This window comes from Mycobacterium sp. B14F4 (genome assembly GCF_039871645.1).
Classification (GTDB): domain Bacteria; phylum Actinomycetota; class Actinomycetes; order Mycobacteriales; family Mycobacteriaceae; genus Mycobacterium.
This window is the reverse complement of the sequence record NZ_JBDPMF010000001.1, coordinates 619,892-677,562: the sequence shown is the minus strand read 5'-3', so window position 1 is coordinate 677,562 and position 57,671 is coordinate 619,892. Positions and strand designations below refer to the sequence as shown.

Below are 57,671 nucleotides of genomic sequence, written 5' to 3'. Positions count from 1 at the left end.
GCACTCGGCGTCGGCGCACTTGCCCAGGTTCTCGCCGTCGTCGGTGCTCCAGTGGAAGCCCTGCACGTGGCCGCACCGGCAAGGGTGGTTCGAGGACAGCACGATGTGGAAGACCTTGGCGTCAATCGCCCGCTGTTGCTTGTGGTAACGCTCCCACGGGCTGCGTTTCGGCATTCGGCTAACTCCGTCGCGTTCATACCGCCCGTTGTGGGCGCGCGGTTCACCCTGGCGCTACACCGCCAGCAATCATGATGCCTCGGCAACGGCTCGAATTGGGTGGCGCCACGCCGCAACTGCCCAGCGCGATTAGCAGGCGGCGCTGCGCCCGCGCACGCAGAAGGTCACCTCCGCACGTTGCCCGGTAGGCGGCAGATAGCGCACCCGACGCGGTATCGGAGTCAAGCCCGGCGGCCAGCTAGCGCTGCACCGCCTTCACGACGCCGCGCAACGACAGCCTCAGCCCCGAGTGCGCCGCCATGGCGCGGTAGCTGTGGCCGCGCGGCACCGTCGTAGACCCTCGGCACCCCGTCCTCCCTCTGGTACACACGCCGAACCGGCATGCATTTGGTGTTCATGCGCCCGGTGTTCACCTTGGTGGTAGACGCGGCGCAGACGGTGGGGCGCCGAAGCCGCCCGGCGAAACCCGGCCCGACTTGCACGAAACCTGCCCTTCCCCGGCGCCGCTGACCCGATTTTGCGCGTTTACCTTCTCGGGGGGTAAAAACGGGATCCGGGTAGATGGGGGCGGTCGAGGCGCGCCCAACTTTTGACCCCCTTACCGGGGTCCTGATGGGGAGGGTTGGGTGCGGGTAGTGCTCGGTTGTTCGCTACTCCGGTCACCACTCCCCGCGTACCGCCATGGGCTCCATTTGAGACGATTCGCGCATGGTCCCTTGGTGGCAAACCGTCTTGGGCGGGGTTGGAGTGGTTCTTGCTGCGATCGTCGCTGGATCTTTCGCCGTGCGGAATGCGCGCAAAACGCCGCACGAGACGCTCAAGATCTTGGTCGAGATTGCCGAGAACGCGGAAGGCCTCATCCGGCCCGAGGATCGAGAGGTCCTTGAGACTGCGATACATCGCGAGATACAGCGCATAGATCGTCTCAACCGGGCACGTCTCGAAGGGTTCTGGAGGTACTGGGCGGAGATCCTCAAGCAGGGCTTGGTCTTTGACGCGTTCGGAGTCCTCATTGGTGGTATCACAGAGCTGCTCGGTGATGTGATTGGTGTCTCGCAGATGCGTTTCCCCCGCGAGGTCGCAAGAAGCAGGGAAAGCCCGAGAGTCCGAACCGCATGAATGATTAGGATTTCCTGCCTGCTTGAACGGATGGAGTGGGATTACATGACTGACGCCGCCGACGAACTGGCCAACATTGTCCGGAAGCTCGTCAACGAGACCTGCGGCAGAGGTTTGGGTCTTTGCGAACTTGATCGCCCTAACCTCACGGAGCAGGGCTTGTTTGAGTACCTGCGCGACAGTCAGAAACTGCCGGTCACGCGACGGGGTATCAAGTACGCCGTGCTGCGCCGCGAAATCCTGCCTACTCGCATCGGCAACGGCAACTACTTCTCTATGCGAGACGGACTGGATTGGATTAGATCCCGCAAAGCTAAATAGCTGTAGCGACAAACCTGGTTTAAAAGGCCGCATTTGGTGATCCGGCTACTGTCAGGTTTGTGGAGCATCACCTGAGCATCTTTCGTCCGTATGATCGCGACGCCAAGCATGAAGACCAGCTGACCCGAGCCGCCCTGATTGTGGTGAAACTGGTGCCCTTGGCGCACGCAGCGTTTCTGGACCTTGCCCGATGCCAGCCATTGTCAGCTTTGCCACGCCCACGCTTCGAGATGCAAACGGAGAAGTTGGTGCCACTGGACCCCGACGCTGAGGATCCGGAGCTTGCCGAGCTTGTGAGCGTCTTCCTCGGGCCTCACGAGGACCTCGTGGAGACGCAGGAGCCGAATGTGGCCTCTGAACGCAGGGCTCGGTACGACGGTGTTATCCAGTACGGGTCGCGTCTGCTGGTGGTGATCGAGAGCAAGCTCTATGCCAACGCCAGCGACCAGCAATCGCTAGACATCAACACCAAGGGAATCGCTCCCAAGAAGAAGCGCAGGGTCCCTGTCAGATGGCAGGATCTCCTCGACCGCTGGTGGAATCTGATGGAGCTAGATGTTCTCGGTCCCGCCGAGGTCCACGTTTTGAATGACTTCTTCGACAATGCGGAAGAGAACTTCGGTGACTTGCTCCCCTATACCGACCTCGAACGCTGCGGCGATCACCGTGGTCGTCGTCTGCGCCGCCTGCGAAACGTCCTGGAGAAAGCGACCGGCTTCTCCGCAGAGGTCCGCGATGTCTTGGGCCATGCCGGTGTCAAGTTCCCGGACGATCAGGTAGTCGCGGTCGACCGCGTTAGCCTCTACGTCGAGAGCGACAATCTCATCGTCAGCATGTGGCCCGCAGAGCTCGCTCCCCAGTACAAACGTGTGTACTCCGATTCTAAGAGGGCGGAAGCCCTCATCGCCTTGACCGAGGACCCGGCCTGGCAGGTGCACGCCAATTTTTACCTGGCCTATTGGCGGGCCAGCGTGCCTCGACGGTGGTATCCAACGCGGCACCTTCCTGGACCGGACTACGTCCGCCAGTGGGTCAACGACTTCCATGGCCACCGCGCCGGACGTCGACCACGCGAGGACGTCAACGACCCGAAGTTTCGACACTGGTTAGTCGAGCGAAAATACGCCATCGAAAACGAGATGGAGAGCCTTGACGAATGGGCGGACAAGCTACCAATGGACCACTTCGACATCCGCCCAAGTATTCAAGTCACCCGATCCTGGCAATGGGCAGATGCAGTCGCTCGCGACACTACTGGCCAACTTACGAAGGAAGTCAGCGACGCGATCAATCAGGTGTTACTGGCCCTGGGCGAGCCACAACTAGAGGACATTCAGCCCCTATCATCAGACCTTAAAACAGTCGAGACATGAACGAGGAACGGCACAACGACTCACGTTGGCCGAAAGTTGTTGTTCACTGTCAGACTGATGTGGCTGTTGATCTGCTCCAGAGGTATTACGCGCAGGACGACAGCGGCAAACCTCGGTATACCGGCGCGCGATTCGAAGCCATGGCTGCACTAAACGACGATCCACACACGCTTGGCCCAGCCGACTTCGTGGCCGTTTCGATGCTCAGCGTCAATGTTCCGCCGGAGGCTGCCATCCGATTGCTCGGCCCTGACGCGGCAATCATCTCGTCGCTTCTCAAGCAGGTTCCGTCGGACCAAGACATCGTTGATGTTCAACCTCGACTGCTCGCCACAGAATCGCCGGCGGGCAAGCTGTGGGCGGTGCTGAGAGGTGGAAAGGATGGCCTCGGGCGAACCACCACAAGCAAGCTGCTCGCGGCCAAGCGGCCTCGCCTCATCCCAATTTGGGACAGTTTCGTCGAGCACGCCACTGGCTTCGACACTCGCGACTATTGGCGGCGGTTCCAAGAAGTGCTCAACGCCGACGACAGATATATCTGGAAGTGGCTAAGCGAACTACAGTCACTCGCTTCGAACGTGCCTGCAACGGTCCGTGAGCTTCGTATCCTCGACGTGCTTTTCTGGATGTCCGTCGAGGGCGGCTTAAAAGGACAAGCCGGAGGGGGAGGCTGATGGCGGATATGCAGTGGCGGCAGGCGATGGTGAAAGCGCTGCAAGACAGCCGAGAGCCAATGCATTATGCGGACATCGCCCAAGCCATCATCGACAAGGGCTACCGCGTCAATGTCGGCGCAACGCCTGCCGCTACCGTGGCAGCAAACCTATCCCAATCAATTGGAAACGATCCGAAGTCGCCCTTCGTCAGAATCGACCGCGGCGTGTACGCGCTCCGTAGCGCAAAGCGTACCGCTGCTGCTGCCAAGAGCGTTGATAAAGCGAATGAGGCGGAGGAAGTCGCCCGTGAAATGGGCCTCATCAATGCGTTCGGAATGTTTTGGAGTAGGGACGCTGTGTACTGGAAGACCACGATGCCGCGTCTGCTCGGAGTCCAGCAATCGGGAAGCACGCCAGTGAACTTCACCGAGCAGGCAGGAGTCTATGTTCTCTACGACGTGCACCGCCCGATCTACGTCGGCAAAGTGACCGAGCCACGCATGGGTCTGCGCCTCTTCGACCACACGCGCGACAGGCTCACTGGACGCTGGAACCGCTTCTCCTGGTTTGGCGTGCGAGGTGTCACCGACGACGGCAAGTTGACACCCGTACCGACCGCCGGGATAGCCGTGGCAACCCTAATCGCAACGATGGAAGCTCTCCTCATAGAGGGTTTGGAGCCTCCCCAAAACAGGCGACAGGGAGATGGATTCAACGCTGTTGAGTTCATTCAGGCGATGGATCCCGACATCGAGAACGAACGAAAACGTTCACTCTTAGCGCAGTTGTCTAAGAACGTCGGATTGAGCTAGTAACCAGGATGGCTCCTGCAAATACATTCTCCCGACCACCCCGTCGGCTACCGACCCGAACTAGCCAGCGAACCCGGACCACCGTCCGGGATCACTGGGTCTGGCAGTGCAGGGTGCCGCCATCGTAGAGGATGCACGGCTGTACTGAACACCCTTGCGAGAGTCGGCACTTGACCATGTCGCGGCTGACTTATTGTTGGGGCATGCCCACCACGATCGCCGCCAGCGGCGTGGCCTGTACTAAGTATCCTCCTAGAGCAGTCGCCTGCAGATGAGCACCAAACGCGGCTGATCAGCCGACGACGTAAACCGTTCCCGGCGTGCCGTCCGGGGCTGAACAGCAATATCGACATAGCGTTGCCTCCGAGGAGGGGAGGACGATGGCACGGCCAATCGTGGACGAACGCACACTAGCGGGATACCTGATCGGACCTACGGAATTGCGCGCCCGCGAGCTGTCGGTGCAGGGCGGCCAACCTCTGATTCGGTTCGCGGACATCGAGGAGCATGTAGTCGATCCCCAGACCGGCGTGACGCTGCGGTGCGACCTGACTTTGCGGTCGGACCTGTCAGCGTTGATTTCGTGCGAGATGAAGCGGCCAGAGGTCATGGGAGTTGACGACCCGAAGCTGATTGCGGACGCGCAAAGTAAGGCTGTCGGCAGGGGCCTTACCTACTTCCTCACCTGCAACATTCGTCATGTTGCGGTGTGGCGGACGTCAGTAGGAGCGAGGCAAACGACCCCGGTTGCGATTTACGACCTCGCTCCGGATCTATCTGAAAGCTACTACGCACAGCCTCGGCGGGAAGAGATCGGGCAGCGCTGGCGCGACTTCCTGGGCCATCTGGAGCCTCTGCTGCTCGAAGACTTAGAGCGTGGCAGACCGGATGCTCGACCGCTACCGCCGCATGTAGAGGAGCTCAGAGAAGCGATCGTCGAGGCGGGCAAAGAGGCAGGTCTGCGGATCAGAGAGGCTGCCACCGATGACACCTTTCGCGACACGGTCCTCGACGCGTTCCGTGACCAGTTCGGTGTCGAGCTTCAACTCGATCCGTTTGGACCCGCCGACCGATTCATCAACGAATCGGAACAAGTCGGGATTATTGCTGCATTCGTCGTGACGTCGCGCCTCCTTCTCTACCAAGCGCTTTCACTAACTGAAAGGCAGGACGGGAGTCGCTTCGATCTCGACCCGCTCGAGGTAAGCCGCAGTGCTTCGGATCCAGGTCGCATTGCCGGCGAAGTTAAGGGCCTGCTCGACCATGCGCAACGACAAACGGGCGACTTCGAGACAACGCTTACCTCCACCGCCCTGGACGACATCGCATTCGTCTCAGTTGGGTCTCGCACCGACGTCGGGATGCGGTGGGGCCGGATCATCGACGTTGTAAAAAAGTATGACTGGTCCGGTCCCTCGGAGTACGTCCCAGGTCTCTATGAGTCCCTGCTAGACGACGAGCACCGGCATATTCTCGGCGTCCACTACACTCCGGACCCGCTCGCCGAGATTATTGCGACGTATTCCATCAGGAATGCGGCGGACACCATAATGGACCCGGCATGCGGTGGTGGCACATTCCTAACTATGGCATATGCGCGCAAACGAGCGCTTGGCTCCACGCATGAACAGTCACTGAGTGAGGTCTATGGCGTCGAAATAGCCGATTTCGCAGCCAGTTTGTCATCGCTGGTCCTTGCTCTATCCGATCCGTCGGCACGGTCCGCGTATCCGAGAGTCATTCAGGAAGATTTCTTCGGGGTTACCCCGGGGAGCGCAACCGACCTTACGTTTCCAGGGACGGGAGAACTGAAGGCGCCGGGCAACTTGAATGCGGTGATAGGTAATCCGCCTTACATACGGTTCGAAAACAGGACGCCCGAGGAGCGAGCAGAAATTCAACAGCTCTTTGCCGCAAGGTTCGTTCGCCGTGAGGTCGCATACCCAAACTTCACTGGGAAAGCTGATCTTTGGGCCTTCTTCGTTGCGCATTCTCATTCTTTCTTAGCCCCCGGTGGCCGTTTGGCTTTCGTTCTATCATGGAGCTTGCTCTCCACAGTTTATGGTGACGCTGTACTGTCGTTTCTCGGTCGCTACTTTCTTGTGGACGCCCTAATTGACAGCCGTGTTGAACGCTGGTTCGCAGCAGCGCAAAATACCGTTTTGCTGTTGGCGCGCCGGGCGGAGCCGCCGCCGACGCCTCTAGGTGCCGCACCCAATCCCAATATCCCCGACGACCATATGGTGCGATTTGTACGATTCAAGCAGCCGATTATTAAGCTTCTTGACTATGGCCAACCCCGGGGCAAGCGAGCCGAGGATCTTGTCGATGAAATACTCGGAATCTCAGAGGATACGGGTGACGACATTCGGTGGGACGTGAGGGTTGCTGATCAGGCAAATCTAATCCGGCGAAGTAGCGACTCGTTGCCTGAGGATGATGAAAGTGACTGAGGTCGACACACGTTTCAGTGCACTTGGTGCGGCACAGGCCTTCCCCGGCCAGCTAGCAACCAGCTGGGGAGCGCACTTGGTTGAGCGTCCATCGATAGCAGCATTGAGGCGACGAGCGGGCAGCCTTCTCGCGCCGCTGGGTGAGGTTGCCCCTGCGCGCAGCGGGATAGCGACGAGAGTGGTGGGCTATTTCATCGTGGAAGAGATCGTTGACCGAAACTTGCAGGCGGCAGCGGGAATTCGAAGTGGGGCGGATAGGAGACGTATCGCGCTGGTTCGTGATGGCCGCGGGCAAACACACCTGCTGGAACGTGCCGTCCTCAAGCCAATCGTGCGGCGGCCCGGTGTGCTCGAAGGTCGTATCTGTATAGATGAACAAGCCGCGTTTCCGTGGTTTGTGTTCTACGCGCAAGACGACAAGGAATCATTGCGGCAGAAGCGTTGGGCCCACGCGCTCGACTACATCCGGTACGGCGAAACCACGGATTTCCCAGCTCGCGAGGGAAGCCGGCGCGCTGGTGGTGTGCCCGCACAGCGCGCTCAAGTGATAGTGAGGCCAATTTGGTTTCACGTACCACGCATGGCAATGGGACCAGGTCGTGTGTGCTGGCTGAAAGGACGTGGGGATAGGCACTATGCGCCTGTCTTATCCGAGGGTGTCCTTGTGCCAGATAACTTCCTGTTCAGTGCTCCTCCAGCTGAGCTGCAGCAGCCGGAAGCATTCGCAGCCGTTGCAAATCTCACATGGACACATTTGATGGCTGAGATCTACGGACGTCGCGGAGGCGGTGATGGGGTACTACACACATACGTCCGTGAGCTTGAGATGCTTCCGATCATTGATCCAAGGAAGTTCAGCCCTGAACAGTCGGAGGCTCTAACCAGCTTATTCGAACCCATTACCCGCCGTGCGGTATTGGCACTCGATGAAGAACTCCAACAATCCGACCGTCAGGCATTTGATCAATGGGCCATGCGGTACTTATTCGGCGACGATGCTATCGACGCAGCGCGCACAGTGGAAAGGGCAATCAGAGATCTGACGGCTGAGAGGACTCAGCGGATCATCTCTGGTCGAGAACAAGTCAGGCGGGCAGTCCGACGGACTCAATTTAATCCTGACCCGTTCGCAGCCAGAGCGATACTCGACGTCGGAGAAGCGCCCAGTCCGATGAGTCTTTTGGATCACTTGTCCCAAGAAAGTTTGGAGATCACGGACATAGTGATCCCGCCTCACGTAGTAACAGGTTCACTTCAAATCGGTGAAAGTTTGTTTGACGCCGACACCCTATTGGTTGGGTCGGATGTAGTTGTAGAGACACAGTCTTCTGGGCACGCGCGCATCGCAAGGGCAATCTTGCGTAGGCACGCAGACACCACAGGGCCCTGCGGCTTGCCGTCAGATGAAAACGAGGCGCTGCGCGTCGCAGCGGATTGTGATGCGGCGTGGCAACAATGGAAGGACGAGATGCTCGCCGACATTCTAGCCGCGCTCCCCGGTCAGAACCGTGCGCGGCAGCGGCAGTTAGTCTTGGCGGCGGTTGAAACTATGACCGGGCTGTGGCCAGGTTCATTGACCTCCTAACCAACTTGCCTTAACAATTCGGCAGCCTCGGAATTCTCGTCATCACTGGCAGCGTCGATCATCACTTTCCAGGTCGAGGCTCCACCTACAGAGGTGACGAGGCGGGGTTATTCATCTGGTGCGTCAGAACGTCGGTGCTGTCAGTCCAGTGATCTCGACGACCGACTTCGGAAAGCGCGCCGCCGAGAATGCCAGGTAGCCGTACACCTGCAACCGCACAGTCAGCTGGCCACTAAGAGTCTCGGGCATCACGCGGGTGCGGATGCGCGACTCCCACAGGATCAAATCGGATGCGCGGATCACGTAGATCAAATCTTCGTTGGTGTTCGCGCCGTCAGCAGTGCCAATGTTCGGATCTGTGACGACCGGCAGGCCGTGCATGTTGCCGACCACCTGCTCGGCTGCCACCGCGCTGACGACGCCCGCGGCGTTCTGGGGGTTATTCGAGGGCGGGAGGAACAGCGGGCGGTTGGTGGTGTCCATCAGCGTAAGCAACCACCCCCACCGACGCGGATGCATCACGATCACAGTAGGCGGCATGAACCGCTTCGTGTGAACACGCTGTACCGCGTCCGCGATGGCCCCATAGACGCCCTGCGTGGTGAGCGCGCCCACGGCCACGGTCTCGATTCCAGCGGTTCCCCTTACTCCGAGGACTTGGCCATTAGACCCGGTGCCCGCGAGCACCTGCGCGTCGACTTGGGCCGCGTAGTCCGCCATTAGATCACGGAAGACCACCTCATCGAATGCGATGGGGCTCTGGTCGATGAGTTGGATTGCGAGGTCTTGTTGGCCAGCGATGGTGCGCACGGGTGCGTTCACGAAGGCGTCCGTCAGGTCCTGTTCGACGGTGTTCGTATTGTCCGACGTCTGCACGCCGGTCGCGGTCCCCGTCAGGATGCGCGGGATGCTGATGCTGTCCGTTCCGGCGGGAAGTGGCTGGTTGGTGACCAGGTTCGCGAACGCCCTACCGGGTCGGGCCAACTCGATGTACTCGCTCATCAGCCAGGCTGGCGGTACGGCGTAGCCACCTTGCCCGTCCGTACGGGACAGATCGCGGTACTCGGCGTACTCGGGCAGGTTCTGGACGTCCTTCGCATGACGCATAAGGCGATCACGTGCACCGCCATCAAAGTCGATGTTCAGCGACGCACGAACCAAATCCTGCATGTAGGACCTACCGTGCGCGACTGCTGCACTCTTGGTGTAGGTCGCCGGCTCGAAGACGCTCGTAGACATCTCTATCTGTTCCTGTTTCCCGTGAGTGCAGCTGCGCTCAATTCGACGAATACGTCGCGCATGCAACGTAAATGAACATGTACTGATTGAGAACCGTTGAGGCGTACTCTTACTGGTTGTAATGGTACGCCGGTACCAGACCGTAGCCGGTCACCACGGCGTCAATCGGCGTGGCGGCTGCGGTGCAACTGGCACGGCGTCGATCTTTTCGGCTCCGGTGCCCACTGCAAACTAGTCAGCCGATTCCTGTACCAGCAGCCACCGCTTAACCATGTGAACCGTGGGCAGCACCGCCTCTCGCGGCATTCTTCGCCGCGTCAGCGTGACGCTTGGCCGCTGCCGTGTTCGACTCGACGATTGCCGACCCTCGAATGATGTACGCCACCAAAGCCTGCCAGTCGGTGTCGGCCACCCACCGGCGAGTGGTGAGGGCTGCGCTCATGCGCAACAGCCGCCGGGTGGTCCGCAGGTCCTCGGCACGAATGCGAGCGTCACCGCGCGCCTGGCGTCGCACCTTGTCGCAGTCCGAGTGAACGAGACGCCAGCGCAGCGGCGGCATGTGCGGGCCAGCCACGCCGTGCTCTGCGCGCCACTGCGCCAGCGCGGCGATGCGGCGCATAGCGGCATGGCGGTCCACGGCGGCATAACCAGGACGCTGCGCGGTGATTTCGTCCCCGCAGCGTTGGCACACCAACTCGAACACGTCGCGTCCCGGCCACGGTGGTGGCAGATTGGCCGGGTCTGCTGCGGCGGCCTCGACAGCTTCGACGCGCGCGCGGTGCCGGGCGTCAGGGCCGCGATACCGGCGTATGGTGCACGGCTGGCCCGGCTGCGCACCGCACTGCGGGCACTCCACCCGCAGCGCCGGATCACCCTTGGCGTGACCACCGTTCCGAGTTGTCATGCGGGTTGCTCTCTCTCAGTCGACGTTTCGCTGTTCACTTCGTGCAGTCGTTTTGATGATGATGAGACGGCGCGTGTCCTGGGCTTGGGCCAGCAGCTGCTGGCGGCGCTCCCGCAGCGCGGGCGTCCAGCCGCTCGTTGCGGCGCACCAGGCGTCACTCGGCGCACCTCGTGGCGGTGTTGTCGAGTCGTAGCCGCGTGCTGCAGTCCCGGCAGGGCCTCCCGCTGCCCACCGCCATACGTGGCGGCATGCCACCGGGTGGCGTTGTGGCTCAACACGTCTGGCGGCATGGCGCCACGGGCAGACAATCGGCTGAGAGGCGGCCAGGTTTCCCGTGGCCGCCCGTCGGGCACCGCCACACCGGGCAGCACATGTTAGGCCCGCAGCGTTGAAGGTGGCCCGCAAAGCGCGGCTCACTGGGCCGCCGCCTGCCCGGTGTCGCCGCTGCCCGAGCATTTCCAGCCACCAGAGAGCAGTCGGCATCGGGGGCACGTACCGTCCGCTTCGAGGGTGCACGTGCAGGTATCGCAGCGTCCGTATGGAGCCGTGGCGTCGAGCGGGTCTTCGGACTGCGCAGCAACGGGCAACGAGTCAGCGCCTGCCTCGGCGCCCGTCGTCTCAGCGCTCGCGCCCGCCTTCTTTACTTCTCTAGGTTCTCTATAAGTAGTGGGGCGTGCGTTTTCGCACTGGTACCTGTGCGATTCCGCACTGGTCCGTTGCGTTTCCGCACTGGTCCATTGTGGTAACCGTTGCGATTCCGCACATTGGCTGGTCAGAGCTGTTGCGAAATCGCCCATTGGCAGGTCAGACGGTAGGCGGTACGCCTTGGTTTGGTCGCCACCCGAAATCCCCGGCAGCAAACTCAGCAACTCGCCAGTTTCCTCAAGGCGCTTGATTGCCCGCTGCACGCTGTAGCGATCTACGCCGCCCAGGGATTTGCCGATCTCAGCGTGAGACGCCCGCCACCACACCTGGCCGTCGATGAGCAGCCGGTCGCCGTACGCCTCGGCGGCTGTGACGAAGCGAACGAGCGCCAGGATCACCGCCCCGGCAGGGCCGACGCGGCCAACGTCGGCGGGCAGCACCATCAGGAACTCGACGTAGGCCACGCTCATGGTGCCCACCAGCTGTCAGCCTGGTGTGTGATACTCGGGCCATCGTCGTGCCAGACGGATACCGGGCCGCTCCCCTTGTGGGGGCGGTTCGTTCGTGTCGGGGGGCCGCAGCACTTTAACGTCATCGAATCACCACCGCCCCGAGCGACCGCCGTCGCGCGCAACACGTTCGGCTTTGACGCGGCATCTAAGGTCCAGTAGTTGGGTGGCGTCATGCGGGCAGCGGGCGAGGATTGACCAGGCGGCGCCGGTTTCGGGGTAGACCTCGACCATGCCGTTGTAGTCGCACATGCTGCATGAGGCATCGCGGGGACTCGTCACGCAGCACCGCCGAGCCTGCTGTTGAACAGCAGCTGGAGCTTGGCGCGCTGCCGCGCCGTGAGTGGCGGGGCCTGGGCGGCGTTGCGGCGCACGGCCTCGCGGACCTCGGGGCTGAGCGGCACCATCCACTGCGCCAGCTGTTCACCCTCGGCGGGTCCGGTGCGGGTGCGCTTGGCGGCAGTCACAGCGCCGCCTTGGCGTCGTCGCGCCAGATCAGCACGGCGTGCCCGACCTTGAAGGCGTGCAGTCGGCCCTTGGCGATGTACCTGATGATGGTGTCGGGGTGCTTGCCTGCGAGCTTGGCCAGCTGGCTGATGCTGAGGGTCTCGCGGTTAATCTGCTCGACGGCTTGTTCGAGAACTTCTCGGGGTAGGCGTGCCACGGGTGTTTCCTTCAAAACGACAGTCACTCAACGGGTTACGTTCAGTGGCTGCGCGTTGTGCGCTGCCGTGGTGTTGCCCAACCGCCAGGAGTTCCCCCGAGTGGGGCGTAAGGCCAAGTGCACCCGGTATGGCGCGGTGGCCGGTCCCCGCAGTACGACGTACGAGTGCAGGTTGGCTATGCGCTGCATATGCTACCCGCATACGCCGCCAGGGCGTTGGGAGGGGATCAGCGGCAGTGGTTGCTGCACAGGTGAATTGCGCAGCGCGCTGGGCGTGGTTTACCTGCGGATAGACGCCCGCCCGGCCACCTTCCAAGTGGCAGATAACACGCGGGGGGGCCGGGCGTGTTGAGGACCGGGGCGCCGCCGCAGCTGGCTGGCACAAGATCAGCGCGCGCGGCAGCAACTCAGATCAGGGCGGTGTCGCCTTTGAACACCACCGTCACGTACTCGGGCTGGAACCCGCGCACCCCGCGCCTGGGCAGCGGCAGGATGGTCACCACCGCGATTTCGTCGAGCGCCTGCGCCTGCTGCTCAATCGTCATACCGACCCACTGCTCATGCAAGCGCTTGCCGCTGGCCACCAGCGCCGCCGCCGGTGACCTGCGGGTGGCGGCGGCCAGCTGGGCGTCAATCTGCGCGATCTTCGCGCGGTTGTCCAGGCTGCCCTTACGCAGCTGGTCCGCGTCAATGGCGTCCTCGTTGAACATGGCGACCAGCTGGTCCAACTTCGCCACCAGGGCGGCCCGGCGGGTACGCAGCTTGCGCAGGTCCACCTTGGGGTTGTCCAGCAGTACCTGGGCGTCGGGCAGCGACAGCCGCTCAAGCAGAGAGGCCACCACATAGTCGTCCACCACCTGGCCCGCGCGCATGACGCACGAGCCTTTGGAGCACGTGTAGCGCCGCCCGGTGGCTGTGCGGCGACTGCCGGGCCAGGAGATGCGCATGGTGCTGCCGCACACCCCGCAGCGGTATACACCGCTGCCCAGCCACTTGCGCCCGAAGCTCGTATTCGTAACCCGCGCATCATCGTTGAGGTAAGTCGCCAGGCCCCGGTAGGTGTCCACGTCCACCAGCGGCGTCCAGTCGCCGGTGCCAACCTCCTTGCCCAGGTGGGTCTTGATGCCAGCGTAGCGCGGGTTGAGCAGGATGCGGCGAATGCGGGTGCTCGACCACTCGGTGCCCTTCGTGGTGGTCACGCCGCTGGCGTTCCACTCGCGGGCAATGCCACGCAGGCTCTTGCCCGCCAGCACGTCGGCCACCGCCTGGCGGAACATGCTGGCCTCTGGCTCGAACGGCATGCCTGCCACCCCAACCTTGCGGTCATCGGGCCGCACGCTCGGCCCATTGCCGTAGCCGAAGGGCCGGTTCCCGTTGGTGCCCCAGCCACCCGCTGCGGCCTTCTGCGCGTACTGCTGCTTGCGCCGCTCGCCGGTGTGCTCGCTCTCCTGCCGTGCCACGCTGCCAAGTATGCGGGCCACCATCTTGCCCGCACTGGTGGCGAGGTCAAGCTCGCCGCTGTTGACGGTGCGAATGGGCAGCTTGGCCAACTCGGCTATCTCGATCAGCCGCTCCAGGTCCTTCATGCTGCGGTACAGCCGATCGGTGTGCCAGGCCATGAGGCCGTCTACGTCGCCGTTCTTGATCGCGTCGAGCAGGCGCTCGAAGCCGGGCCGCACCCTGCCGTTGTAGGCGCTGATGTCGTTGTCGGAGAACACCTCCACGACCTGCCAGCCCAGCCGGGCGGCCAGCTTGCGGCATTCCTGCTCCTGACGCTTGACGCCCAGGCTCTCGCCGTTGCGGTCCTTGCTGATGCGGGTGTAGATCGCGGTGCGCGTGGGTGTGTGCATAGCCCAGCAGCATACGCGCCCCTCGTACATGCTGGCCGTACGCCGTCGCAGCCCTGGTCCCGACGAGCGCCGCCGCCCGGTAGGCGACCTCGTCGAGAGCCGTGGGACCGACCGCCCACAGCACCATCGGCGCATGTGCTCGCGCCCGATCGGCCACACCGCGGAACGCGGTGAACGCCAACAGCGGCCATTCGTCGTCGTCCGGCGTGATCAACCGCCCGCCGAGGCGATCGAGTATCTCCAGATCGGCTCGCGCGCAGTCGCTTTCCCGTCGAGCCTCGACAAACGGATCGACCGCATCTCCCGCGTGGCCACGCCGCACCCGGTCGGCGGCTTCCACCGCGCCCACCCGCGCCGCCAGCGCCGCAAGCTCGCGGCACGGCGGTTCGGCCACCCGGGACAGATACGCCCACGCCAGCGCCAGTTCGTCCGTCATTGCACCTGCCCTCCCTGCCGGAAACTCAATGCCGTCGTGACGTCCTCGCGCACCGGTGAGGTACGCCCGGCAAGGTCGCACAGCGACCACGCGACGCGCATCGTGCGATCCATGCCGCGCACGCTGAGCGTCTTGCGGTCCAGCGCGGCATGCAGCGGCGCCATCACCGCGGCGGGCAGCCGGAACTTTCGCCGCAGCAGCGAGCCCCTCACCTCGGCGTTGGTCCCGATCCCGTAGGGCCGCCACCGCTCGGCGGCCGCCTCCCGCGCCGCGGCCACCCGCTCGCGGACCACGGCAGTGGACTCCCCGTCCTGCGCGGCGATCGCGCCGGCTCCGAGGGAATGCATCTCCACCCGCAGATCCACCCGGTCCATCAGCGGGCCCGACAGCTTGCCGAGATATCGCCGCTTCTCCTGTCCGTTGCAGACACAGTTGCGCGGGTCGGGGGGCGCACACGGACACGGGTTCGCGGCCAGCACCAGCTGAAACCTCGCCGGATACCGTGCGACACCGTCGCGACGGGCAAGACGAATCTCGCCGTCCTCCAACGGGGTTCGCAGCGCTTCCAGCACGCTGACGCCGATCTCGGCGCACTCGTCGAGGAACAGGACGCCCCGATGCGCCCGGCTGACCGCCCCCGGCCGGGCCATCCCCGTTCCGCCGCCGACCATCGCGGCCACGCTCGACGTGTGATGTGGTGCCACGAACGGCGGCTGGGTGATCAACGGCGTGTCACCCGACAGCAGGCCGGCCACCGAGTGGATCGCCGTCACCTCGAGCGCCTCGCTCTCCGACAGGGATGGCAGTATTCCCGGAAGGCGTTGAGCCAGCATTGTTTTACCGACGCCCGGCGGTCCGGTCAGCATCAGGTGATGACCACCGGCGGCGGCCACCTCGACGGCATACCGCGCGTGGGTCTGTCCGAGTACGTCGACGAGGTCGGCCGTCGGCTCCCGACGTGACGACGGTGATGCGATCCTATGCTCGAGCGCGGTCTTGCCCCTGATCCACGAATGCAGCTGCGTCAGGCTGTGCACGCCCCAGACCTCGATGCCCTCGACCAGGCTTGCTTCGGCGAGGTTGTCGAAGGGGACCACCGCCGCGGGCCAGCCTTCGCGCCGTGCGGCCAGCACCGCGGGCAGCACGCCCTTGACCGCGCGCACCCGACCGTCGAGCGCCAATTCGCCCAGGAGGACCGTCTTTTCGAGCCGGGCCCACTGCCTGTTCTTGTTCGCCGACAACACGGCCAGCGCCAACGCCAGGTCGTAGACGGACCCCATCTTGGGCAACGTCGCCGGCGACAGCGCCAGCGTCAGCCGCGACATCGGCCACACGTTGCCGCTATTGGTGATCGCCGCGCGGACCCGGTTGCGCGACTCCTGCAGAGCAGCGTCGGGCAGTCCGACCAGATGGACCCCGGGCAGCCCGGAGGCGATGTCGGCTTCGATCTCGACCGTCTGCCCCTCGAGGCCGCGCACGGCCATCGAGAACGCCCGCCCCAGCGCCATTTACCCCACCCCCTGAAGGTGGCTGACTTCGGGCGTGCGGCGCCTGCCGATGCGCACGCCGATGACGTCGATGCGCACCTGCGACCAGCCGCCGTCGTGCGCGGCCAGCCACAGCCCCGCGAGGCGGCGCAGTCGGCGCAGCTTCTGCGGCGACACGGCCTGCGCGACACCGCCGAACTGGTCGCCGGTGCGCGTCTTCACCTCGACGAACACCGCCGTGCGCGCGGCGTCGTCGGCGGCGACGACGTCCAGTTCGCCGTACCGGCACCGCCAGTTGCGCTCCACCACCCGCAGCCCCAGCGCCTGCAAGTGCTCAACCGCGAGTTGCTCACCCAGCGCGCCGATCTCGGCACGTGTCCACGAAGTCATGCCCACACCCTGCGGACAAGGCCCGACAGGACGGCCGGCCCCGCCCCGCGTCATCCCCAACCGCACATTCATCCACAACCGGCAGATCAGACGTTTCGGCCACGTCAACAACCGGGTAAAGGGGCGCATGGCCGACAACACCCTGCACGGCGTCGCACACCGCGCGACGAACAGCGATGCGTTCGAGTACACGGCACGCGCCGGTTTTGCCGTCAGCGGGGTGCTGCACCTCCTCGTCGGCTACCTCATCCTGCGCATCGCGTTCGGGTCGGGCGGCAACGCCGACCAGTCCGGCGCGCTGGACACCCTGGCAAAGCAGACCGGAAGCACGGTGCTGCTGTGGGTGGTGGCCATCGGCCTACTGGCGCTCGGTCTGTGGCGCGTGGCCGAGGCGATCATCGGCGCCAAACCCGGCGAGGGCTCCGGAGCATACGGCGACGACACCCCCGCGTGGAAGCGCGCCAAGGCACTCGGGCTGGGAATCGTCAACTTCGCGATCGCTTTCTCGGCCGCCCGCTTCGCCATGGGCTCCGGACAACAGAGCAGCCGGCAGAACTCCAGCCTGTCCGCGCAGATGATGCAGTCCGGCTGGGGCAAGGCCGTGCTGATCGCCGTCGGCCTGGGGCTGATCGCCGTCGGCGGCTACCACGTCTACAAGGGCGTCACCAAGAAGTTCTTCAAGGACCTGCGCATCTCGGGTGGCACCGGCGTCAAAGCCGTCGGCATCGCCGGATATGCCGCCAAGGGCCTGGTGCTCGCCGGGGCCGGCATCCTCGTGATCGTAGCGACACTGCAGGCCGACCCGGCGAAAGCGTCCGGACTCGACGCAGCGGTCAAGGCCCTCGGACAGGCGCCGTTCGGCAAGGTCCTGCTCATCCTCGCCGCGGTCGGCATCGCCGCATTCGGCGCCTACAGCTTCGTGCGGGCCCGCCACGGCCGCATGTAGCCGGTTTCCGCCCGGCCGGGCCGAGCGCGCATCGATTCCATCCGGGCCCACCCCTGGCTGATGCATACTCCTTGCACGCCGGGGCAGACCATGAGGAGCGTCATGAGATCCAGGGGGGCGACCGCTGCGTCCGTTCTCGCGGCAGGTGTCGTCGCGGTCGGAATCGCCGGCCCGGCGTCCGCCGCAGACGAAATCACGTCGAACGCGGTCGGTACGTACGACGCCAAGTACCCGTGGGGGACGACGACGTGGGTCGTGACGCCGTGCGAGGACCAGGCGAACCAGTGCGTCCGCGTCATCGAGTTCGGCGCGGGCGACACCGAGCGGAAGTATCCGGGGTGGAGTGCGAACGCCTACTGGCAGGTTGGCTGGTGGATGCTCCGCGGCGTCGACACTCCCGATGCGCTCACGTGCGAGGACGGCTCGAAACACAACCTGCCGATGAACTACGCGTGGGACGCCGCAACGGGCACCGGGGTGCGCTCCTACTACGAGCCGGGGATCTGTGACGGCGACGCCTACAACGGCGCCAACGACCTGTCGTTGACCAAGATCGGACCCGCGCCAGGCGCCGCGTAGCAGCCGTCCGTCAGCGGCCGGTCGCCGCCGGGGAGCCCGGCGAGAGGGCCGGGACTGCCCGATTTCCGGCACGGCAATCCAGTGCAGGCACCGGCAGGGGTATGTTCATTTAGGTAACCCTCAGCTAAGGCACGCGTCTGAGCTGGACAAAGGTGGAAGGACCTTCCCTATGCGACTTCGGTGGCAGCGGATCGCCGCAGCCCTGTCGACCCTTGCCGTGGTGGCCGGCGCCACCGCCTGCTCGGGGTCGCAGGGCGGCGACGAGCTACTGATCTACAACGCCCAGCACGAGTCGCTGACGAAGGAGTGGATCGACGCCTTCACCGAGGAGACCGGCATCAAGGTGACCTACCGGCAGGGCGGGGACACCGAACTCGGCAATCAGCTCGTCGCCGAAGGCGACGGCTCCCCCGCCGATGTGTTCCTCACCGAGAACTCCCCCGCCATGGCGGCCGTCGAGCGCGCCGGGCTGTTCGCCGATCTCGAGCCCGACACGCTCGATCAGGTTCCGCCGCAGTACCGTCCGCCGAGCGGCAAGTGGACCGGGGTGGCGGCACGCAGCACCGTGTTCGTCTACAACACGTCCCGGCTGCAGCCCGGCCAGTTGCCGAAGTCGCTGCTCGACCTGCAGCAGCCGGCGTGGAAGGGCCGTTGGGGGGCGCCGCCGACCAAGGCCGACTTCCAGGCCATCGTCTCGGCACTGCTGCAGCTGAAGGGCGAGCAGGCCACCGAACAGTGGCTGGCCGCGATGAAGGCCAACGCCAAGATCTACAGCGACAACATCGCCACCCTCAAGGCGGTCAACGCCGGTGAAGTGGACGGCGGCGTGATCTACCACTACTACTGGTTCCGCGATCAGTCGAAAACCAAAGAGATGAGCGCGAACACGGCGCTGCACTACTTCAAGAACCAGGACCCCGGCGCATTCGTCAGCCTCTCCGGCGGCGGCGTGCTGGCCTCCAGCGACGAGAATGATCAGGCGCAGCAGTTCATCCGGTTCATCACCGGCAGGAAGGGCCAGGAGGTGCTCGAGAAGGGCACCTCCTTCGAGTATCCGGTCGCCAGCGGCGTACCCGCCAATCCCGCACTGCCGCCGCTGGATACACTGCAGGCGCCCGACGTGAACCCGTCGACCTTGAATGCCCAGCAGGTGACCGATCTGATGACGAAGGCTGGCCTGCTGTAGGTGGTCGACGCCCCGACCCTGCCCCCTACCCGGCCCGCGACTTCGGTATCGCGGTCCGGTAGGACCGCGCGCCCCGGTCCGTTGGTCTCGGTCACCGTCGCCGTGCTGGTGGCCGCGACCTGCATTCCGCTGGGGTACGTGGCGTGGGCGACGCTGTCGGTCGGCTGGGCGCGCGCCTACGAGCTGATCGTGCGGCCACGGGTCGGCGAGCTGCTGGTCAACACCGTCGCGTTGGTGGTCATCACGGTCCCGCTGTGCGTGGTGCTCGGCGTCGGGGTGGCGTGGCTGGTCGAGCGGACCGACCTGCCGGGCCGGACCTTCTGGCGACCGTTGTTCGTTGCGCCGCTTGCCGTTCCGGCCTTCGTCAACAGCTACGCCTGGGTCGGCGTGATCCCGTCGCTGCACGGACTGTGGGCCGGGGTGCTCGTCACCACCCTGTCGTACTTCCCGTTCATGTACCTGCCGGCCGCCGCGACGCTGCGCAGGCTCGATCCGGCCGTGGAGGAGTCTGCGCGGGCACTGGGGTCGGACTCGGCCGGGGTGTTCTTCCGCGTCGTGCTTCCCCAGCTGCGGCTGGCGATCCTGGGTGGCGGGCTGCTGATCGGAGTGCATCTGCTCGCGGAGTACGGCGCGTTCGCGATGGTGCGATTCGACACCTTCACCGTCGCGATCTTCCAGCAGTTCCAGGTCACCTTCGACGGGACGGCGGGCAGCATGCTCGCCGGCGTGCTGGTCCTGTTGTGCCTGGCGCTGCTGACCGCGGAGGCGGGCGCCCGCGGCAGCGCCCGATTCGCCAGGATCGGATCGGGTGCGCCCCGGGCCGTGACGCCGCTTCGCCTGCGCCACAGCAAGCTTCCCGCGACCACGGCCCTGCTGACGCTGGCGGTGCTGGCGATCGGGGTTCCGGTCGCCACGATCCTGCGCTGGCTGTGGATCGGCGGCGCAGAGGTGTGGGTCGTCGACGACCTCCTGCGGGCGCTGGGGCAGACCATCGGGCTGGCGTCCGCGGCCGCGATCCTGACGACGGTGCTCGCCTTCCCTGTCGCCTGGGTGGCCGTGCGCTCCAGCGGTTTCTTGGCCCGCGCCGTCGAGGGCGCCAACTACGTCACCAGCGCACTGCCCGGCATCGTCACCGCACTTGCGCTGGTCACCGCGACCATCCACTACGCCCGACCGCTGTACCAGAGCGTGGCGCTCATCGTGTTCGCCTACGTCCTGTTGTTCATGCCGCGGGCGCTGGTCAACGTGCGGGCCGGGCTGGCCCAGGTGCCGCCCGGCCTCGAAGAGGCGTCCCGGTCGCTGGGCAGTTCCCCGACCGCCACCTTCCTGCGTGTCACGCTGCGGCTGACCGCGCCCGCCGCCGCAGCCGGCGCATCGCTGGTATTCGTCGCGGTGGCAACGGAGTTGACCGCCACCCTGCTGCTCGCACCCACCGGCACCCGCACGTTGTCGATGCTGTTCTGGTCGTTTTCCAGCGAGCTGGACTACGCGGCGGCCGCACCCTACGCGCTGATGCTCGTCGTCCTCGCGTTCCCGGTGACGCTGCTGTTGTTCCGGCAGTCGACGAAGGCGGCCGCGCTGTGAGCGCCCCAATCGTGCTGCAGGTGCGCGGACTCGGGAAGTCGTTCGGTGGTGTCACCGTGCTCGACCACATCGACCTCGATCTGCCCGCCGGGACCATCACCGCCGTCGTCGGGGCGTCGGGGTGCGGCAAGACGACGCTGCTGCGGTTGATCGCCGGCTTCGAGACGCCCGACACCGGCACCGTGATCATCGCCGGCCGTCAGGTCGCGAGCCCGGACAGCAGCGTGGCGCCGCACCGTCGGGCGGTGGGCTACGTCGCACAGGACGGCGCACTGTTCCCGCATCTGACCGTCGGTCAGAACGTCGCCTACGGATTGCCGAAATCGCTGCGCCGCAACGATGTTCGCGCTCGTGTCGCCAAGCTACTGGAAACGGTGTCGCTCGACCCGTCGTACGCGCACCGCCGACCTCACGAACTGTCGGGCGGTCAGCAACAGCGGGTCGCCCTCGCCCGGGCCCTGGCCCGCCGGCCCGCCGTCATGCTGCTCGACGAACCGTTCAGTTCGCTCGACACCGGACTGCGCGCCTCCACCCGCAAGGCCGTGGCGCGTCTGCTCGCCGACGCCGGGGTGACGACGCTGTTGGTCACCCACGACCAGGAGGAAGCGCTCTCGATCGCCGACCAGGTCGCGGTGATGCGCGACGGCCGCTTCACTCAGGTCGGGCCGCCTCAGGAGGTCTACCGCAGGCCCGGCGACCACTTCACCGCCGAGTTCCTCGGCGACTGCATCTCGCTGCCCTGCAGGGTCACCTCGGGCGTCGCCGACAGCGTGCTCGGGTGCGTTCCCGTGCTCGGCGCACCGCCCCCGGGTCCCGCGACGCTCCTGCTGCGGCCCGAACAACTTGTCGCGACGGTGGTTTCGGACACCGAACAGCTCGACGGTGTCGGCACGGTGCTTGCCGTCGAGTTCCTCGGACACGACGTGCTGTTGACCATCGACCCCGCAGGCGATGCGGACCCGATCGTCGTGCGCCAGCACAGCCTCGATCCACCGCCCGTCGATGCCAAGGTCCGTATCGAGGTCGTGGGCTCCGGAGTCGTGCTCCCATGAGCCGGCTCGCCGAGCACTTGCGCGCACACGGCACTGCCGTCGCGGTGCTGACCGACTCCGAGCAGCTGACCTACGCCGATCTCGCCGACCGGGTCGCCACGGCCGCGCGCGACCTCGGCGACACCCGACGCCTGGTGCTGCTCGAGGCGCGCAACGACATCGTCACCCTGGTGCATTACCTCGGCGCCCTCGCCGGGCGCCACGTCGTCATTCCGGTTCCGGCCGGCCGCGAACACACGACGATGCTGCAGACCTACGACCCCGACACCGTCGTCGCCGGTGGTGCGATCCGTCACCGGCACACGGGCACGGCGCACCGCCTGCACGACGACCTCGCGATGCTGTTGTCGACGTCCGGTAGCACCGGCTCGCCGAAGTTGGTGAGACTGTCGCAGGCCAACCTGGTGTCCAACGCAGCCACGATCGGCGACTATCTCGGCATCCGCGAAACCGACCGGGCGGCAACCACCTTGCCGATGTCCTACTGCTACGGGCTGTCGGTGGTCAACAGCCACCTGTTGCGTGGCGCCGCGCTCATCCTGACCGACCGGTCCGTGACCGATGACGAGTTCTGGCGGTTGTTCGGCCGCCACCGGGGCACGTCGTTCGCGGGCGTGCCGTACACTTTCGAACTGCTGGAGCGGATCGGCTTCCCCGCCATGGACCTACCCGATCTGCGCTACGTCACGCAGGCGGGCGGGCGAATGCCACCCGAGCGCGTCCGGCGCTTCGCCGAGTACGCGCGCGACGGCGGTTGGGATCTGTTCGTCATGTACGGGGCAACCGAGGCGACCGCCCGAATGGCCTATCTGGCACCGGAACTGGCGCTGTCACGGCCGGACTCGATCGGCCTGCCGATACCGGGTGGCTCGTTCACCGTCGAGCCCATCGAGGGCTGGGCCGACGACGCCGTCGGCGAGTTGGTGTTCCGCGGGCCCAACGTCATGATGGGCTACGCGCACGGCCCGGCCGACCTCGCGCTCGGCAAGACCGTCGAGGCGCTGCACACCGGCGACGTCGCCCGGCGCGCCCCCGACGGGCTGTACGAGATCGTCGGGCGCACCAGCCGGTTCGTCAAGGTCTTCGGTCTGCGCATCGACCTGCAACGCGTGGAATCCGCGTTGCGCGCGCAGGGTGTCGCCGCGTTCTGCACCAGCGACGACGACCACCTGATCGTCGCAGTGACAGACGGCGCCCGAGCCGATGTCCGCCGTGTCACCGCGCAGGCCGCCGGGATGCCCACCTCGGCGGTACGGGTCGTCGTCGTCGACGAGCTACCGTTGCTGCCCTCGGGCAAGCCCGACTACCCGACGCTGCGCCGGCTCGCCGGCCAGCAGGACGAGCCGCCCGCAGCAGACCTGCGGGCGCTCTTCGCCGAGGTGCTGCAGATCGATCGGGCCGCCGTCGATCCCGACTCCAGCTTCGTCGACCTCGGCGGCAATTCACTGTCCTACGTGACGATGTCGGTCCGGCTGGAGCGTGCGCTCGGACAGCTGCCCGCCGACTGGCCGCAGCGGCCGCTGCGGGACCTGGATGCCCGCGCCGCGCCGCGGCGCCGGCGCCGCGTCTGGTCCGCGGCGGTGGAGACCAGCGTGGCGCTGCGGGCCGTCGCGATCGTGCTCATCGTCGGCTCCCACGCCGCCCTGTTCGAACTGTGGGGCGGCGCACATCTGCTGCTCGGTGTCGCGGGCTACAACTTCGGCCGGTTCTGCATGACTCCCCTGCCGCGTACCGAGCGGGTGCGCCACCTGCGCGACACCATCGGGTGGATCGCGGTCCCCTCGGTGCTGTGGGTCGCGGTCGCGCTGCTGGTGACCCGCGACTACACGTGGTCGAACCTGTTGCTGGCCAACAAGTTCCTCGGCCCGCACGACAGCATGACCGCCGGCCGGCTCTGGTTCGTCGAGGTGCTGGTGTGGACGCTGGTCGCGCTGGCGCTGCTGTTCTGGATACCGGCCCTGGACCGCGCCGAGCGCAGCCGTCCGTTCGCCGTCGCCTGCGCCTTCCTGGTCCTGGGGCTGGCCCTGCGCTACGACGTCCTCGGGCTGGACATGGGCCGCGACGCGTGGTTCACGATGCTGGCGTTCTGGTTCTTCGCCATCGGGTGGGCGGCCGCGAAGGCGACGACCCCGTGGCACCGGGTACTGCTGACCGTGGTGCTCGCGGCCGCGTTGCACGGCTACTTCGACAGCCTGACGCGGGAGCTGTTGGTGCTGGGCGGGCTGGCGCTGCTGATCTGGCTGCCGACCATCCGCTGCCCGGCCGCACTGACCACGGCCGCAGGGGTTCTCGCCGAGGCGTCGCTGTACACCTATCTGGTGCACTACCAGGTCTACGCGCTGTTCGACGGCCACCCCGCCGTCGGCGTGGTCGCCTCGATCGCGGTCGGCATCCTACTGACCCAACTGGTGACCGCGCTGCGCCGGCGGATGCGCAGTCGAGTCGATTCCCTCAGCTCGGCCGCGGTTCCCGCGCTGCGATAAGGCCTTCCTGCGCCATGGTCGCCGCGACGACGCCGTCGGCGCGGATCAAGCTGCCGGTCACGACGCCCCTGCCCCGCGCGGCCGCGGGCGATGTCGACTCGAGCAGGTTCCACTCGTCGGCGAAGACCGGCTGGTGAAACCAGATCGCCGAGTCCGTGGTACCGCTGCGGTGTGTCCGCGCCTGCATCGAGTGCCCGTGCACCTGCAACGCCGGGTCGATCATGTACACGTCGGTGACGTAGACCGCGATGAGCGTGTGCAGCGCCGGGTCATCAGGCAGGGGCACGGTGGCGCGCCACCACAGCCTGCGCACGAACTCACCACCCGACGAGTCGTCGGCGATGCGGATGTCGAGCTCGTCGAGCGGCATCGACGGCGCCGGACCCGCGGGACCCGTCTGCGGCAGCGCGTCCGGGTCGTGCGGCATCGCCTGCCGCCGGCCGTGTTCGGGTCCGCGGGCAGGCACGGCGAAGGAGGCCGTGGCCGTCGTCAGCAACCGGTCCCGCTGATGCGAATCGATGCGCCGGGCCGACGACGTGCGTCCGTCGAAGACCCTGGTGACGCGGTACTCGACGTCGTCACCGGCCTCGCCGCCGCGCAGAAACTGAAGGTGCACGTTGGTCGGCAGCCGATCCGCGTCGACGGTGCGCCACGCCGCCGCGAGGCTCTGAGCGACGAATTGTCCTCCGTACGAACGCTTCCCGGCCGGGCCACTGGCCGGACCGAGCCACGAGTCGGCACGCTCACCGACGCGCAGTTCGAGCAGCTTGAGCAGCATGCTCATTCGCCGCGCCCGATCGCCACGGTGCCTGACTCGACGAGCCGGTCCACCTCGTCGGCGGTCAGCCCGAGCCAATCGCCCAGCACACTCGTGGTGTCGTCGCCCAGCGCGGGTGAGGGAACCGCAGGCGGATACTGCCCGCCGATCGACATCGGCAGCCCGGGAGCCAGATACGTCCCGATCCGCGGCTGAGCCAAGGGGGTGAACATCGGGTTGGCGATCACGTTGGCCTCCGTTGCCGCCTCGGCGAAGGTGCGGTAGCGCTCCCACAGCACCGAGGTGGCCGACAACGCCGCGGTGATCTCCTGGGCGGTGTGCGTACCGAACCACTCGCCGAACAGTCCGCTCAATGCGTCTCGGTGCTCGAAGCGCTGCCCCTCGTCGGCGAAGTCGGCGCCGAGCGTCTCCGCGAGTGCGGCAACGGCTTTGGCGGTTCCCGTCAGTTCGGCCAGGTCGCGGAAGTGACGACCGGTCAGCGCGACGACCATGAACGAGACGCCGTCGCTGCTGGTGAAGTCCTGGCCGTACTGGCCGTACACCGAGTTGCCGATCCGTTCGCGCGTGGTGCCGTTGACCATCACCTCGGTGAGGAAGCTGAGGTTGCCGGCCGTGGCCAGCGCGACGTTCTCCAACGGGATGCTGACGCGCTGACCCTGACCCGTCGCGTCACGGTGCCGCAGTGCGCTCACCACGGCCAGCGCCGCATAGATGCCGCACGTGACATCCCACGCCGGTAGCACGTGGTTCACGGGGGCCGCCAACTCCGAAGGCCCGGTCACCAACGGAAACCCGATGCCGGCGTTGACGGTGTAGTCCACGCCGGTGCCGCCGTCGGCGCGACCGGACACCTCGACATGGATCAGGTCGGGACGCAACCGCGTCAGCGTGTCATACGAATGCCATTCCCGGCCAGCCACATTCGTGATCAGCACCCCGCTGCCGGCGATCAGCCGCTGGACGAGGTCCTGCCCTTCCGGAGTGCGCATGTCGGCCGCCACCGACCGCTTGCCCTTGTTCAGCCCCGCCCAATAGATGCTCTCGCCATCGCCGGTCAGTGGCCACCGGCGGTAGTCGGCCGCACCGCCGATCGGATCGACCCGGGTCACCTCGGCACCCAGCTGCGACAGCGTCATCCCGGCCAGCGGGACGGCGACGAAACTCGAGATCTCGATGATGCGCACCCCGGCCAGCGGCCGGGCGGCGTCGGGTGTGCCGGTCATCGCGCTCAGTGTAGGCGCCCGGCTCGGCCGGCGATCACACCAGTTCGATGGCCTCCGCGATCGACGGCAGGATGCGGCTGGGCCGGAAGGGATACCGCTCGACCTCGTCGACGGTGGTGGATCCGGTGAGCACCAGGATGGTTTCCAGTCCGGCCTCGATGCCGGCGACGACGTCGGTGTCCATCCGGTCGCCCACCATCACCGTGCTCTCCGAATGGGCCTCGATCCGGTTCAGTGCGCTGCGGAACATCATCGGATTCGGCTTGCCCACGAAGTACGGCTCGCGCCCGGTCGCCTTGGTGATCATCGCGGCGACGGACCCGGTGGCCGGCAACGGACCCTCCGCCGACGGCCCGGTGACGTCGGGATTGGTCGCGATGAACCGGGCACCCTGCAGGATCAATCGGATCGCCTTGGTGATCGCCTCGAACGAGTACGTCCGTGTCTCCCCGAGCACGACGAAGTCGGGGTCGACGTCGGTGAGCGTGTAACCCGCCTCGTGCAGCGCCGTGGTCAGCCCGGCCTCACCGATGACGTAGGCCGAGCCGCCGGGCAGTTGGTCGGTGAGGAACGACGCGGTCGCCAGCGCGGAGGTCCAGATCGACGCCTCCGGGACGGTGAGTCCCGAGCGCATCAACCGGGCCGCTAGGTCGCGTGGGGTGAAGATCGAGTTGTTGGTCAGTACGAGGAAGGGCCGCTCGCACTCGACCAGTCGCTGCAGGAACTCCGCGGCGCCCGGCAGCGCGTGCTCCTCGCGCACCAGGACGCCGTCCATGTCGGTGAGCCAGCACTTCGGTGTGTCGCGCACACCCCCAGTGTGCACCGCTTGGATACTCAGCCCATCGGCATGTCGGGCATGGGTGCGTTGCACCGATCCCGGAAGTCGGCCGCGGGCTGCCGTACTGCGCGGAGTTCATCGCGCACGCGTGGGTTCGCCTCCATGTAGGCCTGAATCTCGGCCGTCATCTGGTCCCTGGGCTTCCCCTTGAGGCCCGTGAAGAAGGCATTCACGTCGGGATGGGTGAACAAGTACGACGACGTACCCGCGGAGACCCCGCTCATGACGCCGGCAAGGTCAGCGGCCGTGCAGTTCGGCGGGTCGGCGGCGGCGGTCGCCGATGCACCGAAAAGCGTTGCACCGGCGATCAGGCCGGCGCCGATAATGCTGCGAGAGAACATCTCAAGCTCCTTGATCGAATGGACGACGGATTACTGGGCGAGACTCAGCGCGGACCGCCCGGGCGCCCCGGGCGTCCGATGTCGATGGGCGGAGGGGGAGGACCGGGATTCACGATCACGTCGATACCCCAGTCGTCGCTGCAGTACCAGGGGTCGGCACAGTAACCGGGATAAGCGGGCCCCGCGGTGGGTGCGCTCGGCCCGCCTCCCCGCACCGTTCCCTGTGCGCACACCGTGGCGGCACCCGCACTTGTGCAGTCCGCTGCTGCCGGCGCTGCACCGATCATCACGGCGACGGGCACCACCGCCGGTATCACCACCAAAACTGAACGCAGCCGGTTAATTCTCACAGTGTCCTCCTTCCTGAATGAATGTAAAGGACCCTGTATTCAGGATCATGACATCGGGTCTCGTTGTCCGGCTAATAGAGGATTTAGACCTCTATCCGGTCCGAAAACGCAAAGTTGGAGCTGCTACCAGCCGCGATAACGTGTGACCGCTCGCAACCCGAGTGACCGAACCGCCGAAACCACTGCGCAGAAACTAAACGGTGCTACCGTCGGGCTCACCCGGTTCGGAAAGAGGACGTGGCATGGCAGAAGTCGATTGGGACTGGACCAAGCCGGCCGCGATGGCCATTCCCAAAGAGGGATACTTCGAACTCGAGCGCGGCCGCTACGGCCCGGTGTTCCCGAGGACCCCGGCGTGTTACGGATTCTCGATCATCGCCAAGGTCAAGGAAGGTCGGGAGGAAGCGATCCGCGCCTACGGCAAGCAGATCGAAGAGGCGATCGCGGGCAGCCCCGACGTGCTCGCGCCGCTTCGACTGCACTACCTGCGCTGGGTCCTCTTCGACGTCGGTTCCGGACTGCACTTCCAATATCAGGGCATCTTCGACACCGACTTCGACAAGTACACCGAGGATGCGGTGCAACTGTTCAGCCAGACCGGCATCACGACGGCGTTCACCAACCTCGAGGGCTTCCCGGAAGACTGGAGGGAGAACCCTGATGCATTCGTGAAATTCGTTCGCGATCATCATGTTCCGAGCTTCCTCGAGTACGGCGAGTACCCATACGTCACCGCGGACGAGATCAAGAAGGCGCTTCGATTGAAGGCCGCGTTCTCGACCATGCTCGACCAGATGCAGTAGCCCTCGGGCCCGCACATGCTCGAACTCGACGACATCCAACACATCCTGCTGACCCGGACGCCGGCGATCACCGGCCGGTACGAATTCCTCACGTTCGACACGCCGTCCGGCGGCCGGGCGTGGTTGTCGGCCCTGTTGGACAAGGTCGAATCGGCAGCGAGCGTGCCCGCGACCATGGACAGCACGCGGCGGTGGGTCACCGTGGCCTTCACGTGGACCGGGCTGCGGGCACTCGGCGTTCCGGAGGAGTCGCTGGCCACCTTCCCCGACGCGTTCAGAGAAGGTATGGCCTCGCGAGCAGACGTCCTCGGCGACTCCGGCGAGGACCATCCGGACAACTGGGTCGGCGGCTTGGCGAGCGACGAATTACACGCCATCGCGATCCTCTTCGCACGCGACGACGAGCAGTGCCGCAGATCCATCGAGGAGCACGACAAGCTGCTCGCCCGCACCGACGGTGTGCGTAGCCTCTCGTACCTCGACCTGAACGCGACCCCGCCGTTCAACTATGCCCACGACCACTTCGGGTTCCGTGACCGGCTGTCCCAGCCGGTGATAAAGGGGTCGGGTGAGGAACCCACACCGGGTTCCGGCGCGCCACTCGGACCGGGCGAGTTCATCCTCGGCTATCCCGACGAGAACGGGCCCGTCACCGATCTGCCTCAGCCCGATACGTTGTCGCGCAACGGGAGCTACATGGCATACCGCCGATTGCAGGAGCACGTCACGCGCTTCCGCGACTACCTGCGGGACAACTCTGAGGACGCGGACGGTGAAGAACTCCTAGCCGCGAAGTTCATGGGCCGCTGGCGAAGCGGTGCGCCGCTCGTGCTGGCACCGGACAAGGACGACCCCGAGCTGGGCGCAGATCCCATGCGCAACAACGACTTCGACTACAAGGAGATGGACCCGTTCGGGTACGCCTGCCCGCTGGGTTCGCACGCCAGGCGGCTGAACCCGCGTGACACCGCGCACTACATGAACCGGCGCCGCATGATCCGCCGCGGAGCGACGTACGGCCCCGCACTGCCCGACGGTGCGGCCGACGACGGCGTCGATCGCGGCATCGCCGCATTCATCATCTGCGCAGACCTGGTGCGGCAGTTCGAGTTCGCCCAGAACGTCTGGATCAACGACAAGACCTTTCACGAGCTGGGCAACGAGCACGACCCGATCTGCGGGACGCAGGACAGCACGCTCGACTTCACCGTGCCGAAGCGGCCCATACGGAAGGTACACAAGGGTATCCCGGCGTTCACCACACTGAAGGGCGGCGCATACTTCTTCCTTCCCGGGATCAACGCGTTGGGGTATCTATCGACTGTGGGTAAGACATGACCACAGCGCAGGCACGCACCTACAACCAGAACCACGTCGCCCGTAACCACGACGGCCGCCGACGGATCAGCATCTACTGGACCTGGAGCTACCCGTGGGAAGCGCAGCGCGACCCGGCCGAAATGTACAACCGCTTCTCGACCATGACCGAGGTCCGAAACGCATTGTGGCCCAACTACGAGACGCCAGACTACAACGCGGCGCACTTCCTGCAGGGCATCGCGGGAACGCTCGAACTGTTTCACCGGTCGACGCTGGCGTTCCAGGAACTGGCGGGCGAGGCCACCGGCCACCCCGTCGCGGTGTTCCAGCGCATCGACCAGGCCGGCTACCTGCTGCCGATCGACGACCGGATCCTCGCCGACACCGACACTCTTATGGTTTTCGGTCTCGACCACATCCTCTCCGAACAGGAAGCCGCAACCGAGGAGATCGCGGCGATCAGACAGTGGCTTCAGCGCGAGGGCACGTGCCTGCTACTGGCGCCCCACCACGATGTCGGCTTCACCGACGACTTCGCCCAACGGCAGATGGAGTTCGAGCATCACGGCGATCCCCTGGTGCCGCGCCAGCAGCGGTTCGGCCAGTACACCCGATCGCTGATGAAAGCCCTCGACGTACCGGTGCACAACACGTGGGGTCTGCGGCCCGCGGTGGTTGAGGGAACCCGGGAGATCGCGCCGCTGACCGGATTCCGCGATCTCGATACCGCGCGACTGTTGGACAACGTCACCACGTTCAACTTCCATCCGCACCTGCCGCACTACGAACTCACGGCGCCCGCCGGCGACGGCCTGCGCGTGCTCGGCCGCCAACGTGTCGACCCGAACCGGCCGCACCCGTTCACCACCGGGGGCGACACCGAGTTCAACGCTCTGATCTGGATGCCTCCGGCGGGCCGGCGCGCAGGCGACATCGTGCTGATCGACTCCACACACTTCACCACGCTGTTCGGTGGTACCGACAGCCTGCGCAATCTCTGGCACAACCTGGCAACGATGAAACCGGAGTAACCATGCACACTGCGATACGCCCTTGGACCACAACGGGTATCGCGCTGATTGGAGCGGGCGTGATCGCCGTCGCGCCGATTACGCCCGTCACGGCGCCACCCGACGTGCCGGTCGCCGTCGCGAAGGTCCGTTCGGTGACGCTGCCCGACGTGCAACTGGCGGCCTCGGTTGCCGACATCTTCACCTTTCCGATACTCCGCCAGTACGTGATCAACGAGGTCGGCGACTTCCTGGTCCAGATCGGGGCCTGGACCCAAGCGGGCGCGAACCTCGCAGAGGTGATCGGCGCGGTGCCCGAGACACTGCGACTGCTCACCCAGCAGCTGCTCTCGCTCGACCTGCTCGGCGCACTCGACACGATCTCGACCGCTCTGGTGGGTTCGATCGCGGCTGTGGGTCTGCCCTTCATCGAGTCCTCGATAGAACTCAGTGAGCGGGAGCTGGCGAGGCAGTTGGCGCTGGCGAGCGCGTCGCCCGAAGCCTTCATCGGGCTGGCCCTGTCGTTCGTCGGAGCCGTCGAGACCGTGCTTCAGGCGTCGATAATTGGCGGTCAGCAAGTGGTGGATGCCATCCTCACGTTCGACCTCGGCAACATCGCCACCGCCTTCCTCGACGCGACGCGTGACTTCTTCGCTTCGTTCGCCGTCGGCGGGCAGATCCTCGTCGACGGGATCGTGTTCTATCAGCAGACGATTGCTGCGGCGCTGGCCGCGCAACCGCCGACGGCCATGGTTGCCACCGACGCCGAGCTGACCGGCCCGACATCGGTGCCCGACCTCGACGACGACGCAAAGTTGCTGACGCTGTCCACCGAGCCCGAACCGGACGGGCAGGAACTCACCAAGTCCGATACCGCCGAGGAGCAGGGCTCAGGGGAAGAAGGCTCAGAGGAGCAGGGAGGCGGCCAGGAGGCCGGCGAGGATCCCGCCGGCGCGGAGGAAGCCGAGGACACGGCTTCCGAAAAAGAAGTCGCCGAAGAGGATGCAAGGGAAACCGAGGAAGAAGTCCCCGATCCAGCGGGGAACGTGCAGGACGGCGGCACAACGGCAATCTCCGGCGCAACGCAGACCGGCCAAGGCAACGAGGAATCCGCGGACACCGGAGACACGGACACCGGAGACACTGAATCCGCTGACGTCGCCTGACGGTCCCCGGAATCAGCGGGTCTTGACGGGTAACCTCGCCCAGCCCCGCACGCTGGACGTCCGCGCCCGGCTGGCGTTGGCGTAGTCGACGTCCCAGTCGGTCCACCGCTTGAGGACCTCCTCGAACGCGACCCGCGCCTCGAGTCGCGCCAGCGCCGACCCCAGGCAGAAGTGCAGCCCCTGCCCGAAGCTCAGGTGACCACCTTTGCGGTGGATGTCGTAGCGGTCGGGATCGGTGAAGTGCGCGTCGTCGCGGTTGGCGGACCCGTTGAGCAGCAGCATGTATGACCCTTCGGTCACTGTGTGGCCGTACAGCTCGACGTCGCGCGCCACGTAACGCGCCTGCACCGGCGAGGGCGGCTCGTAGCGCAGCGTCTCCTCCACCGCGGAGGGGATCAGCGACGGGTCGGTGACGAGTTGGCGACGCTGGTCGGGATGTTCACCGAGCAGCTGACCCATGAAGCCGATGAGCCGGGCGGTGGTCTCGTTGCCCGCACCCGCGATCATCGCGGTGTAGGCGAGCACTTCGGTGCGTTCGAGTGGCCGACGCGTCCCGTCCTGCTCTTCGACCTCCGCGTTCAGGAGTTCCGTCATCAGGTCGTCGGACGGATGCGTCGCCCGCCATTCGATGTATTCGGCGAACATTGCGATCGCATCGGAGAAGATCGTCGGGCTGAGGTCAGCCACACCCGACTCCTGAGCACCGACCGTGATGCTCTTGTCGTTGAGATCGCGGATCTGCTGCTGGCCCTCCTCGGGAATACCGAGCAGGTAGCCGATCGTGCGCATCGGCATGATCGCGCCGAGATCGCTGACGAAGTCGAAACCATCGGCGTCTTGCAGCGGATCCAGTGCGCGCGCACAGAATCCACGGACCAGCTCTTCGACCGCGAGCATCCGGCGAGGCGTGAAGACCCGGGACAGCAAACGGCGGTGCAGGTCGTGCAGAGGCGGGTCCTCGAACAGCAGGATCCCCGGCGGCACCTCGATGCCGCTGAACAGGATGTCGGCCGTCGTGCCCCGGCCCGACCGGTAGGTCTCCCAGTCCGGTAGGGCGCGCGCGACGTCGTCGTAGCGCGACAGCGCGTAGAAGTTGTACTTGTCGTTGAAGTACAGCGGCGCCTCTGCCCGCATCCGTTTCCACACCGGGTACGGGTTGTCGTCGATCGCGAAATCGAAGGGGTCGTAGTACAACTCGACGGAGGGGTCGACAGTCACAGCAAGTACTCCTTGAGATCAACGGGGCTGGTTCGGTACACCCGGGAACAACTGCACATTCGGGCCGGAGGTCACATATCCCAACTGTTTCGTCACCAGGTGGGGCGCGAAAACCGCGCCATAGAGGACGTTCCCGATGACGATGACCGAGACGATGGACACGACGACCGATTGCACGCGGGTCTTCGACACCTTGTCGGAGAACATCTCGATGACGTTTCGTCCCTGCACGTCCGTCCGGCCGAGCAGATAGGTGAAGACCATCATCTGGATACCCATCGCGATGGCGTCGTAGATCGGATACTGGTGCAGAGTGCCCTCGAAGATGGCCAACCCCGGGATGACGTACGCGTAGTAGAAGACCCCGATCTGGGCGCCGAGACCGCCATTGAACACCAGGGCCCAGCAGAAGCCGACGATCAGGCCGACCACCAGAAGCGTGATTGGCCTACGCCAGTTGAACCGCTCGCTCAATTGCCGCCCGATCGCCGCGCCGGTGACCGCGGGAATGCAGAAGTAACCGATGTAGCCCAGCGGCACCGACGAGGGCAGGCCGCCCCAGGTCATGTTCAGCGGCCACCACGACGGCATGCGCGGCAGTCCCGGCGGGAACTGGGCGTACATCGCCCAGTCGTAGGGCGCCTCGATCCACGAGAACGAGATCGCGCAGATGCACAGGAGAAGCAAGGGATGCAGGCGCCGACCGCGCACGCTCAGGTAGATGCCTGCGGCCGTGAAGAAGATACCGCTGAGCCAGCCGAAAGCATTGGCCGCCGCCAGCAGCGGTGTCAGTTCGCCGTTCACCGGTCACGCTCTCCACTGGCCGTCTGTTCTTCGCGCAAGCGCTCATCACTGGCCGTCTGTTCTTCGCGCAAGCGCTCATCACTGGCCGTCTGTTCTTCGCGCAAGCGCTCATCACTGGCCGTCTGTTCTTCGCGCAAGCGCTCATCACCTGTGCCGCCGCGTGCTTCCGGATCGAAATAGACGACCACGCCGAAAATCAGGATGATCAGCCCGAACAGCGTTCCGAGCATGATGAGTTGGCCCACGACCACGTTCCTTCCGCCACGATCTTCCGAATAATAGTGGACACTATTACCACGCACCCGGTCAAGGGAGGGCTATCGTCAATTCCCGTGCCCCAGCGAAGCTCGTCGAAGAAGGGAACCGCCGGCGAGTCGCCCGCCGCGCGCAGGCCCCGCGGCGAGGCACGCCGGCTCCTGCTCGACGCCGCCCGAGATCTGTTCGCGCGCCGGGATTACCGCAGTACCACGACCCGCGAGATCGCCGAGGCCGCGGGGGTCAGTGAGTACCTCCTGTTCCGCCACTTCGGCTCGAAGGCGGGGCTGTTCCGAGAAGCCCTGGTGGTGCCCTTCACGAGCTTCCTCGACGAGTTCGCGAAGACCTGGCAGGCCGTCGTCCCCGAGGAGACCGACGAGGCCGAGTTGGCGCGTCAGTTCGTCGGCCATCTCTACGACGTCCTCGTCGAGCACCAGGGCCTGTTGCTGACGCTCGTCGCATCGGACGGACTCAGCGACGACGACATCGAGGCCACCGGCGTGGCCGACATCCGTCGCGCGCTCGGCCTGCTCGGCCGAATCAGCGCCGAGGGCATGCGGTTACGCGGGATGCGGCCGAGGCAGCCGGACCTGCCCGCCCAATCGACGGTGGCGATGATCGTCGGAATGGTCGCGCTGCGGTCCACCTTCTTCGGCGACAAGCCGCCCTCCCGCGAGGCGATCGTCGACGAACTCGTCCAGGCCACGCTGCACGGGTTCCTGCACCGCCCCGACTGACAGGTCTAGCCGCCGGGTCCGTTGGGCCACTTCAGCAGTGAGCCGGCATCGACCCGGATGTGCTGGCCGGTGATGTAGCGACTGTCGTCGCTGGCCAAGAACACCCCGAGCTTGGCCATGTCCTCGGGCTCGATGTACGGGATCGGCATGGCCTGGAAGAGGCTGAACAGCGGTTCGGCGTCCTCGCGCGTCGGTGTTTTCCCCTCGGCCTTGAGGTCGGGCCGGAAGACGCCGTACATGCCCTCGTTCTGCAGCAGGTGCGTGTTGCAGTTCGTCGGATGGATCGCGTTGACCCGAATCATCCTCGGCGCCAGATGAAGACACATCTCGTCGACATACTCCATCACGATCCGCTTGCTCCATCCGTAACCGGCACCGCCGGGACCCATGTCCGGGCTGGTGGTGGTCCCGCGGATCATGCCGGCGGTGGAACCGGTGACGATAATCGACGCACCGTCCGGTAGGTGCGGGATCGCGACCGCGACGGTGTTCATCACGCCCACCAGGTCGACGTCGGAGGCGTCGACGAAACCCATGGGATCGGGATTGCCCATGGCCATGGGCAGGATGCCCGCGTTGGCGACGACGATGTCGATTCTGCCGAGATCGGCCAACCCGGCCTCGACCGCATCGCGCAGTTCGTGGCGCTCGCGGACGTCGGCGACACGTGCCACGACGCGCCGTCCGATCTCTTTGATCGAGCGCTCGGTCTCGGCGAGGTCGTCCGGCGTCGCCAGCGGGTAGGGATTCGACGGGATGTCACGGCAGATGTCGACCGCGATGATGTCGGCACCTTCCTTGGCCATCGCGATCGCGTGCGCGCGCCCCTGACCGCGGGCCGCGCCGGTGATGAAAGCGACCTTGCCGTCGAGCTTTCCGGTCATTGAAACCTCCGCTGAGCATGTGCGCGGGCCGAGCTGCCGCACAGAACGATGACCGAAACCTATTTTATACAGGCCACCAGATCAACAGTTTGCGGGACAAAAATTTGGGTCGAGCCGTTCTATCGGGGTGCGTCTGCATTCTTCGAACCCATCGACCTCTCCAGTCCCGCACGCATGGCCGGCCGCGGTCCGCGCATCGGGCAGATGCCGGTCGAGGCGACCCACAGCACCGGTGGTCGTCGACCCAGTTGGAACCGAGCTTGCCAAACGTGTCTTCCACCTGGCCTCCCAACAACTGCGTTTCAGCAGGCAGGAACGTCGAAATGCGCACGTGATCTGATAACCTTTACCAAACATTGGGTCAGATGACTGCTGGTGGGAGCCGAGAACGTGCAGGAGATGCGGGGCGAAGCCGCGTGACACCAAAGCGCAACGCGGGGAAGGGAGCAGTTGGCTTCTCGAGCCACGCCGGCAATGCGTACGACGATGGCACCAGGCGTACCGAAATACTGCAGACGGCCGCGCTGCTGATCGCCACATCGGGACTGCGGACCTCCTTGCAGGAGATCGCCGATGCCGCCGGCATTCTGCCCGGCAGCCTCTATCACCACTTCGAATCCAAGGAAGCGATCCTTGTCGAGCTGCTCAGGCGTTACCACGAAGACCTGGACCGGATTGCCGAACGCGCCCAGGTCAAATTGGACGACCCGTCGTCGCACTCTGCCTTCGATCGGATCGTGGACCTGAGCTCCGCGATCGCGCAATGCGCAGTCACTCACCGCGCAGCACTACAGATGTCGTTCTACGAGGGGCCGAGTACCAACCCCGAGCTGGTGGCGCTCGCGCAGAGAAGGCCGACAGCGGTGCTGCAGGCGATGCTGCAGACGCTGAGGGCGGCTCGGTGGAGCGGCTACATCAGATCCGACGTCGATCTCAACGTCCTGTCGGACCGCATCGTGCAGACGATGCTTCACGTCGGCCTGGACGTGATCCGCCACACCGCCGGTGCCGACAAGCTCGCCACCGTGCTCTGCCGGATCATCCTCGAGGGACTGGCCGCCGAGCCCCCCAGCGATGCCGACTTGGACGGGTCTGCCGCCTTCCGCGCCGCCGATGCCGTGGTGAAGTCATGGAGCGACGAAAGCGAGATTGACGACAAGGCGGCCCACGTACGTGCCGTCGCCCGTGCGGAGTTCGGACGCAAGGGCTACGAGGTGACGACTGTTCGCGACATCGCTTCGGCGGCTGGGATCGGCACCGGCACGGTGTACCGGCTGATCGGGTCGAAAGACGAGCTTCTGGCGTCCATCATGCAGTCCTTCGGCGAAAAGGTCGCGATGGGCTGGACGGAGGTGCTCAAGACCGACGCGTCGCCGATCGAGAAGATCGACGCATTGAGCTGGATCAACACCAACGCGCTGGACCGCTTCGGTGACGAGTTCCGTATTCAGCTGGCGTGGATGCGCCAGTCCCCTCCCGACACGTCGAATCCGGGCTATCTGTTCACCAAACGGGTGCGGCAGATGAAAAGCCTTCTGGCCGAGGGGATGCAATCTGGGGAGATCAGCATCGACAGCCCGTCGAACGAACTGCTGGCGCGCAGCGTCATCGGCATCGGCTGGGTCCCGGAGAACATCCTCCGCGATCTGGGGACGCGTCAGGCGCTTATCCTCGTTCGGGATACGACGATTCGCGGTGTCATCGAACGCCATTCCTGACTACTTGACCGTGCCGCTGTCATGAGTCACTCGACGTCAGATTTCTTGCCCACGGGCATAGACCAAATAGTTGTTCTGGCGTACCGTGGAGGAGCGGCCCAGGAATCAGGCGGCATTGGGCAGCCATGCCCGCACCGCCACAAAGTAACTCGTCAAGGACTCGACACATGCACGACGTCGCCGCCCCGAAACGCGATGACGACCCGAGGTGGGATCCGGAAAGCACCCGCCGGCTGATCAACTTCGCCCGCCCCATCTCCCAGCGCTGGTTCCGATGGGAGGTGAACGGTCTGGAGAGATTCCCCACCGACGGGGGCGTCCTGACGGTGTCCAACCACTCCGGCGGAATGCTTACTCTCGACACGTTGATCTTCAGCACCGCCTACTACGACCGATTCGGCTTCGATCGGCCGGTGCTGACCTTGGGGCACACCGCGTTGTTCACCGGTCCGATCGGCGGGTGGATGTCGCGCATCGGCCTCATCCGCGCGAATCGCACCGAAGCCATCGAAGCGCTGCAGTCGGGCGCGGTGGTCCTGGTGTTTCCCGGCGGGACCTACGACGCTTATCGGCCGACCTGGGCGGAGAACAGCATCGACTTCAAGGGCCGCACCGGTTACGTGGCAACTGCACTGGCGGCCAACGCACCTATCGTTCCCGTCGTATCGACCGGAGGACAGCAGAGCCAGCTGTTTCTGACGCGTGGCACCTGGCTCGCAGAACACCTCGGCCTCAGACGTTTTCGCTCCGACATCTTGCCGATCAGCTTGGGGTTCCCCTTCGGACTGAGCGCGATCGTGCCCGTGAACATCCCACTGCCGACGAAAGTCGTCACGCAGGTGCTACCGCCGATCGACATCATCGGCCGGTTCGGTCGAGATCCGGACATCGACGAGGTCGACGCCCACGTTCGGTCGGTGATGCAGACCGCGTTGAACGAACTCGGCCGCCGGCGTCGCTTCCCCGTCCTGGGATGAGGCCACCCGATGATTCCTACAGCCTGCAGGCGCCGCGGAGTTCCGCGAACGCCCCCGCAAGCGCCTCGGTGGCTTCGTCGACTCCTCGCAAGGTCAGATCATCAGCGAGAACCGAGATGTTCAGCTGGTCGACATAGCTCCACACGGTGATGTTGACCCCACATCCTGGGGCCAACGGGCCCACCGAGTAGATCTCGTCCACACGAGCCCCGTCGAAGTGGCCATACGCGCGCGGGCCAGGGACGTTGGAAATCGGTAAGTTCATCAGGCGCCGGTCGGTGTCGTGTTGTGCGACCCACTGCAGTATCGGGCCGGCAACGGCAGGAGGTATATAGCCCATCAGCCGTCCATACAGCTCCGGGTCGAAGAGCTGCTGGGTCTGCTTTGCGCTGGTGGTGGACTCGGAGATGAGCCGCACGCGCTCCAGCGGGTCGTCGACGTGAACAGGTAAGGACACTGCCAAACCACCGATCTCGTTGCCCGTGATCCGGTCGGCCGAGTGGTCGGTGCTGAGCGGGATCGACGCGACGATCGGCACATCGGCAATTCCGTCGTAGCGCAACGACAACGTGCGCAAAGCTCCCGCCGCCATGGCAAGTACCACATCGTTGACAGTCACGCGCAGGTGTTTGGCGGTCTCCTTGACCTCTCCGAGCGGCAATGTCTCGCTGGCGAATCTTCGCACCGGCGAGATCACATGGTTGAGGAATGTTGCCGGCGCGTGCATCGGTCGAGCGAAGTGTTCCCGTTGATCGCCGCGCTGGTGGGAACGCCGGCGCAGCCGCCGGTAGCCGGATAGGGCGTCGCGAACGACGCTCGGCAACTCGGCCAGTTGACGGAGGTGGTCACGACCTGCGGCCGCCAACAACTCCCCCGACGACGGCGGCGCGCATGCTTCGACGGTGATCGGCTCGTCCGTCGCCGGCCGGTCCGCATCCATCAAGCGACCCATCAGGTTGGCCGACGCGATCCCGTCTGCCAACGCATGGTGCACCTTGCCGATCAGCACCCACCTCCCGTCCGCCAGACCGTCGGCGAAGTGGAATTCCCACAATGGATAGCGCCGGTCCAACGGTGTGCTCGCGATTTCGCCGATCACACGGTGCAGTTCGCGTCTGCCCCCGGGCTCGGGTATCCGGACACGGCGCAGGTGATAGTCGAGATCGACCTCGCAATTCTGGAGCCACATCGGGTGGTGCAGTCGCCATGGGATGTCCACGAGTTTGTATCGCAGGGGCTCGAGGAGGTGCAGACGTCGCTCGAGCGCATCACGAAACGCGTCGAACCCGGGGGGCGCGCCGCGGTCACCTGTTCCGAGGAAGGCGATCTTGAGCGTATGCGTGTGCACGTTGGGCGTCTCGCTGTAGAGCAGCAGGGCGTCCATGCCGTTCAGGCGCTTCACTGCTTACTCTCGCAGATCGTGAACACGGCGCACTTCGGCGGTCAGTCCTCAGGCAGCGGGTCGTACTCCACGTGCAGCGCCGTGAGGCCACGCATGATGAATGTCGGCTCGTACTCGTACTTTCGGTCCTCAGCGGGCCCGTGCATCTCTTCGGAGATGCGGATGTCGGTCATCCGATCCAAGATCCGATTGATCGCAATGCGAGCCTCGGCGCGAGCCAGTGGAGAGCCCGGGCAGGAGTGTGGCCCTCGTCCGAACGCCACATGCTCGCGCACATTGTTGCGGTCGTGGTTGAACTCGTGCGGATTCTCGAACTTGCGCGGATCGCGATTGCTCGCGCCGGGAAGCATCATCAGGATTGTGCCGGCCGGGATTTCGACGTCACCTATCGTGGTCGAGGTACGCGCCAACCGAAAATGACTCTTGACGGGGCTCTCCATTCGCAGGCACTCCTCGAGGAACGCCGGAATCTGTCCGCGGTCGCCGCGGAGTGACTGCTGAATGTCGGGACGCTCTCCGATCATTCGCATCGCGGTGCTGACGAGCTTGGTTGTCGTATCCGTACCGGCGGCGAAGAGGAACGTCGCGAGCTTGACGACGTCGTCGACCTCGGGCACCGACCCGTCGGGGTATGTCGCTGCCGCGAGCTCTGTCAGCACGTCCGCCCGCGGCTGTCGACGGCGGTCGCTGATGTAAGACGTGAACTTCTCGTCGAGCCACGCAAGAGGGTTGTGCGCCACGGTTCCGCCCTGGTTGCCCTCGACCTCACCGAGCGGTTCGGCGCCCATCATCTGCTTGAACTCTTGATGATCCTCGGTCGGCACGCCGAGCAGGTCGGCGACCACCAGCAGCGCCAGCGGCTTGGCGAATTCCTCCATGAATTCGCAAGAGCCGCGGTCGAGGACCTTGTCGAGTTGCTGATCGACGAGGCGCCACATGAAATCTTCGTTCTCGCTGAGCCGTTTCGGGGTGATCAGCTTGCTCAGGAGCCCCCGCGTCTTCTGGTGCGCCTCGCCGTCCATCGTCACGACATGTTCGGCCATCGGAATGGCGGCGCGGTGCTCCTCGATCTGAGCACTGATGTCGTCACCCTCCGGCGTGAACGGCAACGGCGGAAACGGCCCCGCCACCGCGACACACGACGACATCGCCGGGTCCTTGTACGCGGCGAGCGCCTCCTGATGACCCGTCACCGCCATCACGCCGTACGGCGTCGCGTACTGCACGGGGCACTTCGAGCGCAACTGGTCGAAATAGCCGTACGGATCGGGGACCAGCGACATGTCGGTGAAGTAGTCGACCGACTCCAAATCGCTCATTGCGTCTCCTCGCTCAAGGTCAGTGCGAACGTGTACTGAACAAACATTAGGTTACAGGCCGCGCCCTCGGCTGGGGGCGACGGTCACGCTGCCGACAGATCTCCTACTGCGGATCGAACAGCACGGGCACGGAGGTCGGCGAACGGAACACCTGACCGCGAATATGGGGGTCATCCGCGTCGGGGTCGAGCCGCAGGTTGGGCAGGCGGTCGAGCAGAAGGTTGATGGCAGTGCGCATCTCGAGGCGCGCGAGGTGCATCCCCAGGCAGACGTGCACACCGTGTCCCCAAGCCAAATGACTCTTCGCTGGACGGAAGATGTCGAACTTGTCCGGATCCGGATAACGGTCTTCCTGCCGCGTTGTGGACCCCAGCATCGGCATCACGGTTGCGCCGGCTGGGATCGCGACACCACCGAGCTCGGTGTCGCGGGTCGCCACGCGGGTGATCGTCAACAGCGGCGGCTCCCACCGCACACCCTCTTCGATCGCCTGCGGCAGCAGGGACCGATCGGCCTTGATCGCTTCGAGCTGGTCCCGATTCGACAACAGAGCGAACAGCAGGCTGCCCAACGACCGATAAGTCGTCTCGACACCGGCAGGCAACAGCAGCCGAAGGAAAGAGTAGATCTCCTCGTCCGCGAGCTTCTGCCCGTCGATCTCCGCCGCGGCGAGCGCGCTGATCAGGTCCTCCTTGGGTTCCGCGCGACGCGCTTCGAGAATCGGCGCGAAGTAGTCGCACAGGGCAGCTGAGGCCGCCAGTCCGCGTTCGGGATTCATGATCCAGCTCAGAAGCGAGATCGACCAGCGCTGGAATTGCGGGTAGTCCTCCTCCGGCAAGCCCAGCAGACCCGCGATGATCTGGCTGGGATAGTCGAAGGTGAACTCCTTGACCAGGTCCGCCTTGCCGTTGGCCGCGAACTTGTCGATCAAGCCGTTGGCCACGCGGCCGACCAATTCGTCTTGCCAGCGCGCCAACGCCTTCTGGGTGAAGGCCTTCTGCACCAGCGACCGCAGCCTGCCGTGGATCGGTTCGTCCATGCCGAGCATCACACCCTCGCCCAGCACCGGTCCGAACGCCGCGATGACGGCGGCCGAGGAGAACGTCTCGTTGTCCCGGAGCATCTGCTGGACGTCCTCATAGCGGTACACGATGAACATCGGCAGCGATTCCTCGTGGGGCAGTGCACCGGAGGTCTCCAGTCGCTGGACCGGTTCCTCACGCCGTATCCGCGCCAACTCGGTGTACGGATCACGCACGTCACCGGAGATCGCGTCGTCGAAGGATCCGAAATCCTCGAGATCGTTGAATAGCTGTTCCATTACTGCTCCTTGCTGCTGTTATTCCTGTTCGGACCGATGATCTTCGCGCTAGCGCTCATCGGCCGGGTAGGCAACGGACTTGACTTCCGTGTACTGGCTGAACCCCACGATCCCGTTCTGTCGGCCGACGCCGCTTTCCTTGTAACCACCGAACGGCGTGTCCGCGCCGTAGCCCGCGGTGCCGTTGAGGCCGATGAAACCCGCACGCAGTCGACGTGCGACCGCCAGCGAATGCTCGAGTGTTCCCGACATCACGTTGCCTGCGAGGCCGTAGACACTGTCGTTGGCGATCCGGATGGCGTCTTCTTCGTCCTCGTAGGGAAGGACGGCCAAGACGGGTCCGAAGATCTCCTCCTGGGCGATGGTCATCTTGTTGTCGACGTCGGTGAAAAGTGTTGGGCCGACCCAAAAGCCCTTGTCGAAGTCCCTCGGCGGCTCGGTGCTGCCCACGAGCATGGTCGCGCCCTCGTCGACGCCCTTCTGGATGTAGCCGAGGATGCGCGACTGCTGCTTGGCAGAGATCACCGGACCGCAGATCGTGCCCGGATCCTGGGGATCGCCGGCCTTGATGTTCTCGTAGATGCCTTGCAGGATCGCCACACCCTCGTCGTAACGGGACCGCGGCAGCAGCATCCGGGTCGGCGCCGCGCATCCCTGCCCCGCGTGCATCAGCGGACCGATGCCGATCAGGCAGGCCGTGTTGAAGTCTGCGTCCTCCAGCACGATGGTCGCCGACTTGCCGCCGAGTTCGAGGAACAGCCGCTTCATCGTGGCCGCACCCTTCTCCATGATGCGCTTGCCCACCACGGTCGATCCCGTGAAGGAGATCATGTCGACCTTCGGGGACAGCGTCAGTTCCTCGCCGACGAAGTGGTCGGAGGCGGTGACGACATTGACGACTCCCGGTGGGAAGTCGGTCTTCTCGGCGATGAGCCGGCCAAGCCGCGTCGCGTTGAACGGTGTGTTCGGAGCGGGCTTCAAGACGACCGTGTTGCCCGTCGCCAACGCCTGCCCCAGCTTGTTGAGCGTGACTTCGAACGGGAAGTTCCACGGCACGATGGCGCCGACCACCCCGACCGGCTCGTGCCACACCTTCCGGCGGGTGTTGACGCCGGTCACCGACACGACCTTGTCACCGAGATCGGTCTCCCACGGGAAAGTGTCGATCAACCTGGCCGGGTATTTCAGACCGTCCTCGAGCGGCGCATCCAAATGCGGGCCGTGCGTCACCGCGCGCGGCGCCCCGACCTCGCGGATGAGCTCCTCGCGCAACTCTTCGCGTTCGCTCTCGATCGCGTCGTGCAGTTGCAGGAGGCAGCGCTTGCGAAGCTCACGATTGGTCGACCAGTCCGTCTCGTCGAACGATCGGCGAGCGGCATCGATGGCACGGTTCATGTCGGCCTTCGAGGCGTCCGCGACCTCGCCGAGCACCTCTTCGTTGGCCGGGTTGATGTTGGTGAACGTTCCCGCCTCGCCGTCGACGAGCTTGCCGTCGATCATCATCCGCGACTCAAAGTCGACCTTCGCTGTGTCAGCCACTGTTCTCACTTTTCCTCTGTCGTTGTCTTGGCGGGAGAAAGCCGCATGGCGAGCGACGCCAGTCGCTGCAACACCGACTGTGGAAGCACGCGGGCCGCGAACACCATCACACGCTGCGCCGCTGTCAGCGGATACGCTCCGCCACGCATCGCGCCGTATCGTGGAATGCCCATCACGATCCGGGACACATGGTGCATACTCGCCGCGGGAAGGATACGGTTGAGCGTCAACAACATTGAGGCGTCCGGACCCACACCGCGGCGCTTGAACGAGCCCCGGTCGTCCAGTGCCTTGAGAAGTCCCTCGGTGAACTTCTCAGGGGGCCGCGCGAAACTGACCGCGAATCGTCCGCGGGTGTTCATGGTGTTGTGCAGCCGAGCGTAGGGGCCACCGAAGTCACGGTCATCGGTGGTGCCCGCGTCGGTGATGATGTCGGTGTCGTACGTTCCCGTCACCAGGATGGTGACGCCCAGGCCGAACGGCGCGATTTCACCTGCCATGGATTCACCCCACCGCTCCAGCGCACCCTTGGCCGCGGAGTACGGTGCGATGCCGGGTTGGCCGCGCACGCCGCCCGCACTGGAGACGAGCACTATGCGCCCCTGTCCGGCAGCCCGCATCGATGGCAACAGCGCCTTGGTGAGCGCCACCGGACCCATGACATGGGTGGTGAGCATGTTCTGCCACAAGTCCATGTCGGTTTCCTCGACCATTCCGGCGGCCGAGATTCCGGCATTGTGGACGAGTCCGTAGGGTGCGCCGACGGTCTCCTCGATTGTCTTGGCCGCGGCCGAGATCGACGCGGCATCCGTCAGGTCGAGTTGGACACCGATCAGTCGGTCGTCGTCAACCGCGGCACCGATTGCCTCGCGCAGCAACGGCATTCCGCGGTCCGGGGTGCGCATCGCCGCGACCACGCACCACCCCTCCCGACAGAGACGCACGGTCGACGCGAACCCGAGTCCGCGGGAGGCGCCGGTGATGACGACGGTGCGCGGGTCAGTCACAGTCCGCTCTTCGCGCAAGCGCTCATCGCCCATCCTGACCTTCCGTTGCACACCGGTTGCTCTTCGAACCCAGCTCGACGTCGGTGTTGCGGAACGGGCCCTGCTGCCAGGTGGACCATTTGCCTACCGAATACGGCCCCTCGGCTCCGTTCGCCCTGTAGTACCCTTGCGGGTCGTACACCTTGGCCTCGGGGTACGGCCACGGGCAGGCAACCGACGTCGCCAACCCGCTGGCCTTGATCGCCCAGAACCAACTGCCGTAGGCGAAGTAGGACACGTTGATGATCGCGAACATCACCAGAAACGTGCCGAGCACCGGCTTCTTCGGGAAGAGCTTCGCCTTTGCAGCGAGTTTCTCCGCCACCGACTTGCCCGTGTCGTCGCGGTAGACGAGTAGAGCCGCCGGAATCATCACGAAGGTCACCGACAGCGATTCCCAGATCAGCGGGAACTGGAACGTCGAACCCGGGAACAGCGTTCCGAAAGGGATTGCCTGCGAATAGATGTAGAGGCCCGTGCGCACCAAGCTGATCTCGAGAATGGCGTCGAAGATGAAGCCGATCACCAGTACCAGTGCGCCCAGGCTGACCAGCGGATGCCGGGCGACGAACGCCTCCGGACCGCGCTTGGCCTGCATCTTGCGCAGGATCCAGACCGCCGGGAAGTACGGGCCGAAGTAGAACAAGACATAGCCGAACACGATGAAGGGTTCAACCGTCGGCGACATCATGATCAGCAACCAGGATTCCGGCCAGTGCAGCAGCATCGGGTTGTACACCGCGTACGGCGACCAGTTCATGATCGGGTCCTGCCACACGATCAGCGTGGTGCACAAGACCATGAGCAGCACCGGACTGCCGGGGTTTCTGCGCCAGCCGACGATGAACATGACGGTGAACACCACGACGATGATCACGGCGCCGACCTGTGGGATGATCTGCCACTGGTCGAATGCGGTCAGGAACTCGACCGGACGGGGCCTGCCCTCGACGTTCGGGTTGGCGACGCGGGGGTCGACCTCGGTACGACCGACCGCGGCGAACAGGCCGAGAAAGCCGAGCCACGCGAGCAGCGCGATCACCCGGCCCCAGTTCGGCCCCTTACGCGTCGAATCAGCCGCTTTCGACTCGGCGTCCAGCGGTTTGGAGTCCTGCGTCGTCATGTCATTCCTCCCCGAATCGGTCGACCAGATGTGAGTTGATGCCGTCGGCGTCGAGCGTGCGCGCCACCAGATAGCCGGAACCCATCCAGGCGCGACGGGTCCACTTGCCCAGCGACACCCGGGTTCCCGGCGCACCCGATGCGGCCGGCAACATCTTGACCCGCTCCAAAGCCTCTTTGACGCCACGCGGGCTCAGCGGATGCGCATCGGTGAACGCGCGCACCAGGGTCGCGGCCACGTCACGGTTAACCACCGTCACGCAGAACTCGGGGCGACTGCCGTCGTACTTCTCGGCGTACCGGTCCAGGAAGTCCTGCCCGACGCGGTTTTCCTCGTCGTACTGATCGACGCCCACCCAACCCATGAACGCGTTCCACATGATCGGGTTGACCCACGCGTTCTGGAACGCGGTGGTGGTGAACCTCGGCGGGTCCCAGTCGAGTGCCTCCAGCGCCGGATTGATGAAGACGATCCCGAACCCGAAGCCGAGGTGCACGATGGCCTCGGCCTTGGCGTCGTGCAGCGTTTGCACGGCCGCATTGATGTCCTGTGCCGTCTGTGCGATCGATACCTCTGCAACTATCCGAATACCCTTGCGGGCGCACGCACTTCGGAGGTTCTTCAGGTAGCTCTCACCGATGAGGCTCTGCTCGACCAGAACGCCGATCTCGGTGAGTCCCCTCTTGGCGATGAGGTCGGCCAGGAAGATCGGCTCATCGGTCATCGAGCCCTGGGGGAATGCGAAGGTCCATTCACCCAGCCAGTCGTCGGTGCCCGTGACGCTGATGGCCGGCACCTTGAAGCGCTCTTCGATCACCTCGCGCAGCGGCACGCAGTTGTCGGTGATGTTGGGACCGAACACCACCAGGCAGCCCTCGTCGACGAGTTCACCGTAGGCATCTATAACCGCCTTGACGGAACCCTTTGGCAGGCCCTCCACCTCGCGGTAGATCATCTTCACAGGGCGGTCCATCAGACCCTGCTCGAGGGCCTCTTCGAAGATGAGGTCGAAGCACTGGGTGAACGAGGCGAACAACTCCTCGGGGAAGCCGGGCGGCAGGGTGAAGTCCATCAAATAGCCGACCTTGATCGGCTCTGCAGTGCTCTCGTAGGACATGTGACCTCCGTGAGGATGGGCTGTGGATCGGCCGCCGGGTCGACGCGACCTAATATTTGTTCAGACCCTAGCCGTCGCTGCCGAGGAACGTCAATGATCGGATGGGCTCGGTTCGCCCAGGTAGACGTCGATCATCTCGTTCAGGCCGCGCCCGACCGACACGTCGTCGGTGAGTGGCCCGGCGATCGCCGCCCTCGCCGCGTCACGCGCGGTCAGGCCCTCGGCGATCAATCTGCCTGCGGCGATGAGCACGCGGGTCGACGCGACTTCGCGCAGTCCCCCCGTTTCCAGTCGGCGGATGGCCTGACCGAACCGCACGAGTTCGGCAGCAGTGGCAGGCTCGACGCCCGCCTCGTGGGCGACGATGCCCTCCTCCACGTCGGGCGCGGGGAAGCCGAACTCGATGGCGACCATACGCTGCCGAGTGGAGTCCTTCAGATCCTTCAGGACGCTCTGATAGCCGGGGTTGTACGACACGACGAGACCGAACCCCGGTGCCGCGTCGAGCGTTACGCCAAGCCGCTCGATCGGCAGTTGCCGCCGGTAATCGGCGAGGGGGTGCAGCACCACGGTCGTGTCCTGCCGCGCTTCGACGACCTCGTCGAGGTAGCAGATCGCCCCTTCACGCACGGCCCGCGTCAAGGGGCCGTCGACCCAGACGGTCTCGTCCCCCTGCAGCAGGTACCGGCCGACCAGGTCGGCCGTGGTGAGATCGTCATGACAGGCCACTGTGATCAGCTGTCTGCCGAGGTCGTGGGCCATCGCCTCGACGAATCGGGTCTTGCCGCACCCCGTCGGGCCCTTCAGGACCAGCGACAAGCCCTGGTGGTACGCGGCCTTGAAGACCGCCTCCTCGTTGCCCACCGGCCGGTAGTACGGGCGCGAGGACTCGACCTGCGGCATCACACCATTCTGATACGCCACCCCTGGCTCGTTCGCCATTGCGTTCCTTTCCTCCGCCGCCTCGCCGAGGCTGCTTGAATAACGTCGCCGTGTCGACGAGCTCGGTATATCAACGGCGTTCTGCGACTTGATATCAGCGCGGTGACCCTCGCTTGTCATGCCACCCTCCGCTTCACTTCCGCGGATCGCAACGCCGAGCGGAACAGCGGGCCGACGATGCCGGTCAGCAACTCAGGTTGGCCGATCGTCGCGTGCGCGGCACTTCCGAATACCCGACGCAGCGATGTCACATCGGTGCCCGCACCCACGGTCAGGCACACGCAGCCCGTACCCCGGCGACGAGCTTCGGTCAGCGCTCGGCGAGCGTCGGCGGCGCCATACGCACGTTCGTAGCCGTGGTCGTAGGCCAATCCGTCGGACAGCACGACCAACAGGCGCCGTGACGTGCCTCCCCGCGCCTCCAAGACTGCCGAGCCGTGCCGGATGGCCGCGCCCAGTCGCGAGTACGCGCCCGGTTCCAGACTGTTCAAGCGCTTGATGACGATCGCGTCGAGGTGGTCGTCGAACCGCTTGACGGGCACCAGGCTCACCGCGGTGCGTCCCTGCGAGTAGTAGGCGTACAGCGCCACCCTGTCGCCGAGGTCGTGCAATGCGACCGTGAGGTTGGCGATCGCGGTCCGCTGCTGCTGGTGCACCGTGCGCCCGAGCGTCCCGGGTTCGGCCGTCGAGCCCGAGATGTCCAGCAGGAGCAGCACCGACAGATCGCGGCGGCGCCGAAGGCTGTCGAGATAGACGGCCTCGTCGGGCACCGAACCGGCCCGCACCTCCACGCGTGCCTCCACCGCGGCATCGATGTCGATGTCGTCGCCCTGCGACTGCCGATGACGACGATGTAGGCCCATCCCCAACCGCGCAAGCGGCCTCCGCACCCCGATCGCGGCATCGATCGCCTGCGGGGCCGATGCCTTGATCGTCGGCTCGACCTCCCGGACGGTGCACCAGTCCGGCCGATAGCTCTTGCGACCGGCATCCCATTCGGGGTACGTGAACCCGCGGGATTCGATGTCGGCGACCTCCTCGGAGGACACCGACGCCGTCGACGAGACCGCGTAGGCGCCACGGTTGGCGGAATTGGTGCGATGCGACGGCGAGTCGGCACCGGGTGGTCCGTCGCTCTCCTCCGACTTCCTGGCCGACGACAGAAGCTTCTTCAGCCACTTGCCGATGAAGCCCCCGCCGCCGACGGGGCTGGTGAACAGGTCCGGATCGTCGCTGTCGTCGACCTCGTCGTCATCGAGTTCCTCGAGCTCGAATTCGCTCTCCCGACGCGGAACGTGTCCCGGCGCCTCGTGGTCGACCTGGGCCGCGGATCGGCTGCCGGCGGCGATCACCTTCTTGGCGCGAATGGCACCGAACGCTTCCGGCGCATCGTCGACGGCCTGCTTACCGGACGCGATCGTCAACGATGCGGCGGGTGAATCGCTGCGTTCCGCCAATCCCCGGTCAGCGAGGCTGGCGAGGCTGCCCGGCAGCAGGTCGGCGTTTGCGACGAGCGCGCGATGCCCCTCGACCGCCAGGTAGCGTCGTGCTGTCCTCGAGTGCCGCACCAAGGGTCCCACCCACTCGGGGTCGAGGCTGCCCGCCGCGATCAGCGACGCCTGCACGGCCACGGACTGCAGGTGAGTCCGTGCCGACGCGGAAGGATCGACGAAAATCGTCTGTCCGTCGGTCCATGCAAGCGTGCCGGCGTTCAGCGGCGCCACGGCAACCGGCTGCCCTGCGAGCGCAGACGCAAGCATGCTCAGCCCTTCGAAGCGGCCCTCATCAGCGCCGTCAGCCACCCGCCACCTCCGCACCATTGCGATGTTGACCAAATATCTGTTCCACCGTAGAGTTTGGTCGCACTGGAAGTCAATTGACTCGCAGAACTCCGGGAGCCGGAAAGTGGTGCGCTGGAGGTCTCACGAGAGTCGCACAGCGAATAGGCAAGGAGCGCAACATGATCGATTTCACCGATCGTGTCGCGATCGTCACCGGCGCCGGCCGCGGGCTGGGCAGGCTCTATGCCCTCGACCTGGCGCGCCGTGGCGCAGCGGTCGTCGTCAACGATCTCGGCGGCAGCATGCGTGGCGACGGCGCGGACTCCAGCGTGGCCGACGAGGTTGTCGACGAGATCACGCAGGCGGGCGGTAAGGCCGTCGCCTCGTACGACTCCGTCGACAGCCCCGAAGGCGGTCGGGCGATCGTCGATACCGCCGTCGATGCGTTCGGACGACTCGACGCGGTGGTGAGCAACGCCGGCATCTTCGGGTCCGTTGGATTCGAGGATCTCACCGCCGACGAGTGGAACCGCATGCTGCGGGTCCATCTCAACGGCGGATTTCACCTCAGTCAGCCCGCCTTTCGAGTCATGAAGGGCAATGACGGTGGCGGCAGATTCGTCTTCATCTCGTCGTCGGCGGGCATCTTCGGCCAGCCGATGGAGGCACACTACGCCGCCGCCAAGGCAGGACTGGTCGGTCTGACGAACGTGATAGCGATCGAAGGTGAGGCCCATGGAATACTCGCCAATTCGGTGATGCCGACCGGGTTTTCGCGGATGGTCACCGAGACCGTCGGCGACGAGAAGTTTCTCGCCGAGTCGGGTTTCATGCGCGCCATCCGGCCAGAGCTCGTCGTACCTCTGGTGACATTCCTCGCCAGCGCGGCATGCTCGGTGACCCATCGCAATTACTCGGCCTGCGCCGGGCGGTATGCCAGGGTGTTCGTCGGACTCAGCGAGGGATGGCTGTCCGACACGGACTCCGAGCCGACCGCAGAGGACATTGCGGCGCATCTCGACCAGATTTCAGCCACCGACAAGTTCATCGTTCCCGCGTCGATCGTCGACGAAGTACTGGAAGTCTGCGATCGGCGTGGAATCAGCGCGATGCCCGACAACGCCGAGGTTGCCTTCCCCGAGCCACAGCAGCGCTAGGAGCCGGCGTGGACGTTGACCATCTGCTCACCACCACGAGGTCAGCGCGAAAATCGCTGGATCTGGCCGCACCGGTGGATATGGCGGTGATCCGCGACTGTCTGCGGATCGGCCTGCACGCCGCCAACGGGTCGAACCAGCAGTCGTGGCGCTGGTTGATCATCACCGACCGCGGCATGCGCGAGTCGATCGCCGGTCTGTACCGCGACGCGTACCTCGCGAAAGTCGGTGGCCGGCCGATCGCCGATCTGCTTCCCGACGGCACACCGGAACGCAGGTTGATGTCGTCGACCGAGTGGCTCGTCGAGCACATGGCCCAGGTGCCCGTACTGGTCATCCCGTGCTACGAGTCATCGATGCCGCGCGCCGAGGGTGACGAATCCTTCTACCATGCAACGCTATACGGCTCCATCTTTCCGTCCGTCTGGAACTTTGCGCTCGCGTTGCGCACCCGCGGCTACGGAACCTGCGTCACAACCCTGCACCTGCTCGAGGAGAAAGCGGTGCGAGATCTGCTGGGGATACCAGACTCGTATGTGCAGGGATGCCTGCTCCCGGTCGCTCGACTACGGCATGGCTGGGGCACCCGGCCCGCGAGCCGTCGCCCGCTGGAGGAAGTGATAGCCATCAACGGATTCGAACCCGAGGGGACCCGATGACGACCGACTCCGACTTGCGCGATCAGGTCAGGCGGCTGACCGATCGTGCCGAGATCATCGACTGCCTTCAGCGTTACGCCCGCGGCATGGATCGACGCGACCGGGAACTGCTGCGGTCGGCCTACCACGATGACGCGGTCGACGATCACGTCGGATTCGTCGGTCCGGTGGAGGACTTCATCGACTGGGCGTTCGCCTATCACTCGACCCAGACGCGGTATCAGCACTACCTGTTGAACCACACCGCGGAACTCGACGGCGATGAGGCGCATGCGGAAACCTACTACCTCTTTGTGGGCACCGACCGGGAACCCGCCGACCACCTGACCCTGTCGGGCGGTCGCTACGTCGATCGGCTCGAACGCCGGGACGGCCGGTGGGCGATCGTCGACCGGGTGTGCATCGTCGAGTGGAATGCCGAATCGACGTCGCTGATCACCGACGAGATCCTGGCGATGCTCACCGACATCAAGGGCGCCGCGCACGACCGCAGCGACCCTTCCTACCTGCGTCCGCTAATCGCGACCCGCTCTCCGGCGAACCGGTAGCCCGCTCGGGAGCGCGACGATCGTCGCACCGTCCTGTGCGGTCAGCGGTTCTGCGGTCAGTGACGAAGACCGCCGAACCGTGGAATACCCATCATCAGTCGAATCATGTGATGCATGGCGACCGAGGGCAAGAACCGGTTGGCCAGCATCAGCATCCGTGCGTCGGGTCCGACGGACCGCCGGACGAACGGCCGGTCGCTGTCGAGCGCCTTGGCGAGGCCGGCCGCGAAGAGGGCGGGCGGCCGTGCCGCGAGCTTCATTGCGGCGCGTCCACGTTTGTCCATCGTGCTGTGGTGCCGGGCATACGGGCCCGTCAGATCCCGACAGTCGGTCGTACCCGCGTCGGTGATGCTGTCGGTGTCGTAGGTGCCGGTGACCAGGATCGTGACGCCGATCCCGAAGGGCGTGACCTCTGCAGCCAATGCCTCGCCCCATCGCTCGAGTGCCCCTTTGACCGCCGAATAGTGCGACGTCGCGGGCATCCCACGAACGCCACTCTCGCTGGACACCAGGACGATGCGACCGCGGCCGGCGGCCCGCATCGGCGGAAGCAACGCCTTGGTCAGCGCCACCGGGCCGAAGACGTTCGTGGCGAACATGCGCTCCCACAGATCGATCGGGGTCTCTTCGACCATTCCGGCCGCCGTGATGCCTGCGTTGTGCACCAGACCGAACGGCGCCCCGACCGCAGCCACGATCGACTCGGCGGCCGCATCGACCGATGCGGGATCGGTGAGATCGAGGCGAACGCCGATCAACCGGGGGTCATCGGAGTCGGCGCCGGTTGCGGCCCGCAGATTCGCCATCCCGGTGTCGACGGAACGCATCGCGCCGACGACCGTCCATCCCGCACGGTATAGGTGCGCGGCGGAGGCAAGACCGAGTCCGCGTGAAGCACCGGTGATCACGACGCTCCGCGGGGGTGTCATCGGTTACTCCTCGCCGAAGCGAGCGACGAGTCGCGCGTTGACGCCGCCGGGCCCGAGCTCGATTGGTTCGGCCGTGCTTTCGTAGGACATCAACCCTCCGGCGCCACCCACCTAACTTTTGGTCTGACCGGGAACCGTAGCCTCCGCCTGCAGGCGTGTCAACGAGGCGTTCAAATCCAGCCGATCGTGGCTGTTTGACCAAATACTTGTTCCGTTCTAGCGTGGGCAACACACTCAGCCCAACCCACTGCGGAGGCCCGGTAATGAACATGAACGACTTTGTCCTCGTTTCGGTCGACGATCACCTCGTCGAACCGCCGGACATGTTCGAGGGACACATTCCCGAAAAGTACAAGGACGATGTTCCGAAGCTGATCCAGCGCGAAGACGGCACCGACGCTTGGGTTTTCGAGGGACAGGAAGCCACGAATGTCGGGCTGAATGCCGTTGCCGGCCGCCCGCCGGACGAGTACGGGGCCGAGCCGACCAAGCTCTCGGAGATTCGCGAGGGTTGTTACAACATCCATGAGCGGATTCGCGACATGAATGCCAATGGCGTGGCCGCGGCGTTGAACTTCCCCTCGTACCCGCAATTCTGCGGCCAGTACTTCGCCCGCGCGCAGGACAAAGCGCTCGGCCTGGCGGTGCTGCGCGCCTACAACGACTGACACATCGACGAGTGGTGCGGCGCATATCCCGGCCGGATGATCCCGCAGGCGCTGCCCCCGATCTGGGATCCAGAGTTGATGGCCGAGGAGGTGCACCGGGTGGCGAGGAAAGGCTGCCATGCCGTCACGTTCTCCGAGAACCCCACCAAGATCGAATACCCCTCATTGCACGACCCGCACTGGGATCCGTTCTGGCAGGCATGCAGCGATGAGAACACCGTTGTGAACCTGCACATCGGATCTTCCTCGAGCGTCACGATCACCTCGATCGACGCTCCGGTGGACACCATGATCACCTTGCAGCCGATGAGTATCGTGCAGGCCGCGGCCGACCTGGTCTGGTCGCCGGTACTGCGCAGATTCCCCGATCTGACGTTCGCCCTGTCCGAGGGCGGAATCGGCTGGGTGCCCTATTTTCTCGAGCGGATCGATCGTGTCTACACGATGCACCGGGCTTGGACGCACCAGGATTTCGGCGACATGCTGCCGAGCGAGGTATTTCTCGACAGAGTCGCGCTGTGTTTCATCGACGACGAGTTCGGTGTCGCGAACCGCGACAAGCTGAACCTCGACATGATCACGTGGGAATGCGACTATCCGCATTCCGACTCCACGTGGCCGCTCGCACCTGAGACCCTCGACATCTACCTCGACGGGCTGCCTGAAGGCGAGATCGACAAGATCACCCACGAGAACGCGATGCGCCTGTACTCGTTCGACATGTTCTCCCACGTGCCGAAGCAGGAACTGACCGTCGGCGCCCTGCGGGCCCAGGCCGCAGACGTCGACCTCGGTATCCGCTCCTCGGAGCGGTTGAAGAAGACCGGCAACGTCCCGGTCACGGTGCTCGACCTCGCCGCCAAGCTGCCGTCTTAGCCACGGCGATCCCATCGGACCCGTGGGGTCCGAAACGCCCTGCATCTCCTCGAAATCAGCACTCACGAACTGGCGGAACCGGCCCTCCTTTCACACCATTGAGTCGATTCGTTGACGACTGTGGTGCGCAAGTTGACCCGTCACCAGACACAAGGAAGACAACCCCACTCTCGTTCAAGCCTTGCTGGCAATGTGCCCTCCAACTGGGGCTTGTCCGAGCCTTGGCTCTTGTAGACGCGTCCGTGACACGTCACTGCGCGGCGTCATGTTGCGCCTGAGGTGGGCTACCCGACGATGACCGGGAGCCTTCCCCACCCCCGCACGCTCGACGTATGCGCCATGGCCGCGTTCTCGTAGTCGACCTCCCACTCCTGCCAGCGGCGCAGCACCTCTTCGGTTGCGACCCTGGCCTGCATCCGGGCCAACGACGAGCCGAGACAGAAGTGCAGTCCCTGCCCGAACGACAGATGCGATCCGGTGCGATGAATGTCGAAACTCTCAGCGTTGAGGTAGTGCCGCTCATCCCGGTTGGCAGAACCGTTGAGCAACAACATCACCGAACCTTCGGCGATTCGGCGGCCGTGGCATTCGACCTCTCGCGCGACGTGGCGCGCCTGCACAGGCGACGGCGCCTGGAAGCGCAGCACCTCCTCGATCGCCCCGGGAATCAACGAGAAGTCCTCGACGAGTTCGCGACGCTGGTCGGGATGCTCGGCGAGCAGCTGACCGATGAAGCCGATGAGTCGCGTCGTCGTCTCGTTGCCCGCACCGGCGATCATGCTGGTGTAGGTGAGCACTTCGATCCGCGTCAGCGGCCGAAGTCGCCCGTCCTCCTCGATCTCGGCGTTGAGCAGCTGGGTCATCAGATCGTCCGAGGGATGGTCGGCGCGCCATTCGATGTAGTCGGCGAATAGTTGATAGGCGTTCTCGAAGGTTGCGGCCGACACCGATTGAAAACTGCCGTCTTTGAGTCCGATCGCCGCGTCGGTGTTGTCGCGGATCTGCTGCTGACCCTCTTCGGGAATACCGAGCAAATAGCCGATGGTCCGCATGGGGATCAACGCCGCGAAGTCGGTGATGAAGTCGAAACTCGGGGAGCCTGCCAGTGAATCGAGTGCGCGCACGCAGAATTGGCGCGTCAGCGGTTCGATGGCCTCCATCCGCCGAGGCGTGAAAACTCGGGACAGCACGCGCCGATGGAGGTCGTGCAGCGGCGGATCCTCGAACAGGATGACCCCCGGAGGGACATCGACACCGCTCATGATGACGTCGATCGTCGTGCCACGGCCGGACCGGTAGGTGTCCCAGTTGGAAAGTCCCCGTACGACGTCCTCGTAGCGGCTCAGGGCATAGAAGCCGTACTTCTCGTTGTGATAGAGCGGGGCCTCGTCCCTCATGCGTTTCCAGACGGGGTACGGGTCGTCGTCGATCTCGAAGTCGAACGGGTCGTAGTACAGGTCGACGGTGTTCGCACCGGTCATTCGCTGCTCCCCTTGCCTGCCATCCGATCGTTGACCGCGGCACCGACGCGCTTCAGATCGGTGCGCGCCGCGATCGCCGAGCCCAACATCAACGGTGCGGGCAGATACCCGTCCGCCGCCGCATACAGTGCCGTGGTCGACGCGCCGAACGCCGGTGCGCGCATGTCGAACCGAATCGAGAACATCGTCGGCTCCTTCACTGATCAGTCGAAAGCATGACGGGGCAACGTGGTCGGCAGATCGAGCGAACTCAGCAGGCCGGCGGGCGCATCGACCACATACGGGATCGCATTGACCACCCGCATCGCGGTGGCGGCCATCGCGGCGTGGCCCGCCGCGTGGCCCTCGGAGGCACCGACGTTCATCGCGCAGTGAATGTCGGGGTCCCCGTCGATGTCGACGCGGTAAGTGGCGTCGAACTCCGATGCCGGCCAGTCCGGCGCCACGTCACGCGCCATCCGGATGATGTGCTCGACCACGATGGCCTCTCGGCCGTTCACGACGCCCGCGGCACGGGTGCACACCGCGCCGCAGGTGCCCGCCTTGATCGTGCCGAACGCCACTTCGATATCGCGATCCGTGAGGCGGCGTTCGAGGCTGCCGTGCACTTCTTCGACGTCGACACCCAGACCGGCCGCGATCAGGTGAATCGGTGCCCGCCATGCCATCTCGATGAAACCCGGCGTTTTCAACAGGGGTTCGAAGTCCAGCGGATGGCCGAAACCCATGCCGTTCATCATCACGTCGGCCACCGGGTAGTGGTCGTTGAGCGCGACCTCGGTGACCTTCAGGCACCGGATCTTCTTCGACTGGGTTGCGAGCAGAAGCGCGAGCTGGTCGGAACCGAAGCCCGGGAAGATGCCGGAGGCGTAGAACGACGAATTGCCCGCC

53 protein-coding genes and 3 pseudogenes (2 of these 56 running past the window's edge) are annotated in these 57,671 nt (G+C 65.2%); 24 read left to right on the top strand and 32 right to left on the bottom strand.

Features of this window, described 5'->3' with window-relative positions; translation table 11 throughout:
- A protein-coding gene (locus ABGB19_RS03340) for a hypothetical protein (RefSeq protein ID WP_347683951.1) crosses the window boundary here: on the bottom strand, positions 1-174 show its beginning. 294 nt of this gene lie to the left of the window's left edge; the window shows 174 of its 468 coding nt (coding positions 1-174); the start codon lies at positions 172-174; its stop codon lies off the left edge, out of view.
- A gap of 711 nt (positions 175-885) precedes the next feature.
- Between ABGB19_RS03340 and ABGB19_RS03335 the strand changes: the two genes are divergently transcribed.
- The 7 genes from ABGB19_RS03335 to ABGB19_RS03305 all read left to right on the top strand — a co-directional run bounded on the left by ABGB19_RS03335 (position 886) and on the right by ABGB19_RS03305 (position 8,496).
- Positions 886-1,296, top strand: coding sequence for a hypothetical protein (locus ABGB19_RS03335; RefSeq protein WP_347683949.1), 411 nt, complete (start codon positions 886-888; stop codon positions 1,294-1,296).
- A 45-nt stretch (positions 1,297-1,341) separates the two neighbouring features.
- Positions 1,342-1,617, top strand: coding sequence for a hypothetical protein (locus tag ABGB19_RS03330; protein WP_347683947.1), 276 nt, complete (start codon positions 1,342-1,344; stop codon positions 1,615-1,617).
- 59 nt (positions 1,618-1,676) lie between these two features.
- Complete coding sequence (locus ABGB19_RS03325; protein ID WP_347683945.1) at positions 1,677-2,990, top strand: hypothetical protein; 1,314 nt, start codon at positions 1,677-1,679, stop codon at positions 2,988-2,990.
- Entirely contained in the window at positions 2,987-3,664 is a 678-nt protein-coding gene (locus ABGB19_RS03320) for a DUF6308 family protein (RefSeq protein ID WP_347683943.1), read from the top strand. Before ABGB19_RS03325 ends, ABGB19_RS03320 begins: the two co-directional genes overlap by 4 nt.
- Positions 3,664-4,458 (top strand): HTH domain-containing protein, encoded by a 795-nt coding sequence (locus tag ABGB19_RS03315; protein ID WP_347683941.1) that lies wholly within the window; start codon positions 3,664-3,666, stop codon positions 4,456-4,458. The genes ABGB19_RS03320 and ABGB19_RS03315 overlap by 1 nt, the downstream gene beginning before the upstream one ends.
- Before the next feature lie 380 nt (positions 4,459-4,838).
- Positions 4,839-6,911, top strand: coding sequence for an N-6 DNA methylase (locus ABGB19_RS03310; protein WP_347683939.1), 2,073 nt, complete (start codon positions 4,839-4,841; stop codon positions 6,909-6,911).
- Positions 6,904-8,496, top strand: a complete 1,593-nt coding sequence (locus ABGB19_RS03305) for a hypothetical protein (RefSeq protein ID WP_347683936.1) — start codon at positions 6,904-6,906, stop codon at positions 8,494-8,496. The genes ABGB19_RS03310 and ABGB19_RS03305 overlap by 8 nt, the downstream gene beginning before the upstream one ends.
- A gap of 123 nt (positions 8,497-8,619) precedes the next feature.
- On the opposite strand, the gene ABGB19_RS03300 is transcribed toward ABGB19_RS03305, so the two are convergent.
- The 9 genes and pseudogenes from ABGB19_RS03300 to ABGB19_RS03260 all read right to left on the bottom strand — a co-directional run bounded on the left by ABGB19_RS03300 (position 8,620) and on the right by ABGB19_RS03260 (position 16,620).
- The gene (locus ABGB19_RS03300) at positions 8,620-9,735 is read right to left on the bottom strand and encodes a phage major capsid protein (RefSeq protein WP_347683934.1); all 1,116 of its coding nucleotides are present in this window, start codon (positions 9,733-9,735) and stop codon (positions 8,620-8,622) included.
- A gap of 265 nt (positions 9,736-10,000) precedes the next feature.
- Positions 10,001-10,639: a hypothetical protein gene (locus ABGB19_RS03295; protein ID WP_347683932.1), complete on the bottom strand. Its 639-nt coding sequence runs from the start codon at positions 10,637-10,639 to the stop codon at positions 10,001-10,003.
- A gap of 413 nt (positions 10,640-11,052) precedes the next feature.
- Positions 11,053-11,763, bottom strand: a complete 711-nt coding sequence (locus tag ABGB19_RS03290; RefSeq protein ID WP_347683930.1) for a hypothetical protein — start codon at positions 11,761-11,763, stop codon at positions 11,053-11,055.
- A gap of 308 nt (positions 11,764-12,071) precedes the next feature.
- Positions 12,072-12,260 (bottom strand): hypothetical protein, encoded by a 189-nt coding sequence (locus tag ABGB19_RS03285; RefSeq protein WP_347683928.1) that lies wholly within the window; start codon positions 12,258-12,260, stop codon positions 12,072-12,074.
- Entirely contained in the window at positions 12,257-12,457 is a 201-nt protein-coding gene (locus ABGB19_RS03280; RefSeq protein WP_347683926.1) for a helix-turn-helix domain-containing protein, read from the bottom strand. The genes ABGB19_RS03285 and ABGB19_RS03280 overlap by 4 nt, the downstream gene beginning before the upstream one ends.
- Positions 12,458-12,864: 407 nt before the next feature.
- Positions 12,865-14,307: a recombinase family protein gene (locus tag ABGB19_RS03275; protein WP_347683924.1), complete on the bottom strand. Its 1,443-nt coding sequence runs from the start codon at positions 14,305-14,307 to the stop codon at positions 12,865-12,867.
- A 25-nt stretch (positions 14,308-14,332) separates the two neighbouring features.
- Positions 14,333-14,743: pseudogene (locus ABGB19_RS03270) on the bottom strand (DNA processing protein DprA); the annotation flags it as partial.
- Positions 14,740-16,251 (bottom strand): YifB family Mg chelatase-like AAA ATPase, encoded by a 1,512-nt coding sequence (locus tag ABGB19_RS03265; RefSeq protein WP_347683922.1) that lies wholly within the window; start codon positions 16,249-16,251, stop codon positions 14,740-14,742. The gene ABGB19_RS03265 and the pseudogene ABGB19_RS03270, both read right to left, overlap by 4 nt.
- On the bottom strand, positions 16,252-16,620 hold the full coding sequence (locus ABGB19_RS03260) for a YraN family protein (RefSeq protein ID WP_347683920.1): 369 nt from the start codon (positions 16,618-16,620) through the stop codon (positions 16,252-16,254).
- 127 nt (positions 16,621-16,747) lie between these two features.
- Here ABGB19_RS03260 and ABGB19_RS03255 point away from each other — a divergent pair, with 127 nt between their 5' ends.
- From ABGB19_RS03255 to ABGB19_RS03230, 6 genes are all read left to right on the top strand, one after another.
- Positions 16,748-17,566: a DUF1206 domain-containing protein gene (locus tag ABGB19_RS03255; RefSeq protein ID WP_347683918.1), complete on the top strand. Its 819-nt coding sequence runs from the start codon at positions 16,748-16,750 to the stop codon at positions 17,564-17,566.
- A gap of 102 nt (positions 17,567-17,668) precedes the next feature.
- Entirely contained in the window at positions 17,669-18,145 is a 477-nt protein-coding gene (locus ABGB19_RS03250; RefSeq protein ID WP_347683916.1) for a hypothetical protein, read from the top strand.
- Positions 18,146-18,314: 169 nt separating this feature from the next.
- Positions 18,315-19,331, top strand: a complete 1,017-nt coding sequence (locus ABGB19_RS03245; protein WP_347683914.1) for an iron ABC transporter substrate-binding protein — start codon at positions 18,315-18,317, stop codon at positions 19,329-19,331.
- An 18-nt stretch (positions 19,332-19,349) separates the two neighbouring features.
- Positions 19,350-20,915, top strand: a complete 1,566-nt coding sequence (locus tag ABGB19_RS03240) for an iron ABC transporter permease (RefSeq protein WP_347684700.1) — start codon at positions 19,350-19,352, stop codon at positions 20,913-20,915.
- Positions 20,912-21,967: an ABC transporter ATP-binding protein gene (locus ABGB19_RS03235; protein ID WP_347683912.1), complete on the top strand. Its 1,056-nt coding sequence runs from the start codon at positions 20,912-20,914 to the stop codon at positions 21,965-21,967. Before ABGB19_RS03240 ends, ABGB19_RS03235 begins: the two co-directional genes overlap by 4 nt.
- Entirely contained in the window at positions 21,964-24,450 is a 2,487-nt protein-coding gene (locus ABGB19_RS03230; RefSeq protein ID WP_347683910.1) for an AMP-binding protein, read from the top strand. Before ABGB19_RS03235 ends, ABGB19_RS03230 begins: the two co-directional genes overlap by 4 nt.
- Here ABGB19_RS03230 and ABGB19_RS03225 read toward each other — a convergent pair.
- Genes ABGB19_RS03225 through ABGB19_RS03205 form a run of 5 tightly spaced genes read right to left on the bottom strand, consistent with a single transcriptional unit; the run spans position 24,419 to position 27,917 of the window.
- Complete coding sequence (locus ABGB19_RS03225; protein ID WP_347683908.1) at positions 24,419-25,234, bottom strand: acyl-CoA thioesterase domain-containing protein; 816 nt, start codon at positions 25,232-25,234, stop codon at positions 24,419-24,421. The genes ABGB19_RS03230 and ABGB19_RS03225 overlap by 32 nt on opposite strands.
- Positions 25,231-26,451: a CoA transferase gene (locus tag ABGB19_RS03220; RefSeq protein WP_347683906.1), complete on the bottom strand. Its 1,221-nt coding sequence runs from the start codon at positions 26,449-26,451 to the stop codon at positions 25,231-25,233. Before ABGB19_RS03220 ends, ABGB19_RS03225 begins: the two co-directional genes overlap by 4 nt.
- Before the next feature lie 34 nt (positions 26,452-26,485).
- Positions 26,486-27,259: an HAD-IIA family hydrolase gene (locus tag ABGB19_RS03215; protein ID WP_347683904.1), complete on the bottom strand. Its 774-nt coding sequence runs from the start codon at positions 27,257-27,259 to the stop codon at positions 26,486-26,488.
- Positions 27,260-27,285: 26 nt separating this feature from the next.
- Positions 27,286-27,630, bottom strand: a complete 345-nt coding sequence (locus ABGB19_RS03210; RefSeq protein ID WP_347683902.1) for a heme-binding protein — start codon at positions 27,628-27,630, stop codon at positions 27,286-27,288.
- Between the two features lie 44 nt (positions 27,631-27,674).
- Complete coding sequence (locus ABGB19_RS03205; RefSeq protein ID WP_347684698.1) at positions 27,675-27,917, bottom strand: hypothetical protein; 243 nt, start codon at positions 27,915-27,917, stop codon at positions 27,675-27,677.
- 305 nt (positions 27,918-28,222) lie between these two features.
- On the opposite strand from ABGB19_RS03205, the gene ABGB19_RS03200 reads away from it, so the two are divergent.
- Genes ABGB19_RS03200 through ABGB19_RS03185 form a run of 4 tightly spaced genes read left to right on the top strand, consistent with a single transcriptional unit; the run spans position 28,223 to position 32,279 of the window.
- Positions 28,223-28,783: a hypothetical protein gene (locus ABGB19_RS03200; protein WP_347683900.1), complete on the top strand. Its 561-nt coding sequence runs from the start codon at positions 28,223-28,225 to the stop codon at positions 28,781-28,783.
- Positions 28,784-28,798: 15 nt separating this feature from the next.
- Positions 28,799-30,121: a peroxidase gene (locus ABGB19_RS03195; protein WP_347683896.1), complete on the top strand. Its 1,323-nt coding sequence runs from the start codon at positions 28,799-28,801 to the stop codon at positions 30,119-30,121.
- A complete protein-coding gene (locus ABGB19_RS03190) occupies positions 30,118-31,134 on the top strand; it encodes a hypothetical protein (RefSeq protein WP_347683894.1) in 1,017 nt (338 codons plus the stop codon). Before ABGB19_RS03195 ends, ABGB19_RS03190 begins: the two co-directional genes overlap by 4 nt.
- A 59-nt stretch (positions 31,135-31,193) precedes the next feature.
- Positions 31,194-32,279 (top strand): hypothetical protein, encoded by a 1,086-nt coding sequence (locus ABGB19_RS03185; protein ID WP_347683888.1) that lies wholly within the window; start codon positions 31,194-31,196, stop codon positions 32,277-32,279.
- Between the two features lie 12 nt (positions 32,280-32,291).
- Here the strand turns inward: ABGB19_RS03185 and ABGB19_RS03180 are convergent, their stop codons facing one another.
- From ABGB19_RS03180 to ABGB19_RS03170, 3 genes are read right to left on the bottom strand one after another with little or no spacing between them, the layout of a single operon-like run.
- Complete coding sequence (locus ABGB19_RS03180) at positions 32,292-33,497, bottom strand: cytochrome P450 (RefSeq protein ID WP_347683886.1); 1,206 nt, start codon at positions 33,495-33,497, stop codon at positions 32,292-32,294.
- Between the two features lie 18 nt (positions 33,498-33,515).
- Positions 33,516-34,301, bottom strand: a complete 786-nt coding sequence (locus tag ABGB19_RS03175; RefSeq protein WP_347683884.1) for a spirocyclase AveC family protein — start codon at positions 34,299-34,301, stop codon at positions 33,516-33,518.
- Positions 34,298-34,546 (bottom strand): hypothetical protein, encoded by a 249-nt coding sequence (locus ABGB19_RS03170; protein WP_347684747.1) that lies wholly within the window; start codon positions 34,544-34,546, stop codon positions 34,298-34,300. Before ABGB19_RS03170 ends, ABGB19_RS03175 begins: the two co-directional genes overlap by 4 nt.
- 87 nt (positions 34,547-34,633) lie before the next feature.
- On the opposite strand from ABGB19_RS03170, the gene ABGB19_RS03165 reads away from it, so the two are divergent.
- On the top strand, positions 34,634-35,293 hold the full coding sequence (locus tag ABGB19_RS03165) for a helix-turn-helix domain-containing protein (protein ID WP_347683882.1): 660 nt from the start codon (positions 34,634-34,636) through the stop codon (positions 35,291-35,293).
- Positions 35,294-35,298: 5 nt separating this feature from the next.
- Here ABGB19_RS03165 and ABGB19_RS03160 read toward each other — a convergent pair whose 3' ends face one another.
- Positions 35,299-36,177 carry a mycofactocin-coupled SDR family oxidoreductase gene (locus ABGB19_RS03160; protein ID WP_347683880.1) on the bottom strand — a complete coding sequence of 293 codons (879 nt, stop codon included), beginning with the start codon at positions 36,175-36,177 and terminating at the stop codon, positions 35,299-35,301.
- Positions 36,178-36,593: 416 nt separating this feature from the next.
- Between ABGB19_RS03160 and ABGB19_RS03155 the strand changes: the two genes are divergently transcribed.
- A complete protein-coding gene (locus tag ABGB19_RS03155; protein WP_347683878.1) occupies positions 36,594-37,895 on the top strand; it encodes a TetR/AcrR family transcriptional regulator in 1,302 nt (433 codons plus the stop codon).
- Between the two features lie 167 nt (positions 37,896-38,062).
- Complete coding sequence (locus ABGB19_RS03150) at positions 38,063-38,872, top strand: 1-acyl-sn-glycerol-3-phosphate acyltransferase (RefSeq protein WP_347683876.1); 810 nt, start codon at positions 38,063-38,065, stop codon at positions 38,870-38,872.
- A gap of 16 nt (positions 38,873-38,888) precedes the next feature.
- Here the strand turns inward: ABGB19_RS03150 and ABGB19_RS03145 are convergent, their stop codons facing one another.
- From ABGB19_RS03145 to ABGB19_RS03105, 9 genes are all read right to left on the bottom strand, one after another.
- Complete coding sequence (locus tag ABGB19_RS03145) at positions 38,889-40,274, bottom strand: wax ester/triacylglycerol synthase family O-acyltransferase (protein WP_347683874.1); 1,386 nt, start codon at positions 40,272-40,274, stop codon at positions 38,889-38,891.
- 41 nt (positions 40,275-40,315) lie between these two features.
- Complete coding sequence (locus ABGB19_RS03140) at positions 40,316-41,593, bottom strand: cytochrome P450 (protein ID WP_347683872.1); 1,278 nt, start codon at positions 41,591-41,593, stop codon at positions 40,316-40,318.
- Positions 41,594-41,696: 103 nt separating this feature from the next.
- Positions 41,697-42,914, bottom strand: coding sequence for a cytochrome P450 (locus tag ABGB19_RS03135; RefSeq protein ID WP_347683870.1), 1,218 nt, complete (start codon positions 42,912-42,914; stop codon positions 41,697-41,699).
- 48 nt (positions 42,915-42,962) lie between these two features.
- Positions 42,963-44,453 carry an aldehyde dehydrogenase family protein gene (locus ABGB19_RS03130; protein WP_347683868.1) on the bottom strand — a complete coding sequence of 497 codons (1,491 nt, stop codon included), beginning with the start codon at positions 44,451-44,453 and terminating at the stop codon, positions 42,963-42,965.
- A 5-nt stretch (positions 44,454-44,458) separates the two neighbouring features.
- Positions 44,459-45,460, bottom strand: a complete 1,002-nt coding sequence (locus ABGB19_RS03125) for an SDR family oxidoreductase (RefSeq protein WP_347683865.1) — start codon at positions 45,458-45,460, stop codon at positions 44,459-44,461.
- 22 nt (positions 45,461-45,482) lie between these two features.
- Positions 45,483-46,622, bottom strand: a complete 1,140-nt coding sequence (locus ABGB19_RS03120; RefSeq protein ID WP_347683863.1) for a spirocyclase AveC family protein — start codon at positions 46,620-46,622, stop codon at positions 45,483-45,485.
- Between the two features lies 1 nt (position 46,623).
- Complete coding sequence (locus ABGB19_RS03115; protein WP_347683861.1) at positions 46,624-47,739, bottom strand: ABC transporter substrate-binding protein; 1,116 nt, start codon at positions 47,737-47,739, stop codon at positions 46,624-46,626.
- A gap of 90 nt (positions 47,740-47,829) precedes the next feature.
- Positions 47,830-48,681: an AAA family ATPase gene (locus ABGB19_RS03110; RefSeq protein WP_347684696.1), complete on the bottom strand. Its 852-nt coding sequence runs from the start codon at positions 48,679-48,681 to the stop codon at positions 47,830-47,832.
- 116 nt (positions 48,682-48,797) lie between these two features.
- Positions 48,798-50,501 carry a VWA domain-containing protein gene (locus ABGB19_RS03105; protein ID WP_347683859.1) on the bottom strand — a complete coding sequence of 568 codons (1,704 nt, stop codon included), beginning with the start codon at positions 50,499-50,501 and terminating at the stop codon, positions 48,798-48,800.
- Positions 50,502-50,641: 140 nt separating this feature from the next.
- Here ABGB19_RS03105 and ABGB19_RS03100 point away from each other — a divergent pair, with 140 nt between their 5' ends.
- From ABGB19_RS03100 to ABGB19_RS03090, 3 genes are read left to right on the top strand one after another with little or no spacing between them, the layout of a single operon-like run.
- Positions 50,642-51,619, top strand: a complete 978-nt coding sequence (locus ABGB19_RS03100; RefSeq protein WP_347683857.1) for an SDR family NAD(P)-dependent oxidoreductase — start codon at positions 50,642-50,644, stop codon at positions 51,617-51,619.
- Between the two features lie 8 nt (positions 51,620-51,627).
- A complete protein-coding gene (locus ABGB19_RS03095) occupies positions 51,628-52,278 on the top strand; it encodes a nitroreductase family protein (RefSeq protein ID WP_347683855.1) in 651 nt (216 codons plus the stop codon).
- On the top strand, positions 52,275-52,826 hold the full coding sequence (locus tag ABGB19_RS03090) for a nuclear transport factor 2 family protein (RefSeq protein WP_347683853.1): 552 nt from the start codon (positions 52,275-52,277) through the stop codon (positions 52,824-52,826). Before ABGB19_RS03095 ends, ABGB19_RS03090 begins: the two co-directional genes overlap by 4 nt.
- Before the next feature lie 56 nt (positions 52,827-52,882).
- On the opposite strand, the gene ABGB19_RS03085 is transcribed toward ABGB19_RS03090, so the two are convergent.
- Positions 52,883-53,755, bottom strand: coding sequence for an SDR family oxidoreductase (locus tag ABGB19_RS03085; protein WP_347683851.1), 873 nt, complete (start codon positions 53,753-53,755; stop codon positions 52,883-52,885).
- A gap of 263 nt (positions 53,756-54,018) precedes the next feature.
- Between ABGB19_RS03085 and ABGB19_RS03080 the strand changes: the two are divergent.
- Positions 54,019-55,299: pseudogene (locus tag ABGB19_RS03080) on the top strand (amidohydrolase family protein).
- A 284-nt stretch (positions 55,300-55,583) separates the two neighbouring features.
- Here ABGB19_RS03080 and ABGB19_RS03075 read toward each other — a convergent pair.
- The 3 genes and pseudogenes from ABGB19_RS03075 to ABGB19_RS03065 all read right to left on the bottom strand — a co-directional run.
- Positions 55,584-56,780 (bottom strand): cytochrome P450, encoded by a 1,197-nt coding sequence (locus ABGB19_RS03075; RefSeq protein WP_347683849.1) that lies wholly within the window; start codon positions 56,778-56,780, stop codon positions 55,584-55,586.
- A 56-nt stretch (positions 56,781-56,836) separates the two neighbouring features.
- Positions 56,837-56,965: pseudogene (locus ABGB19_RS03070) on the bottom strand (LLM class flavin-dependent oxidoreductase); the annotation flags it as partial.
- Between the two features lie 18 nt (positions 56,966-56,983).
- Positions 56,984-57,671 carry the 3' portion of a dihydrodipicolinate reductase gene (locus ABGB19_RS03065; protein ID WP_347683847.1) on the bottom strand. Its footprint extends 386 nt past the window's final position, so 688 of the gene's 1,074 nt are visible here — the last part of the coding sequence; its start codon lies beyond the right edge, outside the window — the gene reads right to left on this strand; it ends in the stop codon at positions 56,984-56,986.

Coding starts and splice junctions, on each gene's coding strand:
- ABGB19_RS03135 (WP_347683870.1), bottom strand. CDS start 42,914: ATGGAACAGCTATTCAACGATCTCGAGGATTTCGGATCCTTCGACGAC.
- ABGB19_RS03195 (WP_347683896.1), top strand. CDS start 28,799: ATGCTCGAACTCGACGACATCCAACACATCCTGCTGACCCGGACGCCG.
- ABGB19_RS03160 (WP_347683880.1), bottom strand. CDS start 36,177: ATGACCGGAAAGCTCGACGGCAAGGTCGCTTTCATCACCGGCGCGGCC.
- ABGB19_RS03085 (WP_347683851.1), bottom strand. CDS start 53,755: ATGACACCCCCGCGGAGCGTCGTGATCACCGGTGCTTCACGCGGACTC.
- ABGB19_RS03140 (WP_347683872.1), bottom strand. CDS start 41,593: ATGAGCGATTTGGAGTCGGTCGACTACTTCACCGACATGTCGCTGGTC.
- ABGB19_RS03260 (WP_347683920.1), bottom strand. CDS start 16,620: ATGACTTCGTGGACACGTGCCGAGATCGGCGCGCTGGGTGAGCAACTC.
- ABGB19_RS03210 (WP_347683902.1), bottom strand. CDS start 27,630: ATGTTCTCTCGCAGCATTATCGGCGCCGGCCTGATCGCCGGTGCAACG.
- ABGB19_RS03320 (WP_347683943.1), top strand. CDS start 2,987: ATGAACGAGGAACGGCACAACGACTCACGTTGGCCGAAAGTTGTTGTT.
- ABGB19_RS03255 (WP_347683918.1), top strand. CDS start 16,748: ATGGCCGACAACACCCTGCACGGCGTCGCACACCGCGCGACGAACAGC.
- ABGB19_RS03330 (WP_347683947.1), top strand. CDS start 1,342: ATGACTGACGCCGCCGACGAACTGGCCAACATTGTCCGGAAGCTCGTC.
- ABGB19_RS03115 (WP_347683861.1), bottom strand. CDS start 47,739: ATGTCCTACGAGAGCACTGCAGAGCCGATCAAGGTCGGCTATTTGATG.
- ABGB19_RS03265 (WP_347683922.1), bottom strand. CDS start 16,251: ATGGCGCTGGGGCGGGCGTTCTCGATGGCCGTGCGCGGCCTCGAGGGG.
- ABGB19_RS03245 (WP_347683914.1), top strand. CDS start 18,315: ATGCGACTTCGGTGGCAGCGGATCGCCGCAGCCCTGTCGACCCTTGCC.
- ABGB19_RS03220 (WP_347683906.1), bottom strand. CDS start 26,451: ATGACCGGCACACCCGACGCCGCCCGGCCGCTGGCCGGGGTGCGCATC.
- ABGB19_RS03150 (WP_347683876.1), top strand. CDS start 38,063: ATGCACGACGTCGCCGCCCCGAAACGCGATGACGACCCGAGGTGGGAT.
- ABGB19_RS03110 (WP_347684696.1), bottom strand. CDS start 48,681: ATGGCGAACGAGCCAGGGGTGGCGTATCAGAATGGTGTGATGCCGCAG.
- ABGB19_RS03310 (WP_347683939.1), top strand. CDS start 4,839: ATGGCACGGCCAATCGTGGACGAACGCACACTAGCGGGATACCTGATC.
- ABGB19_RS03090 (WP_347683853.1), top strand. CDS start 52,275: ATGACGACCGACTCCGACTTGCGCGATCAGGTCAGGCGGCTGACCGAT.
- ABGB19_RS03190 (WP_347683894.1), top strand. CDS start 30,118: ATGACCACAGCGCAGGCACGCACCTACAACCAGAACCACGTCGCCCGT.
- ABGB19_RS03335 (WP_347683949.1), top strand. CDS start 886: ATGGTCCCTTGGTGGCAAACCGTCTTGGGCGGGGTTGGAGTGGTTCTT.
- ABGB19_RS03225 (WP_347683908.1), bottom strand. CDS start 25,234: ATGAGCATGCTGCTCAAGCTGCTCGAACTGCGCGTCGGTGAGCGTGCC.
- ABGB19_RS03295 (WP_347683932.1), bottom strand. CDS start 10,639: ATGACAACTCGGAACGGTGGTCACGCCAAGGGTGATCCGGCGCTGCGG.
- ABGB19_RS03120 (WP_347683863.1), bottom strand. CDS start 46,622: ATGACGACGCAGGACTCCAAACCGCTGGACGCCGAGTCGAAAGCGGCT.
- ABGB19_RS03200 (WP_347683900.1), top strand. CDS start 28,223: ATGGCAGAAGTCGATTGGGACTGGACCAAGCCGGCCGCGATGGCCATT.
- ABGB19_RS03105 (WP_347683859.1), bottom strand. CDS start 50,501: ATGGTGCGGAGGTGGCGGGTGGCTGACGGCGCTGATGAGGGCCGCTTC.
- ABGB19_RS03300 (WP_347683934.1), bottom strand. CDS start 9,735: ATGTCTACGAGCGTCTTCGAGCCGGCGACCTACACCAAGAGTGCAGCA.
- ABGB19_RS03100 (WP_347683857.1), top strand. CDS start 50,642: ATGATCGATTTCACCGATCGTGTCGCGATCGTCACCGGCGCCGGCCGC.
- ABGB19_RS03315 (WP_347683941.1), top strand. CDS start 3,664: ATGGCGGATATGCAGTGGCGGCAGGCGATGGTGAAAGCGCTGCAAGAC.
- ABGB19_RS03205 (WP_347684698.1), bottom strand. CDS start 27,917: ATGATCGGTGCAGCGCCGGCAGCAGCGGACTGCACAAGTGCGGGTGCC.
- ABGB19_RS03275 (WP_347683924.1), bottom strand. CDS start 14,307: ATGCACACACCCACGCGCACCGCGATCTACACCCGCATCAGCAAGGAC.
- ABGB19_RS03075 (WP_347683849.1), bottom strand. CDS start 56,780: ATGACCGGTGCGAACACCGTCGACCTGTACTACGACCCGTTCGACTTC.
- ABGB19_RS03230 (WP_347683910.1), top strand. CDS start 21,964: ATGAGCCGGCTCGCCGAGCACTTGCGCGCACACGGCACTGCCGTCGCG.
- ABGB19_RS03250 (WP_347683916.1), top strand. CDS start 17,669: ATGAGATCCAGGGGGGCGACCGCTGCGTCCGTTCTCGCGGCAGGTGTC.